Genomic DNA, 57,671 nt, shown 5'->3' with positions numbered 1-57,671 from the left:
GTAAAAAGTAATTAAAACAATTTAAAACCCCTTGCGTTGCAAGGGGTTTTTTCTTCTTAAAAAAGCAATTGTGATATGGGCTTTTGGGTACAAATTAACCGCGATTATTTTCAGACGAGGTCTGACAATGAATGCAGTAGCGCGCAAAAGGAAGTGCCTTAATGCGTTTTTTGGGAATGGGTTGGCGGCAAAGTTCGCAACGGCCATAGATGCCTTTTTCAATTTTGCGCAAGGCCGCTTCTATTTGTCCGATGGTGTTATGAGAATTACCGGAAAGTTCAAATAAAATTTCTTTATCCAAACTTTGGCTGGCAGCATCAATCGGGTCACCCACTTCGGCTTCGGGCATATCCATATCTTTTTTTTCTTTTAAACGTTTTTCGGCATCAGCCTTTAATTCTTCCAATTGTTTTTTAATTTCCTTGATTTCGGCAGCGGTCAAGGTTTCTTTGGTATTTTTTTTGATAACCATATACAACACCCCTTTATATTTTCAAATCTGTTTCAGCGTTTAATAACACGCTGTTTGTCTAATCTAGCAAATCCGTACGCCCAATGCAAGGGCTTTTTAAAATTTATTCCTAGCCCTACTTTTTTGCGCTGTGGGTACGCAAGAAGTGTGCGATTGTATCTAAGGTGCGTGTTAATTTTTCGTATTGAGCAGTGCCGTCAATATCTACAAACGGAAAGCAGGCAACACGAAAGGAATTTTGTTTTACTTCACTATATTTTTTGAGGCCGTCTTGCAAATTAGGTGCGCCTGTTTGTTGAAGAATTTTGCTGATGTCGTCGGCATTTATAGAAGGGTCCGTCACTTCAAAGGTTAAAGTAGTGTAAGAGCGGTAATCCTCTTGTTTGACCAATGGTTCCAGCCAGTCTGTTTGGGCAGCCCAATCTAATAAGTACTTGGCGTGTTGACGGCACAAGCGGTCCATTGCCGGGAGTCCGCCGTTGTCATTCATCCATTTGCAGGCCTGATTTAAAAGCCATATATTGGTTGTGTTAGGAGTATTAACCGTTTGTATTTTGTGTTGTGCTTTTTCTACCGCATAAGAGAGGTCTAAGCAATAAGGTATAGAACGTAATTTTTTTACTTCCTGTAAACGCTCAATGGCTTTTGGGCTTAAAATAATTACGCTGCTGCCGCCACCTGCGCCAAAGCATTTTTGCATAGAAAAAACCATTACATCAAACTTATCTTTCGGCAACACTCTGCCACCGGCGCAAGAGGTGCAGTCCCACGCGATTAATGTGTCTTCCGATTTTCTTTTCCAGGCATCTTCCAAATATTCATTTGGAATTTGTACTCCGGTAGATGTTTCGTTGGGTGTTAATAGAACCAAACTTGCCTGATAATCGGGTTTTTCTGTAGGGAAAAGGGCTCCTCCGTTCGGTTTTTTAAAATCTTTTAAGACACTATCTTCTAAGCGTCCGGCCAAATTTTCACACCATCGTTTGGCAAAAGAGCCGAAACTTAAGCCGGAAATGGACTTTTTGGTTAAACTCCATACCACCGCATCTAAGGCAGGGGTGGCCCCTCCCATAAAGAAAATAACGGTATAATCTTTTGGCAAATCTAATAATTTTCTTAAATAGTCTGTGGCTTGTTTGTATAACCCTTCCGTAGAAATATCTAAGGCGCGGTGATTACGTTCAAAAAAAGTTTGGCAAAGAGGAGTTTGTCTAAAAACGGGGTGCGCTTGGCTGGGCCCACAAGCAAAAGTGACGGTGGGAAGATCGGTTAATTGGATTTTAAGGCTCATGATATGACTCCTGTTTTCGGGCATCTTATTCCCATTGTAAAAATGTTATAAAAAAAAAGCAATAGATTTATCATAATCAAACGTACTATATGCATATATTTTTTTGTAAAATATATAGGTAAGATTTATATTCTTTATAGGAGATCTAAATGAGCTGCGAAAAATGCACCCCTGAAGTAAAGGAAATGTGCTGCGTTTGCAAAGGCGCTAAGCACGATCCGGCCCCGATTCCTGAAGAAGGAAAATGGGTAAAAGCCAAACAAATCAGCGATATCAGCGGTCTGACCCACGGTGTGGGTTGGTGTGCCCCGCAACAAGGCGCCTGCAAATTGACGTTGAACGTCAAAGGCGGCGTGATTAAAGAAGCCTTAGTGGAAACCTTAGGCTGCTCCGGTATGACTCACTCTGCTGCTATGGCTGCAGAAATTTTACCGGGAAAAACGATTTTGGAAGCTTTAAACTCTGACCTCGTTTGTGACGCTATCAACACCGCCATGCGCGAACTTTTCTTGCAAATCGTTTATGGCCGCACACAAAGTGCTTTTTCTGAAGACGGTTTGCCCATCGGCGCCGGTATGGAAGACTTGGGTAAAGGTCACCGCAGCCAAGTAGGCACCATGTACGGTACTCAAGCCAAAGGCCCCCGCTATTTGGAAATGGCCGAAGGTTATGTGCTTGAAATCGGTTTAGATGCCAACAACGAAATCATCGGTTATAAATTTGTCCACTTGGGCAAAATGATGGACGCCATTAAGAAAGGCACCGACGCCAAAAAGGCTTTTGAAGACAATGTCAAAACCTATGGCCGCTTTGAAGATGCCGTCAAGAAAATTGACCCCCGCAAAGAGTAAGCCTAGGAGATAACAATATGAGCATTACGTTTGAAGGATACGAAAGAAGAATTGACAAAATTAATGCCGCTTTGCAACAAGCCGGTATCAAAGACCTTGAAGAAGCACGCCAAATTTGTTTGGACAAAGGCGTAGATGTAGAAAAAATCGTTAAAGGCATTCAGCCGATCGCTTTTGAAAACGCTGTCTGGGCCTACACCGTAGGTGCTGCCATTGCTTTTAAATCCGGTGTCAAAACCGCTGCCGAAGCCGCTGAAAAAATCGGTTTAGGTTTGCAAAGTTTCTGCATTCCCGGTTCTGTGGCTGATCAACGTGCCGTAGGCTTGGGTCACGGTAATTTGGGTGCTATGCTTTTAAGAGAAGAAACCAAATGTTTCTGCTTCTTGGCCGGCCATGAAAGTTTCGCCGCTGCCGAAGGTGCTATCGGTATTGCTCGCACTGCCAACAAAGTGCGCAAAGAACCCTTGCGCGTTATCTTGAACGGTTTGGGTAAAGATGCTGCTTACATCATTTCCCGCATCAACGGTTTTACCTCTGTGGAAACTGAATATGACTATCACACCGGTGAACTCAAAATCGTAAGCGAAAAAGCTTTCTCCGATGGTGACAAAGCCAAAGTGAAATGCTATGGTGCCGATGATGTAAACGAAGGCGTAGCCATTATGCGTCACGAAGGGGTGGATGTATCCATCACCGGAAACTCTACCAACCCGACCCGTTTCCAACATCCGGTAGCCGGTACGTACAAGAAATGGGCCATTGAAAACGGCAAAAAATATTTCTCCGTTGCTTCCGGTGGCGGTACAGGCCGCACCTTGCATCCGGACAATATGGCCGCCGGTCCTGCCTCTTATGGTATGACTGATACGATGGGTCGTATGCATGGTGATGCCCAATTTGCGGGTTCTTCCTCCGTGCCTGCCCACGTGGAAATGATGGGTCTTATCGGTATGGGTAATAACCCGATGGTAGGTGCTACCGTAGCCGTAGCCGTAGCCATCAGCCAAGCCCAATAAGTTTGTAAAAGATGTATGAAAAGGCCGCCCAAACGGGCGGCCTTTTTAGTGAGTTAAGAACGCAGTTTTAAAAAAAGAAATATTACACCGCCCCACCAGATCCAACCGCAGAAAATCACCAAGATTTCTATCCATCTTAGTTTAGACGGGGGGATTTGTTTGGGTAAGAGATTGATTTGTTTTTGGGCAATATAAGAAGAAGAAAAGAAGAAAAAGGCTCCCAATATGCGCGCCCAAATCGGCAAATTAAAAGACAGCGCTACCCCTGCGCCTATCCATAACATGCTTCCCCAAAACAGATGAGAAAGTGCCTGCGGTTTATGCATATAAACGCAGGTGCGATTTACAATGGCCATTAATTGATAAAAAGAAAACAAGCCGAAAACGGCACGCACAAAAGGACCGAATTTCAGGCTGGTGCCTTTCAGGTTTTTGTATCCGCTGAGGACGGCTTGCCATTGTTTATAAATCCAATAAAAATAGAACACACCTGCGCTTAGCACATTAAACAATAATAAACGATTGGGTAATATAAAAAAATAACAAGAAGACAAACCCGCTTTTTTTAATTCTTGGCGCAGTTCTTTTTCTTTTTCTTTAGAAGTGTAATCCCACCGTTTTAGAAACAGGGCATACGTGCCGTATAATAAAGCAAAACCAATTAAAATTTTGATTAACTTTTCCATACGGCTATTATAATAAATTTTTTCTCGGCACAAATGTACTCTTTTCGTACGCGAGCGAAAAATGATAAAATATATACATCTACAAAGCTGCTGCGCGGCACAGGGCCGCTATGATAAACCTCCTGCAAAGCGGTGAGGTTGTTTTTTGTAGAAATTTTAATACGGAAGAAAGTAATTTTTATGAACAATGTTCGTCAAGACGTACGCAACGTAGCCATTATCGCTCACGTAGATCACGGTAAAACCACTGTGGTAGATGCTTTGCTTAAATTAGCAGGTCAGTTTACAGTAAAAGAAGACCAAGCGCAAGAAACGGTGCTGGACTCTAACCCGTTGGAACGTGAACGCGGTATTACCATTTTGGCTAAGTGTACTTCTGTAAAATACAAAGATCATACGGTGAACATTGTTGACACTCCGGGACACGCAGATTTTGGCAGCGAAGTAGAGCGCGTACTCAGAATGGTAGACGGGGCTATTTTGATGGTAGACGCGGTAGAAGGCCCCATGCCGCAAACTCGTTTTGTCTTGCGTAAAGCCTTAGCCTTAGGTTTGCGCCCGATTGTAGTGATTAATAAAATGGACCGTGAGCATATCCGCCCCAGCGAAGTGGTGGACGAAGTATTTAACCTTTTTATGGAATTGGGTGCTACCGATGAACAACTTGATTTCCCGATACTTTATGCCTCCGGTCGTGAAGGTTGGGCCAGCCTTGTCATGGAAGAAAAAGGCAAAGATATTGCTCCCTTGTTTGATACTATTTTATCGCATGTGCCGGCACCGGTGGCCATGCCCGATGAACCCTTGCAAATGCAAGTGACCATGTTGGATTACAATAATTTCTTGGGCCATGTGGGTATCGGCCGTATTTTGGCCGGTAAAATTACGCGTGGGCAGAACGTACTCTTGATGCACCAAAACGGCACGCAGAGCACTGCTAAAGCCGCTAAAATCGAAATGTTTGAAGGTCTGGGGAAGAAAGAAGTGGAAAGTGCCCAAGCGGGTGATATCGTGTCTGTCGCCGGTTTAGAAGGCGTAGATGTAGGAGACACGATGTGCCAGCCAGAATTTCCCAAACCGTTGCCTCCTTTGGCTATTGACGAACCGACAATGTCTATGGATTTTATGGTCAATGATAGCCCTTTCTCCGGTCAAGAAGGTAAATTTGTCACCAGCCGTCACCTCAAAAATCGTTTGGAAAAAGAAGCCCAAACCAATGTGGGGTTAAAAGTAGAGGCTTTAGAAGGAGAAGGTAAATTTAAAGTGTACGGACGCGGGGAATTGCATTTGACCGTATTGATTGAAAGTATGCGCCGCGAAGGGTTTGAACTTGCCGTATCCTCTCCTGAAGTAATTTATAAAGAAGAAAACGGTCAAATTTTAGAGCCGATGGAATATTTAGTCTTGGATATTAAATCCGAACATCAAGGCGCTGTATTTACTTTAGTCGGCACACGTGCGGCCCGTTTGGAAAATATGGTGGCCGAAGGGGAAGACCGCCTGCGTTTGGAATATTTAATTCCTTCTCGTGCCTTGATTGGTTTTAAAAATGAATTTTTAACCGGTACTCGTGGTACGGGTATTATGCACCACAGTTTTCATGGGTTTTATCCTAAGGCCAATTTGCCGCCCTTGCGTCACAATGGCGTGTTAGTGGCTAAGGAAGACGGCGTGACAACGGCCTATGCGTTGTTTGCGTTGGAAAACGGAGGGGAGCTGTTCTTAAATCCCGGAGAAAAAGTATATGCGGGGCAAATCGTGGGGGAAAACTCCCGCGATAATGACCTTGTGGTCAATCCCTGTAAGGCCAAACATTTAAGCAATATGCGTAGCTCGTCTAGCGATGAATCCTACACGCTTACACCGCCGCGCCAAATGAGTTTGGAACAAGCGGTGGAGTATATTGCTCCTGATGAATTGGTAGAAATCACACCCACTTCTTTGCGCTTGCGTAAGAAGATTTTGGTGCACCATTTGCGTAAACGTGCCGCCATTGCTGAAGAAAAAGCGATGGAAGCAGAAATGGCATAAAGGCTTTTTCAGGTATTAAGATTTACGCACAAGACACAAGAGTCTGCCTCTTGTGTCTTGTTGTTTGATGAGCAAACAATTTTCCATATTTAAGTTTCTTGACTCCGCCTTGCCTTCGCCGTACCTATCAGTACTTGCTTTGGCAACTAGCGGAGCCAATAAATGATAAATCTGAAAAATCATGCTACAAACAAGTTGTTTTCCAGTTGTTGTTTTCTCCGTCGGGAAAGTGCGCCAACTCTTGACCGTTTTTTTTTTTTGATACAATTTTTTCGGATGGAAAAATTGAAGCAAAAAAGGAGAAAAAATGAAGAAAGGTTTTACACTCATTGAACTATTAGTCGTTGTACTTATTATCGGCATATTGTCCGCCGTGGCTTTGCCACAGTATCAAAAAGCGGTCACAAAGGCCCGCTTTGCCGAAGCTTTTACCAATTTAAAAACCATTGCCGACGCGGTAAAAGTTTGTGAATTGGAAAATGGCGTAAAGGCAGGAAATAATCCCTCGGACGATACTTGTGCAAATTTTAATGATTTGTCTGTTTCTATTGGTACCACCGCTGAGGATGGAACTGCTAGTGAAACAAAGGAATTTTACTATAGTGCTGGTGCCGGAACAGCTGATTTAAGTCATCAGATAAAAGCGGTTGCCTCTAATAAAAAATTAGACGTTTGTTTATGTATTCATGAGGACGGACATTTTTCTGGATATGTCGGGGGGGGATGTCATGGGGAAACACCTTCTTATGATATTTTAAAGATCTTAAACGTAGTAGAAGATTCTGCTAATTGCGGTTGTTGTTAAATAAAAACCCCCGATTTCTCGGGGGTTTTTTAGTGTTAAATCCAAGAGTCAAAAAATTAGATTTTCATGATTTCTTCTTCTTTGGCTTTGATTACTTTGTCAATTTGGGCAATGTGAGCATCGGTGGCTTTTTGCACATCTGCTTCATAGCGTTTCAAATCGTCTTCGGTAATTTCACCTGCTTTTTGGGCTTTTTTACATTTTTCCAAAACGTCGCGGCGTTCGTTGCGCACCGCTACTTTGAAGTCTTCGCTCATTTTAGAAATGTTTTTAGCCAATTGTTTGCGGCGGTCTTCGGTCATGGAAGGCAAACTGATGCGAATGACTTTTCCATCGTTGACGGGGCTGGCACCCAAATCGGCTTTTTGTAAGGCTTTATCAATATCGTTTAAAGCACTTACGTCCCAGGGTTGCACTTCTAAGGTTTTGGCATCTAAAACATTGATTAAGGCCATTTGTTTAATCGGGGTTGGAGTGCCGTAATAGTCTACGCGGATATTCTCCAAAAGGGCCGCGCTGGCACGTCCGGTGCGAATGGTGGCTAAATCACGTTCTAAGCGGGCTACATGTTCGCCCATGCTGTTTTTACTGTTGTTGAGCAGATTGGTAATACCTTCCATAATTTCCTCTTTATTAAGATAGTTTTTTAAATTATAGCATTTTACGCCTTTAAAGACGCAGACTCCCAACGCCTTACCTTGAAAATCCTACCGTAAAGCCTAAAACAAAGATGGCAAATTGCTCGGCTCCATATCAGGCAAGGAGGGGGATTTTAATTAATAAATGAATGTCCCTATTTCTTCTCCGCACAAGGCTTTTTCAATATTGCCTTTTTTGTGCAAATTAAATACCTGTACGGGTACCTTATTTTCTAAACACAGGGCCAAAGCGGCCGTATCCATAAATTGCAATTGTTTGGAAATGGCTTCTGCATAGGTGATGCGTTGAATGAGTTTTGCATCAGGGTTTTTGCGCGGATCACTGTCGTAGACGCCGTCTACTTGCGTAGCTTTGAGCAACACATCGGCATTAATTTCAGAGGCACGCAGAGCTGCTGCACTATCAGTGGTAAAGAAAGGGTTTCCCGTCCCACCGGCGAAAATAACAATGCGTCCTTTTTCCAAGTGGCGTAATGCTTTGCGGCGTACAAAAGGCTCGGCTAATTGATAAATATTGATAGATGTAAGTACGCGTGTAGGAACACCGGCTTCTTCAATGGCAGACTGCAACGCAATGGCATTAATAACGGTGGCCAACATACCCATACTGTCAGAGTTTACGCGGTCAATTACTCCGCCTCCGTCACGAACGCCGCGCCACACATTTCCGCCGCCGATGACGATAGAAAGTTCACAATTACTTTTTTTATAGGCCTCTGCCAGTTCAATGGCAATTTCTTTTAATGCTTGCGGATTGATGCCGCGATTTCCTTCCGTAATCAGGGCCTCACCGGAAAGTTTTAATAAAACTCTTTTTTTCTTTGTATTTTGGCAGGTAGCGGACATAAGGGAAATCTCCTTCTTACTCAAAAATATCTTTCAATTATTCTAGCACAATTTACATCTCTTTTTCTTCTGTTCACACTTATCAGGTATAAACACAAAAAAAGCCCCTCTTGCGAGGGGCTTAAAACTAGAAGCGAACAAAGCGCACAACTTTGAGTTCGCCACCCAAGTTTTTGGATTCTTCTTCCAAGTAAGCGGCAACAGTTTTTTTGTTGTCTTTAATGGTCGGTTGTTCCAATAAACAGGTTTCTTTGGCGAATTTCTTGATTTTGCCCGGAAGCATTTTCTCAATCATATCGTCAGCTTTGCCTTCGTTTTTGGCTTGGGTGCGGTAGATGTCTAATTCTTTATCGATATCGGCTTGAGGGATATCTTTGGCTTCTACCCACATGCTTTGCATACCGACGGTGTGCATAGCCAAACCGCGAGCAATTTCGTGCAATTTTTCAGCATCTACGCCGTTGCCGGACATTTCCAATAAAGAGGCTTTTTTGTTGTCGGAGTGAACGTAAGTAGCAATTACGTTGCCTTCGGCAGCAGTCCAATTGTAAGCGCCTTTAAAGGTGGTGTTTTCACCGAATTTCGGGGCTTTTTCTACGATCATGGCCTTGATGGTTTCATCAGCCGTGTAGTCAGCCACTTCAGGGTGTTGCAATACATATTCGGCAATAGCGTCGGCTAAACCGATAAAATCCGGAGTTTTGGCCACAAAGTCGGTTTCGCAACCTAAGTAAGCCATAGCAAAATGTTTACCGTCGGTTTTGATGGATACGCGGCCTTCTTTGGTGGCTCTGTCGGCACGTTTGGCCATATCAGCCAAGCCTTTTTTGCGCAAGAAAACAATGGCTTGTTCCATGTCATTGTTGTTTTGTTCTAAGGCTTTTTTGCAGTCCATAAGACCGGCGCCGGTTTTTTCTCTTAATACTTTAATATCTTCAGCTAAAGACATTTTTTTCTCCTAAAATTCAATCGCTTTCTGAGAGCTGCACAAGGCAGCCCTCAGAGGTAAAAAGACTATTTGGCTTCTTCAGCAGCTTCTTCAGCTTTTTCTTCGGTTTTGGCCGCTTTTTTAGTGGTTTTTTTAGCGGTCGTTTTTTTGGCCGTAGTGGTCTTTTTGGCAGTGGTTTTTTTGGTGGCTGCTTTTTTGGCGGGTTTCTTTTCTTCTACTTTTTCCGCTTTTACTTCTTCGGCAGCTTCTTCGGCCACAGGGGCTTCTACTACCACTTCTTCTTTTACTTCCACTACTTCTACTTCTTCCACTTTGGCAGCTTCAGCTTCTTGTTCGGCTTTTTCAGCAGCTAACATGACGCTTTCGAAAGCTTGAGCCATAGCCGGATTGGCAGGGGCAGCTTCACCATCTTCGGTAGCGGCAGCTTGGGCAGGCTGTTTGGCAGCTTCAGCTTCAGCGCGGCCTTCCAAGACGGCATCGGCAATAGCACCGCAGAAAAGCTTAATGGAGCGGGCGGCATCGTCGTTGCCCGGTACGGGTACGTCGATCAAGTCCGGATCAGAGTTGGTGTCACACACAGCGACCACAGGCAAACCGAGCACGTGAGATTCACGTACGGCACCGGCGGTGTCAACCGGGTCAATTACAAAAACTACGTCCGGCAAAACTTTCATATCGCGGATACCACCCAAAAGTTTTTGCAAGCGGTTTAATTCTTTGGTTAAACGGCTGGCTTCTTTTTTGGAAATGGCTTTGAACACGCCGGAAGCTTCCCATTTTTCCAATTCATTCATGCGTTCGATGGACTTTTTGACCGTTTGGAAGTTGGTCAAAGTGCCACCCAACCATTTTTCACAAATGCAGTAAGCGCCACAGCGAGCAGCTTCGGTGGAAATGGCTTCTTGGGCTTGTTTTTTGGTACCTACGAACAAGAACTTGGCGCCTTTTTTGGATTCTTCTTTTACAAAAGCGCAAGCCTTTTTCAGTTCTTTGGCGGTTTTTTGTAAGTCTAAGATATGTACCCCATTGCGTTCGCCGAAAATATAGCGGCTCATTTTGGGGTTCCAGCGGGAGGTTTGGTGACCAAAGTGTACACCCGCTTCCAACATGGACTTCATGGATACGTTGCTCATTTATAATCTCCTTGTGAGGCTTCACACCAAAATTAGAGAAGAGGATTCTCCGGCGGTGGAATGCCTAGGATTTATAGAAACAAGGGCTTTAATTTTCTACATTTTTTCGCCCTGCTAATATAAACCTTATGATTATTATACAAAAAAACCGCGCCTTTGGGGGCGCGGATTGATGTCTGTATTACAAACTAGAAACGGCCGTTAAGTAAAATCATCGCAGGAAACACGCCGTTATCTGCGATGTTGACCAACCCTACTTGAATGCCGTGAATATTTTTGGCGTAATTGATCAGGCCCAATTGAACCCCTTTTACCGTATCGGCTTGGTTATAAATACCCCATTGTAAACCAGCCATTTCTTCTGCGGTGACGTTAATCGTACCCCACTGTACCCCTTTTACATTGTTGGCCTTTGCATATAAACCGCCTTGAACCCCTGCTACATCTGAGGCTAAATCAATCAAGGCATGACTCAGACCGATCATTTTGCCTTTTGTGTTGGCGTACAAAATATCAAACTGTACACCATACATACTATGCGCAGTGGATCCGATACCCAAATCTACCCCGCGTACATGATCTATATGGTTAGGTATGGCAATGGCCGCCTTATCCCATAGAGAAAGTTTTAAGGCTCCTACTCCGGCAAAAGCGGGAGCAGATAATGCTACTAAGCACAACAACAGGACTATTTTTTTCATGTGTAAGTCCTCCCCCAATTAATTTTAACTTCCATTTCTTTGTAAAAAAAATCTAATAGTACTGACAAGCTGAAAAAAGGGTTATTTCGTGAGAAATGGGGAATTATCTTTTTGTTTGCAATTTGCTACAATAATATATATGACGGAAAATGAGTTTTATAAAAATTTTGAAGTGCCGGAAGATTTGAAGTTCCGCGTGTCAGACATTGTGCTGATGGGGGGACTGAATTGTTCTGCCAAACTTTCACCAAAATATTTTGACAATATTTTTACTCCGCCCAATAAAATAACGGAAGTGCGCGTAGAGCTGGAGTTTTGGCTGGCCGGTAAAGAAATTACGGTACGCGGACGCGTTTGGGGAAAACGTGATGTTCGGTGTGACCGCTGTTTAAAAGAAGTTTCTCAGACGTTTGATGAAACTTTTATGGAAAGCTATGGCACACAAAGTGAAATAATTGATATAATGTTGTTGGTGCGGCAGACGCTTGCCTTGACTGAGGATATTCAATTTTTATGTAGTGCAGAGTGTAAAGGACTTTGCCCTTTGTGCGGAAAAGATTTGAATGAAGGTTCATGTCAGTGTCAGCCGGAAATTCTTTCGCCGTTTGCGGCGTTGAAAGGAAAATTTAAATAATATCATTTGACGTGTCAAATGTACAGGAGTTATAACAATGCCTAATCCGAAGAAAAAACATACCCGTTCCAGAAGAGATCTTAGACGTTCTCACAATTCTGTGATCGAAGTGCCCCAACTCGTGGAATGCCCGAACTGCAAATCCATGCGCTTGCCGCACAACGTCTGCCCCTCTTGCGGGTTTTATAAAGACCATGTAGTTGTCGCTCAAAAAGCGGCCCAAAAAGAAGAAACCAAATAAATCTTCCTCAATTATGATTAGAATAGCCCTCGACGCCTTAGGCGGGGATTTCGGAGCCGAACCCAATGTGCTTGGCGCTTTGGAAGCAGCCAAACGCTTAGATGTACAAGTCATTCTGGTGGGTGACGAAGTAGTCCTGCGCCGTGAATTAGCGGCGAAGGGCTATTCTGACAAATTGCCCGAAAATATCTCCATCGTTCACGCCCCCGATGTCATTGACATGGAGGCCGATCCTGCACGTGAAGTACGTGCAAAAAAGAATGCTAGTATTGTAGTGTGCGCTTCATTGGTACGCAAAGCAGAAGCAGATGCTTTTGTGTCTGCCGGTCATAGCGGTGCTGCTATGGTGGCCTCTTTGTTTGGTATGGGTCGCTTGAAAGGTGTCTTGCGCCCTGCTATTGCAACGCCGATGCCCACTTATCAAGGGGTCAGCCTGTTGTTAGATGGCGGTGCTAATGCCGATTGTAAACCCATTCACTTGCTACAATTTGCCGTGATGGGCTCTACCTATATGCAGAAAGTATTTGATGTGCAAAGCCCCAAAGTAGGCGTGCTTTCTATCGGTGAAGAGGAGAAAAAGGGAAATCAATTGGTTAAAAACACCGTTCCTCATATGCGCAGTATCGGTGTAAATTTCACCGGTACATTGGAAGGACGTGATGTAAACGTCGGTGAAGTAGATGTGATTGTGTGTGACGGTTTTGTAGGAAACATTGTACTCAAAATGGCGGAAGGTTTGGCTAAAACCATGATGAAGATGATTAAACGGGAAGTGAAAAAACGTCCGTTGGCTATTTTGGGTGCCTTGTTGTCTAAATCCGCTTTTAAGGCGGTAAAAGACCATACTAACCCCGATAATTACGGCGGAGCGCCGTTGGTAGGGGTGAATGGTGTGGCTTTGATTGCTCATGGCAAATCAAATCAAGTAGCTATTTTCAATGCTTTAAAAACAGCTAAAAAATTGGTAGAAAAAGATTTTATTGGCGATGTTGCCAAGAAAATGGAAGAATTAAAAGAAACTTTTGCTAAAATTGAGAATCAATCTGCAAAAGAGGGGGAATAAGTGGCTGATTTTAAAGGACAAAAAGTAATCATCACCGGTGCCACGCGTGGCATTGGTTTGGCTTTGGCAGAATCTTTTGCTCAAGCTGGTGCCGATGTGGCTATTTGCGGCATCAATGAAGAACTTTTACAAAAAGCCAAAGAACATTTGCTTTCTTTTGGTGGCAAAGTATATGCGGCTAAAGCCGATATTTCTAATGTAGAAGATTGTGATAATTTTGTAGCCGGTACGGTAAAAGAATTAGGTGGGGTGGACGTGTTAGTCAATAATGCCGGTATTACCAAAGACGGATTAATGGTTCGCATGAGTCCAGAAGATTGGAATGTTGTTATCAATGTTAACCTCACCGGTACATTTTTGATGTCTAAGGCCGCTTTGAAAGTAATGTTCAAACAAAGAAGCGGAAACGTGGTAAATATTTCTTCCGTCATCGGAGAAATGGGAAATGCCGGTCAATCCAATTATGCTGCCAGCAAAGCAGGAATGATTGGGCTGACGAAATCTTTAGCAAAAGAATTTGGTTCTCGCGGCGTGCGCGTCAATGCGGTGGCTCCGGGTTTTGTCCGTACAGCCATGACAGACGCATTAAGCGACGAAATGAAGGAAAAAGCGTTTGAAGCTATTCCTTTAAAAAGATTTGCAGAACCGCAGGACATCGCCAAAGCAGTGATGTTTTTGGCCAGCCAAGATGCTGCCTATATTACAGGGCACGTGTTGGCCGTCAATGGCGGACTTTATATTTAAAAAGTAAGATTCGGAGGACAAAATGTCTGTAGAAAACGTGCAAGAAAGAGTAAAAAACCTTATCGTAGAACACTTGGGTGTTGAACCTGATCAAGTAAAACCGGAAGCTCAATTCGTAAACGATTTGGGTGCCGATTCTTTGGATACGGTGGAATTTATCATGGCTTTGGAAGAAGAATTTGATATCGAAATTCCTGACGATAAAGCTGAAAAAATCAAAACCGTAGGCGAAGCTATCAGCTACATTGAAGAAAAGTGTTAACAGAGCTAGAGAAACTAATTCACTATAGCTTTGAAGATACGACGATTTTAAGAGAAGCACTCACTCATAAATCTTACTCCGGAGAACATAAAGCCGTTCGTCATAATGAACGGCTTGAGTTCCTAGGAGATAGTATTCTGGGAGCCATTGTAGCCAACTATATTTATGGGCAGTGTCCTCACAGTGAAGAGGGGGTGCTTTCTAAAATCAAGTCTAACTTGGTCTCCAGACATAATTTGTATCTTTGGGCTAAAAAGCTGGACCTTGGACGATTTATGCGTTTGGGGCACGGCGAGTTGGCTACCGGAGGCCGCCAACGTGACAGCATTCTCTCTAATGCGATGGAAGCCGTAGTCGGGGCTGTATATTTAGACGGCGGTTATCCTGCAGCTGAGCAAGTAGTGCTGCCTTGGGTGCGTACGCAAGAACTTAAGCAAGACAGCGGCGATTATAAGAGCCGTTTGCAAGAGTATATTCAAAAGCGTAGCAGAAGTACCCCAGATTATGAAGTGTTGCAAACCGTAGGACCGGAACACGATAAAATATTTACCGTGGAAGTGTCCCTTGACGGCAAACGCCTCGGCGTAGGCAAAGGAAGAAATAAAAAACTTGCTGAGCAGGACGCTGCCAGAGACGCTTACCGTCATTTGAAAAAATAATTCCGGAGGGGAATGGCTGTGCCTCTTAAGAAGACAACAAATCGAGTTGCTGTAAATCCCCCTAAGCAGGTAAAACAGGCAATAGAAAAAGCGAAAAATAAACCAAAAGTGGCTATCGCGGTTTTGGCTCTAATCCCGCTTGTTGCCATGTTGATTTTTACGCTTAAAGGTCGTCCTTCTCACGTTCAATCGCGTCAGGCGGCTAAAGTTAATGTCATCGTATCCAGCCAGACCCCTCAGGAACTTGCCGAAGAAGCTACCTTAGCCTTGCGCAAAGGCGACACAATGGCCTTTTTGGACATCTTAGATACCAAGATAAAAGACCCCAATATTGTAAACAGTCAAGGAGATACGTTATTGTTAGCGGCCGCTACATTGGGCAATGTAGAGGCGGTGCAACGTCTTTTGTCAATGGGAGCCGATGTTAATAGGCAAAATGCTTTTAGCCGCGATACGGCCGTATTACGCAGCATATATGCCAATCACGATGAAATTACCCAAATGCTCGTATATGAAAATGCCGATTTAAATTTACCCAACAATTACCACCAAACGCCAATGGGATTGGCGGTTGAAAAGCAAAAAGGAAAATTGGTGGATTTATTTTTAACAAAGGGTGTGACGGCTGGATTGGATTCCGATACTTTATTCCGTGCGGCTGCCCAAAAAAATTATGTGGGGGTAATAGCTATGCTTAAAGGAAATGTGGACCCCAATGTTAAAAATGCTGCCGGAAATACGCCGCTGATAATTTCTGCTTCTTTGGGTGATACAATGACGGTGGAGACTTTATTGGCCTACAGAGCAGATGTAAATGCCACCAATAATGAGGGAAATACCGCTTTAATCTATGCGGCACGTTATAATCGCCCGGATACAATTATGGCCCTTACCGCGCCTTTAACCATGCAATATAAAGCAGATTTAAATATACAAAATAAGAGAGGAGAAACCGCTTTATACTGGGCCGCCATGAAGGGGTATGCTCCGGTAGTAAAGATTTTGTTGTCATATGATGCAGATCCCTCTTTAAAAACTACTTCCGGGAAAACGGCCTTAGATGTGGCTAAAAAATATAAGCGAGAAAAAGTGATTGAGCTGTTGCAAATGCCAATTAATGATGTCAAAGAGATGTTTAGTAAAGAATTGGCTGCAAAGCAAGAAGAACAAAAAGCGGCTCAAGCAAATTAAAATTTTTAATAAAAAACCCTAGTTTTCACTAGGGTTTTTTGTGTAAGGAAAGAATTTTATTTACGGGCGGATTTTATCCATCATGCGCGGGAACGGAATAGTTTCGCGTACGTGTTGAAGGCCACAAATCCAGCGCACCATACGTTCAATGCCCATACCAAAACCGGAGTGAGGCACACTGCCGTATTTGCGCAAATCTAAGTACCAGTCATAGCCGGCAGGATCTAAGCCGCTTTCTTTCATACGGCGGACCAAAGTATCATAATCTTCTTCTCTTTGGCTTCCACCGATGATTTCACCGGCTCCTTCAGGCCCGATTACGTCCACAGCCAGCACTACGTCCAGATTTTTGGGGTCTTGTTTCATGTAGAAGGCTTTAATAGCAGTGGGATAACGGTGAATCATGATAGGCGTGTCATAATCTTCACCCAGCAAGGTTTCTTCATCGCCGCCGATATCTCCGCCCCAAGGAGTGTCATTGCCTTTTTTATGCAAAATTTCAATGGCATCGGTATAATCGATACGCGGAAATTTCTTTTCTACGGTTGCTTGAAGTTTGGTGGTGTCTCTTTCCAATACTTTCAATTCTGCTGCGCGGTTTTTAAGCACTTTGGCCACAATATATTTAATAAAGTCTTCGGCCAAGTCCATATTATCATCTAAATCGTTATAGGCTACTTCCGGCTCAACCATCCAAAATTCGGTCAGGTGGCGGCGGGTTTTGCTTTTTTCGGCGCGGAATGTAGGACCAAAACAGTAAGTTTTTCCTAAGGCCATAGCAGAGGCTTCACCATATAATTGACCGCTCTGGGTTAAGAAAGCCTTTTCTCCGAAGTAATCCGTTTCAAATAAGGTGCTGGTACCCTCGCAGGCGGCCGGTGTCAAAATGGGGGAATCCGACAAAATAAATCCATTGTTGTGGAAATATTCGCGAATGGCAAAAATAATTTCATCGCGAATTTTTAAAATGGCATTTTGTTTGGCAGAACGCAACCATAAATGGCGGTTTTGCATTAAAAAATCGGGTCCATGCTCTTTCGGAGAGATGGGATAGTCTTTGGCAAGTTGTAATACTTGCAAATCTTTTACGCCCATTTCAAAACCGAGAGGAGAGCGTTTGTCTTCGCGGATGGTACCGGTGACAATGATGGAAGATTCTTGAGTTAGTTTATCGGCTAAATCAAAAAGTTCAGAAGAAACTTCGCCTTTAAAAATGACACACTGAATGATACCGCTGCCGTCACGTAATTGTAAGAAATGCAATTTTCCGCTGGAACGTTTGTTATAAAGCCAACCTTTTAGTGTAATTTCTTGTCCGACGTATTGACCGACGTCTGCGACTCTGATTTTGCTGGACATATCAAGCGAACTCCTTATTAAAATAAAATCTATATATATTTTATATTTTATCAAAGAACAACGGCAATAAAAAATGAAAAAACCCCGCTTGTGCGAGGTTTTAATCTAAAAAGTGGACGTGACCCGAGACGAACCGACGACCTCTTTTGCTTTATTCGGAGCGAAGACCGCCTCTTTTTAAAATAAAAAAAACCCCGCTTGTGCGAGGTTTTAATCTAAAAAGTGGACGTGACCCGAGACGAACCGACGACCTCCTTTGCTTTATTCGGAGCGAAGACCGCCTCTTTTTAAAATAAAAAAACCCCGCTTGTGCGAGGTTTTAATCTAAAAAGTGGACGTGATCGGGATCGAACCGACGACCTCCTCGTTGCGAACGAGGCGCTCTCCCAACTGAGCTACACGCCCGATAAATTCAACACAGTTATTATAGCATTTTTAAAAGATTTATCAAAGAATTCATCTTGATCGATTGAAGTTCCGACAAGGCCGAATATTATTTCAAAATTGTTTACGGATTGAAAATTTGCCCGTAAAACAAAAAAGAGAATCTTTGGTTGTTGATAATGTGTTTACGTTTGGCAGGGAGACATCTATTAGAGTATTTTTACCCATGAAAAAAATAAATCTGATCTTGCAGTTGCAAAGCAAAAAAAATGGCTCTAATCAATTGGCGCGATAAGAGGGGGTTATAAAGTCCCTGCGGATTTACAATTACTGTGCGGAATAATACAGCTTATACCAATCTTGTCTGATTGTAAATTAAAAAACACCCTTGCGGGTGTTTTTTAATCATACGGAGAGGGAGGGATTTGAACCCTCGAAGCCTTGCGGCTTACAGGTTTTCGAGACCTGCTGTTTCAACCACTCACACACCTCTCCAAAAACTTATTTTAATTATTATACAAAACTTGGAGAATAGAAAAAAAACTCCGCTTTTTATAAGCGGAGTTTTTCATTTAGTTAGTATATCCGCGCATTTGACGCCATTTTTCTAATCCTTCCTCTGAAATGGGGAAGTCCTTTTTAACAATTTTTTCTTTGAAGCCATAAGAAGTATAACCACTATTGAAACGTATTACAACAGGTTCGTAAGTTCTACAGTTAACCACAGCACGTAAGCCTTTAGTAGTTGTTTTTACAGAGTCAATACGAGATACAGAGTCATGACATGATGTAGAGTCATGACATAATATTTCTTGTTCTGTCAAAATAGGATCTTTGCCAAAGACAAGAAAAGCTTCATAAGTATTTTCCAAGTTCTGTTCTTTAATGAAATTAAAAACAATATCTCTGTTAGAGTCAAACCACGACCAAAAATTTTCGTCGTTTTTGAGGAGTTCTGCTAATTTATCCGTATCCCAGTGATGCGGGGCAGAATGCCAACCACCGCCACCCGTACCGCTAGCACCACCGCTTCCTGTATACACAATGGCTTCTTTTAAATAAGATAACATTTCTTGTTTTTCATTAGCTTTTCTTATTGCTTCTCTCATTGCTTGTCCTGCTTTAAAAAAAGCATTATTTTTAAAATTTTCATCCGTTTGTCTAGGGTCAGGGGACCAACCCATAGGAACGAAGCCCTGTGCATTCGCAAAAACAGGCAATAAGACCAAACCAGCTAACAACAAAACTGCTTTTTTCATATAGGATAACTCCTTGTTTTAAAGTATTACTACAAATTTATTTTATTAGTTTAAACATTTGTCAACAAGGGCCAAAGGACCTAAAAAAAAACAACAAAAGACCTATCATTTTATAGGTCCTTTTTGAAAGAGTTAAAAACTGTTTAAAAAAAGAGCCTTTTGAGAGGATAAAAACCTGAGCATAGCATTTATCTGGTATTTTAAAGGATTTAATTGCTACAATAAAACTATGAACAAAAATACTTCTCTTTTTCGTCTTTCTTTACCTTGTTGGAGCATTTCTTTGCTGGGTTTAACGGGTGTTGCTTTGCTTTTGAGCGGAATTGTCTGTTTTTTTGCCTATAATTGGGAAAAAATAGGCCTTGTGTTAAAATTTTCTTTGCCTTTGTTGGGGTTGCTGGGATGTGCCGTATCAGCTTATTTTAAAGGCCTTTCTAGCAATACCGGAAAGGTGCTTTCTTTTTCTTGCGGTATATTTATAGGTATTTTTTGGGCTGTATATGGGCAAGTATATCAAACGGGTTCTTTTGTGTATGAATTTTTAGGCGTATGGGCATTGTGTTTATTACCGTTGGCTTTGTTGGCGGGAAATCGTTGGATATGGCTTTTATGGGCCGGTCTTTTGAACGGCTATTGTTGCTATTTATCATCAGAATATTGGTTTTGGCAGATTTTTCTGTTCAATACCCTTTGTTTCGCTTTTTCCGAAAAAGCCTATTTTCAAAAAAAGCAAGGGCCTTTGTTTTCACTTTTCTTTTTAATTCCGGCTTTGTGGGCTTGCTTAATTAACGGAATGGAAAATGATGGTTTTTGGGTTTCTTTTTGTCTGGTTTTCCTTTTGGCTATTTATGCTTATGCCAAAAAACGCGGTTCTACGCAGTTGGGCTTATGTGCTTTTGTCGTGGATTGTTTGTTGATAGACATTTTATCCTCGTACTTTCATTTCTTCTCAGAGATGTGGATTAACTTTTACCTGCTTATTTTTGGCGGTTCGGCTTGGGCCGTATATATGTTGACTTCTGGGCAATCTGAACGGGGGCAAGCACATGACTAATAAAAATCAAGTTCCTATTATGGTGTCAGTATTATTGGCTTTTGGAGCGTGGATGTCCTGCTTGATGATAATCCTCTGTTTTGGTTTTTCGGCTTTCCAGCAAAGTTTGATACCTGGTGTTATTTACACATTATTTGCCGCTTTGTTGGCGCATTCATCAGAGAAAGCACAAAACATACAAGCGGTGGGGAAGGCTTTTATGGTGCAACTTTCTTTAGCTTTTTCATTGGTGGGGAAAACCTTATTGGTAATGGGACTAACCGAAATTTTTAATTTCCAAATCGGCGGTATTTTTTTGTTAACCTCTTTGTTGGCCGTAGCCAGCTACCGCATATTTAGCCAAAAAATGGACCGCATTCTAACTGTGGCCGCTGCCGGATTTACGGGCATGGCTTACTTGGCAGAGTACACTAAGTCCGCCTTTGCGATGGAATGGGTGTCGGTGGTTTTATTTCTCTTAGCTTACGTTTTGTTTTTGCTGAAAAAAGAAAATTTACGCCCGTTGGCTTGGGGGCTGATGTTGGTGTCGAGTGGACCGCTCATGATGTTTTTTTATGATGGAAAAAATACTGTTTTTAGCGGTTTTTCTCATCTGTTGCTGGGCGGAGGATTTGCACTTATATACATTTGGCAGGTACGCCATCGTTCGAGCTTGGTGATGATTGGCTTAATGCTATTTTTATGTTATTTAACCAATACAGGGAGTACGGCAGGATTGGCTTTGGTAAGTTTGGGATTTATTCAAAAAAATCTATATCAAAAAGTGTGGGGAGTTTTTATCTTTGCCGCAGGGTTTGTTTGGCTATATTATAATATGCAAACCACTTTGCTAATAAAGTCATATTATTTAATGGGTGTAGGCCTTTTGTTGTTGGGCGTATATGCTTGGCTGAGAAGGGGGGAAAATGCGTGCTAAATTGTTTTTTCTGTGTGCTTGTTTGATTTCCGGTATCTTGGGCGGTTATGTGTGCAATACTCAACGCGCTTTAAAAGAAGCCCAAACCGTATATTTTAAAATAGCTCCTGTGGATCCGCGTGCTTTGCTCAGCGGAGATTATATGACATTGCGGTATGATTTTGAGGGTAATACTTGGGGAAACAAAAAAGATATTACCCTGTTTGTGAACGAACAGAATGTGGCAACATTGAAACAGTCTGCAAACGCTGAAAAGGTTTTGTCGATTAAAGCCTTTGGTTCACATTATCGTCTGCCTCATCAATTTTATTTCCAGGAAGGAACCGGAAAAAAATATGAATTGGCCGTCTATGCTCAAGCGGCAGTACTACCCAACGGTAATATTTTGCTAACAGGGCTGACGGACGAAAATTTCAATTTATTATAGGAGAGAACAATGGCTGAATGTACTCATGATTGTGCTTCTTGCAGTCAAAATTGTGGAGAGAGAAAAGAACCTCAAAGTTTGTTGGAAAAATTAAATCCGCATGCCCGCGTGAAAAAAGTGATTGCCGTCTGCAGCGGTAAAGGCGGGGTGGGTAAATCTATGGTGACGGCTCTTTTAGCATCTGCGGCTCAGAAAAAAGGATTAAATGTAGGTGTTTTGGATGCCGATATTACCGGTCCGTCTATCCCCAAAATGTTTGGTGTCACTGAGCGTGCTCAAGGTGATCAAAGCGGTGTCTATCCGGTGCTTAGCAAATCAGGTGTACAACTGATGTCTTTGAACTTATTGTTGGATAATGAAACAGACCCTGTCATTTGGAGAGGGCCTCTTATCACCGGTACAGTGAAACAATTTTGGACGGAAGTAATTTGGGACAATGTAGATGTTTTATTTGTGGATATGCCGCCGGGTACGGGTGATGTGACCTTAACGGTTTTCCAAAGTTTACCTGTAGACGGAATTGTTTTTGTGACTTCTCCGCAAGAATTGGTGGGAATGATTGTGGAAAAAGCGGTTAAAATGGCCAAAATGATGAATCTTTCCATTTCCGGTTTAGTAGAAAATATGAGTTATTTCACTTGTCCCGACTGTGGCAAGGAACATGAGATTTTTGGTCAAAGTCGTGTAAAAGAAACGGCCGAAAAATATGCTATACCGGCTACGGCTCGTTTGCCCTTAAGTCCGGATATTGCAGCAGCGGCCGATCGCGGCGGAATAGAAGGGCTTAGTTTGCCACAGCTAAACGAATTGTTGGTTGTATTGGAAAAAATTCAAAAGTAAGGGTAGTCTTGAGTGAAATTAAATGTTAGAATATCTATAAGGAGTTTTTTCGTATGTCAGATCTAACACTTAGTAAAAGAGCGCAAAATATAGGAGATTCACCCACACTAAAGATTAATGCTTTGGCAAGGGCTTTGAAAAAAGAAGGCAAACCGCTCATTCACTTAGGCGGTGGAGAGCCTGTATTTCCTGCTCCGCAAGCAGCGGTAGATGCGCTGATAGAAAAGGCGAAGTCTCGTCGGATTAAATATACGCCGTCTTCCGGTACACCCGAACTGAAAGAAGCGGTGATTAAATATACGTTGGAAAACTACGGAAAAAAGGTCTCCGCCGAAAATATTATTATTTCGGCCGGTGCCAAGCAAGCCCTTTTTAATTTCCTCTTAGCCGCCGTAAAGGAGGGGGATGAAGTGCTTTTCCCTGCTCCGTATTGGGTAAGTTATCCGGAAATGGTCAAAATGGCCGGAGCAACACCGGTCATCGTTCGTCCGGCGCAAGGTTCTTTGCAAGTTTGTTTTGAACAAATCCAAGCAGCCATTACCGACAAAACAAAAGCCATTTTGCTTAACAGTCCCAATAATCCCTCCGGCTTGATTTTTGACGAGTCTTTCGTAAAGGCTGTGATAGAGTTGGCGGAGCAAAGAAATATCTTCCTGTTGATGGACGATATTTATCATAAACTCGTTTTCGATGGAAAAACCTGCCCGAATCCTTATAAATACAGCACCAACGGCCAAAATTTGGTAATTGCCAACGGCGTGTCCAAATTATATGGCTTGACGGGGCTGCGTATTGGGTGGGCAGTGTCGGAAAATAAATCTTTAATTAGTGCGATGGGCCGTATGCAGGCTCAAAGCACCTCTTGCAACAGTGATTTGTCTGAAGTAGCCGCAACGGCTGCTTTGTTGGGAGATCAAGGTTGCATTAAAGAGTTGTGTTCTTTATTGCAACGTAATAGAGATGTATTGTTGGCTGAATTGGCGCAAATCCCGCATTTGCACATTTACCAACCGCAGGGTACATTCTATTCGTTTGCCGATTTTAGCTATTATAATCCGGATTCTCAGGCACTGGCTCAGTATCTGTTGGAGAAGGCTTTGGTAGCTGTAGTGCCCGGAGCTGCCTTCGGTGTAGATGGACATTTGCGCATTAGTTTTTGCGCCTCCCAAGACAGTATTGTGGAGGGGGTCAGAAGGATCAAAAAGGCACTTGAAAATCTGTCGTTCAAGGAAAACTAAACACTATGAATACAAAAAATGCTAAACCGGATTTTTTTAAACCGGAATATGGGCTGGAAAATGCCGGCCTGAAAACCAGCAAGACCGTGTATTGGAACTATTCCACTCCGGCCTTGTACGAAGAAGCCATCAAACGTGAAGAAGGCAACGTCGTTTACGGCGGTCCTTTGTGCGTAAGCACCGGCAAACACACCGGTCGCAGCCCCAACGATCGTTTCTTTGTCAAAACCGCTGACGTAGAAGGAAAACTTTGGTTCAGCAAAGGCAACGTAGGTATTGAGCCGAAATATTGGGACATTTTGTTCGCCAAAGCTCAAAAATACGTAGAAGATAAAGATTTGTTTGCTCGTGACGCTTATGTAGGCTCCAGCGAAGCTTCTCGCTTGAAAGTACGCGCCATCACCGAATGTGCATGGACGAACTTGTTTGTTAAAAACATGTTCATTGAGCCGAAAAAAGAAGAACTCAAAGACTTTGTGCCGGAATTTACCTTGATCTGCTTGCCCAAAATGAAAGCTGATCCGGCTACCGACGGTACCAACTCCGAAACCGCCATTTTAATCAACTTTGAAAAGAAAATGGTTTTGGTAATCGGCAGCGAATACGGTGGTGAAAACAAAAAAGCTTTGTTCACCGTTATGAACTATCTCTTGCCTCAAAAAGGCATTATGACCATGCACTGCTCTGCCAACGTCGGCCCGAAAGGAGACAGTGCCGTATTCTTCGGTTTGTCCGGTACGGGTAAAACCACCCTGTCTGCTGATGTGTCCCGCGGACTTATCGGTGACGATGAACACGGTTGGGACGAAACCGGTATCTTCAACTTTGAAGGCGGCTGCTATGCTAAAGTAATCAAACTCAATGCCGAAGCCGAACCGCAAATCTACTCCACCACTCACCGCTTTGGTACGGTACTTGAAAACGTAGTATTTGATGCCGAAACCGGTAAATTGGATTTAGATGACGGTTCTTTAACCGAAAATACCCGCGCTTGCTATCCGCTTAACTTCATCAGCAATGCTGTAGAAAGCGAACGTGCCGACCACCCGAAAAACATCATCTTCTTGACCTGTGATGCTTTCGGTGTTATGCCGCCGATTTCCAAACTCAGCGCCGATCAAGCCTTGTACCACTTCATCAGCGGTTATACCGCCAAAGTAGCCGGTACTGAAAAAGGTATTAAAGAACCCCAAAGCACCTTCAGCACCTGCTTCGGCGGTCCGTTCATGCCCTTGCATCCGGATACCTATGCTCAACTCTTGAAAAAGAAAATTCAAGAACATAATGTGGATTGCTGGCTCGTAAACACCGGTTGGATCGGTGGTCCTTATGGCGTAGGCAACCGCATCAGCATCAAATATACCCGCACCTTGCTCAATGCTGCTTTAGACGGCAAATTGGCCAAAGTGAACTTCATTACCGACCCTGTGTTCGGTTTCCAAATCCCGACGGAATGCGAAGGCGTACCGGCCGAAATTTTGAACCCGATGAACTTGTGGTCTGATAAAGAAGCCTACATGAAGAAATACCAAGAATTGGCTAAATCTTTCGTGGAAAACTTCAAAAAATATGCCGACGGCGTATCCAAAGAAGTATTGGCCGCCGCTCCGAAAGTAGCTGAAGAATGCTGCTGCGGCTGCGGTAAATAAATGTTTTGATTGTAAGAGGGAGAAATCCCTCTTACAATTACATGCATAATTTACTAGAATAATATATACCTTTATTACAGGAGAATTTACATATGGCTAAAGCTAATGCAAAATTTATGGCCCCGTTAACCCCCAGTGCCGAACTCGCTGCTGTGGTAGGTGCTACCCCGCTTCCGAGAACTGAAATCGTGAAAAAAATGTGGGAATACATTAAAAAGAATGGTTTGCAAGATCAAAAAAATAAACGCATGATCAACTCTGATGACAAATTAGCCGCTATTTTTGAAGGCGAAAAACAAATCAGCATGTTTGACATGAGCAAATATATTTCCAAAAACGTAAAATAGTTTTGCTTTTGTGAAATAGAAACCCGCCTGTCAAAGGCGGGTTTTTTGTTTAAGAGAATTGATTTTTAAAAGTAATAAAAAAGAATCTTGAAATTATTTTATTTTCTTCTCAAAATAATCTATACTGATTTTATGTCCAGTATATTTTTTATCTTTTTCTTCATTTTTGTTTGTTGTTTGGGGTGGGGGTTGTGGCTTAGACATCCGATCTCTCCACAAGCTAAAAGACAAAAATATAAAGAATTAGAATCTCGTGCCAAAACAGGAGATTTAGGCGCGATGTACCGTTTGGCAGATTTGTATTACAAAGATCATGATAAAAAATATTATCCTGTTATTTTTAAATGGGTGTGTATTTTGGCAGCTCATAAAAAAGACCCTGCCGTCTGGCTATTGATGGGAGATATGTATAACTTTGCCGCCGGAACAGTGCGCGATGTGAAGCGCGCTTTGGACTGTTATGAACAGGCTCTGTCTGCCGATATTATGTCTGGTAAAAATACGGACTTAAGCCAAGAGGCTCATAATTATTTAGAAAAACAAATCATTCTTCTGCGCAAAGAAATTCGTGGTTAATCTAATCTTTTTTTAGACTTCCCTAATTTTATTTAATCTAGTATCGTAAAGATAATTCAGTAATAAAAAAGGGGGGAGTTATGTTTAAGAAAACAATAATAACGGCAGCAATGCTGATTTGTATGACGCAAGTCAGTTTTGCCCAACTGCAGAAAAACTATATCATTCATGATGTAGTACCAACCGAAAACGTCACGTCTTTGGAGTTTAACCCATCTTTGGAAGTGCTGGAAAATTCAGGCGGTACATCTGTTAGCAAAATGACATTTAAAACGGGCTTTGTTTTAAATAAACATTTAAATATTGGTCTGGAAGTACCTTTGGCTCGTTATGAATCTGCCGATAAAAGTAAAAATGGTTTGGGGGATGTTTCTCTGGCTTTGACGGCTACCCAATATGTATATGGGGCATGGTCTTTTGGAACAACCTTTGAGTTCGTTTTCCCAACGGCTACCGATGATTTGCTCGGAACGGGCAAACTGCAGTTTAGTCCGTCCATCTATACCGTATATATGCCGCAAAGCAATTTCTTTTTTGCAGCGGGCTATAAGCAATATTGGTCTACAATTGGGGACGGACATAGAGCAGATATTGATAAGGGCCGTTTTAGAGCCATTGTGGGCTATTTGTCGGATAATCAATGGTGGGTTATGATAGACCCTCGTTATACCATCGATTATGAAAATTCCGCACGAGCCAATTTTACTCCTGAAGCAGAAATAGGTACTATGATTAATCCCGGTGCCTCTGTTTATTTGCGTGGCGGAGGAAAAGTGGGGGGAAATTTACCGGCTTCGGATTGGACGGTAAGTATTGGATTTAAAGTGCTTCATTTGTAAAAAAAATCCCCCGAAATTCGGGGGATTTTTTTAAGCGACAGATTCTTTTTTCTTATCGGATTTTTTATTCTTTTTACGAGGATATCCAAACCAAATGGCCAACAGAGCGCCTATTCCCAACAAATACGGGTAATAAAGGTATTGCATAATATCGATGGGGGAAAGTTTGGACAGTCCTGCTGCCATTAAAAGTTGCGCTCCATACGGAATGGCCCCTTGTACAAAACAGGAGAAAATATCCAAAATACTAGCACTTCTGTTAGCCGGAATTTTAAAGCGGGTGGCTATTTCTTTGGCAATCGGGCCTGCCATGATAAGAGCAATAGTGTTGTTGGCAGTGCAGAGATTAGCAAAGCTGACAAGACCGGCAATAGAAAGTTCTGCCCCTCTGACAGAATTAGTGTGTGCGGTCATTTTTTGGATAATCCAGTCAAAACCACCGTTTAAGCGAATCATCTCCAACATACCGCCTGCTAAAATGGTGACGACAATCAACTCACCCATGCCCGTAATGCCTGTCCCCATAGATCCGGTCCAACCCCACATCGTAAAGTCACCTGTTAATAAGCCGATAATACCTGCCAAAATAGTTCCGCCCAGCAGTACGGTCATTACGTGAACACCGGCTACGGCGGCCCCTAAGACGGCTAAATAGGGCAAAACATGTATCCAATTTACTTTTCCTACTTGATAGGGAACCCCATCCGTTTGCCCGATCAAAAAGTACAAAACAACCGTCAGAATGGCAAAAGGAAGAACAATGCGAAAGTTAGTGCGAAACTTATCTTTCATGCGGCAACCTTGTGTGCGAGTGGCAACGATAGTAGTGTCGGAAATGAAAGAGAGGTTGTCTCCAAACATAGCACCGCTGACTACGGCCGCTGTCATAAGAGCAGGAGGCATACCCGTTTTGGCGGCAATACCGGCCGCTACAGGGGTCAAGGCCACGATTGTTCCTACAGAGGTCCCTACGGATATAGACACGAAACAGGCAGCTAAAAATAAGCCGGGAAGCAACAATGATTGTGGAAGAATCCACAAAGTTAAATTTACCGTACTTTCCACTGCTCCCATTGCTTTGGTCGTTTGGGCAAAGGCTCCGGCCAAAATAAAAATGAGAACCATGAGCATAATGTTGGCATCGGCCGCCCCTTTACAAAAGGATTCAATTTTAGTGGTCAGATCTTTGCCTTTGGACGTGACGACAGCAACTACAGAGGCGATGACAAAAGCCACCGTAATGGGCATTTTGTAAAAGTCACCAGCTATAACAGAAACGACCACATAAGAAATTAAAAATACCCACAAAGGCAAAAGTGCCCAGGCATTAGGTTTGGTGTGTTTTATTGGTAAGGTGCTGAGTGGATCCATAACTTTCCTCTACTAAATTCTGCGTGGCAGATAATTTAAAAAAACCCCTCTTTTTAGAGGGGTTTATATGGTGCGCCCAACAGGAATCGAACTTGTATCTTCAGCTCCGCAGGCTGACGACACGTTTCCCTTTTTACTTAATTTCTCGTCGGGAAATTGTATCGGATACAAAATTCAAACTTCCAAGCGTCCAAAAAGTGTCCATTTTTTCTAAAATGGGCTATTTTTCCTCTTTAATAAAAGTTTTAGGCAGATTTAAGGCAATATCTGCTATAACCTGACTAAATTCTGCAGGAACTTGAGTAATTTTATTCTTTTTTAAAAATCCCTCCCATTGAGGTTGTTTTATATCTAAATTATAGAAATTAGGTGTTAATACCGCTCGTAATTTCTCTAAAGAAGTTTGGCGGTTTTTAAAAGTGATGTTAATAGCCTGTATTAAGGACTCTTCTGACAAAGAATAGGTATGAAGAATTGTATACACATCATAAAAATCCTTCATACGACTGTTGGCGTGTAATAATTTTGCCATCGCTTCCATTTTCTCCGCTATAATTGTTTCTAGCGAATACGCCGTCAAAATAGGGGCATCTTCATTCAAAATAGTAGGAAAAGTAATAGTACGCGGATTGACTACCACATCACCCAAGCCCAAATCAATACTCATATCATTCTTGCTTCCATTGAAATATGCTTTAAATTTAAGACGCGTACCGTGATAAGCCCCATCTTTGGTGATAAGTTCACTTTGCAAAGAATCCCCATCAAAGGTTACACCATCTTGGTACTGTATAGCCAAAATCTCTTTAAAGACCTCTTTTATCTTGCTACTACTTAGTTTCTGGGTCAATAAATCAATATCCATTGTTGGGCGGGAAGCAGGCACATCAATAGTAACAAGCAACAATCCGCCTTTCAAGATGAAATTATCTTTGTAAGCACTTTTGGATAATCGATACAAGAAACGTTCCTGCAGATAACGTTTTAGTAATGTATTAAAATCCAATTTATTGATTTTGGCCTGGTGTAACAGTTTTCTAAAGTTTGAAGCCCCAAAATTTGTAATTTGTCGCATAATTTACCTCATTACCGTTAGGAATTCATCTAGGACATCAAATACTTTACATTTTTTAGCGGTTTCATAGAGTTTCAGTAAATTATTATCTTTGTGTTTTAGGTATTCTCGCAAAACCTCTTTTACCGTGTCCATTCCCATAGTTTTGCGATTTTTGATGGTATCGCAAACTACTTTTTCCATATCATAAATGCGAAAAGAATATTTATCTCGTCTCTCTGTAACAATATGCTCTTTAAATAGAGCAACATCCCTGCGGTACTGAACAGTAGGCGGATAATCTATTTTCGTAATTTTTCGGTTCTGGGGAATACAAATAAAAACTTCTTGTGGTATAAAGGTAGTAAGTCCGTAATAGGACAAGGCGGAATAACTGGTAACAACAGCCGTTGGAATTGCCTGACATACGTCCAGAAAACTTTGGTCTTGGTAGAACATTTCTGTATTTCGGTAAAGACCTTTTTTGATTTTAAGCAATATCTCCTGTGCACACAAAGAGCGAATCTTGTATGTAGTAAGTCCTTTCTGTATAAGTTGTTTAGTCGTAAAATATCCAATTAGTTGTTCCATTTCCCAAACACCTATTTTCAAATCTACACATATTCTAATACTTTTTTGTGTAGATTAGCAAAAAAAATGCCTACACATAACTTTTAGCAGACTATGTGTAGGATTTCCAATAATCGGGTTAAGCAAGGCTATTCTAGAGCATTTTGAGCCGCTTTTAATACTTTAGGTAAATATTCCTGCCAAGTTTCTACTTTCATACAAATACCTTTATTAGTAGGTTCTAGAGTTCCATTAGGTTGTTTTTTATAGGTATACAATCCTAAACATAACTTGCCCGAATAATCAGCAATTTTACATTGTATTTCCTCGGATGTATTTTTAGGGAAACTGTAGATTGTCATTTCCATTTGTTTAACCCTTATTTCTTGTTTTGTTGCTTTTTGATTGTTTTCATTAATTGTATTTTGATTAGTTTGATTTTCCATTGTAATAACCTCTTACACTAAAACTGGAACTAAATCATTCAGAAGTTTTATAGATTCGTTTGCAAAATCAGGACTTAATTGGGCATACCGCTGAGTCATCCGAATGTCTGAATGGCCTAAAATCTCTTTCAATGTATAAAGATTTCCTCCATTCATCATAAAATGGCTAGCGAATGTGTGTCTTAAATCGTGAAAACGGAAATTTTCAATTTTGGCCTGTTCTAACGCGTGCTTAAAGTCGTAATTCACTTGTTTAACAGATAGGGTAAATATTTTGCCATTTCTTTGAGGATTCATATTCATTAACAAATTCTTCAAAGAAGCCATCATTGGAACCCTTCGTTTCTTACCTGATTTTGTTTTATCTACGTTGATAATGTTACTTGTAAAATCAATATCTTTCCAATCCAGGTTCATAATTTCGCCTTGTCTCATACCCGTAGATATGGCCAATGCTATCAGATTTTGTGAACGCTCAGGCACATAAGTTAGCACATCCCTAATTTCCTCTTTGGTTAGGTATCTTTCACGTGCGGGCTGTTCTTTTTCCTTAACCACGCCTACACAAGGATTTTCACCTTTGTAGATTTTAAGTTTTATCATTTTATTGATAATCGCATTCATCAACGTTAAATGTCTGTTAGCGGTGGATGATGTTGTTTCAGCCATTCGTTCGTTATAAAATTTCTGAACTTCTTCTGCCGTTATACTAGCCAACGGAATATTCCCAAACTGCTTCTTCAAATATTCAAGCGTATATTTCATTTTAAGTGCACTTTTCTTTTTTGATAGATGCAGAGCCCAATACTTATCTGCCGCTTCCATAAATGTCAGTTTCTGTTTTTGGCGGTCTGGAAAAAATTTATCTTCCGCAATTTCCGCTCGACGCTTTGCTAATAATTCTTTTGCAAAAGTAAGACTTCCTGTAATTGTCTCACGATGTCTCTTCTTTTGTTTATCACGATAATCCAGGGTTATCGTTCCTTTTTCTTTATTTATTCTAATACCTTTATGCTTGCTCATTTTCAAATTTCCTTAATGTTATTTCCCACGATATTAATTGGGACCCCATCAATAATAATGTCCTACGTTTTATTCCACTAGGGGTATGGTAATCAATAAATACCGTTTCATTTTGATTTAATTTGACTATTTTACGGTTTTTCATCTCAATTTACCTTTCAAATTAGTTTGATTTTATATTGTTATTCAATATGTATCAATATAATTAAATATATCATATTGACTTTAAATATTCAATAGCTTTCAATAGTTAAATTTGGTACAATACAAATATGATAAATAAAACATCAAATTCTGATTCATCTAAACCTACTATTGCCTTTGTGGCTACCAAGGAAATACAGGATGCTCTGACAAAATATTCTGAAGAGCAAGAACGAAGTATTTCTTGGATAATCCGCAAAGCATTAGAACAGTATTTAAATATTCCGTCTAAAAAATCTACTAAATGATTGGTTAGAGGTACTTTGTCCACTTTATCAAGTAAATCGGGTGTAGAGTGGATACTTCATTGTATATGTTAAAACGAGGGATAAAGCACCTCTGTCCGTTCACTTAATAAATCTCACTAGGCTTGAACCTTAAAAATACTTTCTAAAGACAATTTGCTATCTTCAATGCTTTTGTCGACTTCTTCCAAATCATAACGAACTCCTCTTGTTCCTAGAGGCACTATCCATCGTTTTGGAATTTTGCCTTGGCATTTGTACGTGTTAATACTTCCTTCTGTACTGCCAATGTATTCTGCTAATCCTTTAGCATTTACTAACCTTCTTTTCATTTCATATCTCCTTCGAATGCTAATAATCTATTTTTATTAGATTTCAGTTTCTTTAACATAATTTCATTTCTTTTCATTTTCAGTTCTCCTACATCCTGTAATTTTGTTAAGATTGCCTTGTATTCTTAAGACTTTATCTATCTATCTATTTTCTTTACTGTTATTTTTCCTTACTTATTCTCACATAATATACATCCTTACTCGTCTTTCCCTTCCTGTTTCTTTAGCAGTTGTTCAATTTGGTAAACTTGCAACTTTTGGGGTTTCGTATGCTCATTAAGCCATTTATTGACCGATACGCAAGACACGCCTAACAATTTGGCTAGTTCTTCTTGTGTAAGTCTATTTTTAAGTCTGTATTCTTCTAGTTGTTTAATTAAGTTTTTCATAGTTGCTCCTTTAAATATTTCTATTATCCTTCAATTAGTTCATTGGTTTTGCCATTTACCCGAATAGGCTTAAAATTATTAACCGTCCGTATGATTTTTTTGATTAAATATTCTCGCCTAGGTTTAAAATATTTACTTAGTTCTGCTTGCTTCCCTTTGGCTGTGGTGTACTGCCCATACTGTGCTCTTTGTCCGCCATATCGCTTTGCTATAGGGTTAAACAGTTCTTTAATGGTGGTTGCTCCGTGCCTTCTTTCCAATGCTTCCATCCCTTTATAGTGGGCAATATCACTTACAGACACGCCTTGCTCTATTGCCTGTGCTATCTCTCTGAGTTCCATCTCCTTAGAATGACCTGCAGGGGGAAGGTTATCTACCACTTCATTTAAGGCACTTACAAGAATGGCCTGTGCTAATTTACTATCCCATACATCCCGTAAAGTAAATTTTCCATCGCATTTTTTAAACTTGGACAAATTACTCTTTACGGAAGTACTCCCATAGAAAGATGCTTCATATCTCAGCACTTGTTTTTGCTTCTGTAGCAAATTACAATAAACTTCTTTATTCGAATTATTGTGCTTACTTTTGCTTACCAATTCTTTTGTTGTTTTGTCATAGAATCCCACATCCTTGCTCTCAAGACTTATACCTACCTTATACCCTTCCCTTCTGCCTTTTCTATAGTGATGAAAAGAGGGTTCGTTATATCCTTTGGTTAAACATTTCCCTAGCCGCTTAAACAAGGCAAGCAAGCACACATTGATAGGTAAAATAATGTTCTTGCCGTACTCTAAGTAATAAATCCCTGCATTATAGATGGCTTCTTTCGACACGTCTAACCCCTTATATCTGAATGCCTTTTGAATTTCCAACACAATTTTATCTAAGTCTACATCTGTTGCTTCTGCTAGATTATTTCCAAATAAGCATCTAGGTACGGCTACATCAAAAACAAACTGATGTTTTTGGCGATGATAATACACAACGGGTTTATTTTTCGGATTCATAATTTGGTCTTCTTTCAATAACTCTATACTTCCTGTCCATATTTCTTTTACATCTTGTGGTTCAATTCCACCTTTCATTCGGTCAATCATATTTGTTGACACCTCTTCAGTTAAAATCCAGACTTTTGCTCTGGGAACCTTTTAGTGTTCAACAAATATACAAGTGTAAACCTTTTTTAATTTTTCTTTAGAAAGATAGATAATTTTAAACGTTATTTGCTCTCTGTTTGGCATTATGAAATGATTTTAGTTTCCACAAAATTTATTACATTCTTCTATCTTGTCCTTCTACTTAATGTATAAGTGTAAACCAATTTCAATTTTACCGTCTAAACATATTCTTCCTTTCTACTTAATATATAAATGTAAACCTTATTTGTTTACCGAGAGAGAAAAAGTCTTATTAAGTTGTTTTCCAGAGGAGAATTTTTCCTAAAAAAAGAGAAAAAATGATGAAAATTTAAGGGAAATATAAAAATAAATGCTACATATCAAAAGGGAGAACAAATATGGTATTATGATAAGATATACCCTATATTTGAGGTGAATATAACGATTTTCAGCAGGTTTTAAGAGATAGAACCTGCTTATACAATTAATACTGTTTTTGGAATCCTATTGAAGAAATAGGGTGGGCTTCAATCAAACGAAGTTCTCTGATAGTCCAAAAATAGCTGGTTTAGGCGCCATATACTCGAGCTGATCCCTTGGGTATATGGTGCCGAATGTTCGCATATATTTTTATATGCGAACTACGGCTATTTATGACTGCGGCACTATCAGAGACGCGTCTTAAATGGCCGTTTTTATTCCCACCTGATAATAGGATTAGGTGGGTAATAATGAAAGTAATTGATAATGTTAATGAACGGTTAAAAGATGATTTAGAACAAGAGATAAAAAAAGACAGCAAACTGAGTATTGCCGCGGCTTATTTTTCCATTTATGCTTATCGCACCTTAAAACAAAAATTAGAAAATATCTCTGAACTACGTTTTATTTTCACCTCACCCACATTTTCTACAGAAAAAGCCCCCAAAGAACAAAGGGAATTCTATATTCCGCAATTGTCTCGCGAACGTAGTATTTACGGCACTGAATTTGAAATTAAACTTCGCAATGAGCTGACCCAAAAAGCCATTGCACAAGAATGTGTTAATTGGATAAGAGATAAAGTAGTTTTCAAGTCAAATAACAGCAATGAACCTATGAACGGCTTCATTAATATATCAACTTCTGACTCTGTAACCTACCTTCCAATTCACGGATTCACTACGGTAGACTTAGGAGAAGCAAAGGGAAATAATCTCCCCAATTTAGTAACAAAAATAGACAACCCTGCAAGCAAACGTTATTTGGATAATTTCAATCAACTTTGGGCAGACGAAGAGCATTTCCAAGATGTTACGGCACAAGTAATAGATAGCATAACAGCGGCTTATAAAGAGAATCCCGCCCAGTACGTGTATTTTATTGCTTTATATAATATCTTTCGCGAGTTCTTAAACGATATTTCCGAGGATGTTCTCCCCAATGAAGCCATTAAATTTAAAGATAGTCAAATTTGGAATAAACTATATGATTTCCAAAAAGATGCGGCCTTGGCCATTATTAACAAGTTAGAAACATACAATGGATGTATTTTAGCCGATAGCGTGGGTCTTGGAAAAACATTCACTGCCTTAGCGGTAATGAAATACTATAACGATAGAAACAAAAATATCCTAGTTTTATGTCCTAAAAAACTATCTAATAACTGGACAACTTTTGAAGCCAATTATAAGAATAACCCCATCGCCAATGACCGTCTTCATTATGATGTATTGTATCACACGGATTTATCTCGTACTGTAGGACATTCTAATGGCATAGATTTATCTCGCATTTACTGGGAAAACTATGACCTAATTGTAATAGATGAAAGCCACAATTTCCGTAATGGTGGCCAAATTAGCAAAGATGGCAAAGAAAACAGATATTCTCGTTTACTCAATCAAGTTATACGCCCTGGAGTTAAAACCAAGGTATTAATGTTGTCCGCTACCCCTGTAAATAATCGCTTTGTGGACCTTAAAAATCAGTTAGCCTTAGCCTATGAAGGCACTCCTGCTATTATCAACGAAAAGTTAAAAACTGAACACTCTATTGAAACAATTTTTTCTCGTGCTCAAAGCAAATTTAACGAATGGAGCTTATTGCCTGCTGAAGAACGCAAAACAGAAAGACTTCTCAAAATGTTAGATTTTGACTTCTTTGAAGTATTAGATAGCGTTACTATCGCTCGTTCTCGTAAGCATATACAAAAGTATTACAATATGGCAGAAGTAGGGCAATTTCCTACGCGTAACAAACCACTATCTATTCGCTCCACACTGACAGATTTACAAAGTGAAGACTTATCTTTTAACAATATTTACTCCTTGCTAGGCCTTCTTACTTTGGCGGTCTATATCCCTTCCAAATTCATTCATCCCAGTCGGATGGATAAATACATAGAATCTAACAAGAATCTAACCCGTGTAGGACGGGAGGAAGGCTTAAGACGCTTAATGAGCATTAATTTGCTTAAACGTTTGGAAAGCAGTGTAGAATCTTTCCGCCTGACCGTTGGACGTATTCAGAACTTTATTGAAGATAATATAGAAACGATAAATCAATTTGAACACTCCAAAGGCGCCCAACATACGGTTGATGAGTTTGATGACCTTGAAGATTTAGATTTTGATGACCAAAATGAAGATTTATTCGCCTCTGCTTCAAAAGTAAAAGTAGATTTGGCCGATATGGATTATCAATCCTGGCGTAAAGAATTGATAGCCGACTCGGAAATTCTTAAGCGTATTTCCGCATTATTAGAACCTATCACCCCAGAGCACGATTCTAAACTGCAAGATTTAATTACGAAAATAAGAGAAAAAATAGATAATCCTATCAATGCCAATAACAAAAAAATCATCATTTTTACGGCTTTTGCAGATACGGCACAATACCTATACAACAGCCTTGCTCATCGCATAAAAGCAAAATACGGGATTCACACAGCCCTTGTAACGGGTACAGGCAATGCAAAAACCACTTTGCCTAAATATGCGGTCAGCAGTGATTTGAACCATATTTTGACTTTATTTTCGCCTATTTCAAAAGAAAGAGACATACTTTTCCCCAAAGATACCGAAAATAACATTGATATTTTAATTGCTACGGACTGTATTTCAGAAGGGCAAAACTTACAGGATTGCGACTACCTGATCAACTACGATATTCACTGGAACCCTGTACGCATTATTCAGCGTTTTGGTCGTATAGACCGTATTGGTAGCAAAAACGAACGTATCCAGATGGTCAACTTCTGGCCTGATTTAACATTAGATGACTATATCCAGTTAAAAAGTCGTGTAGAAACCCGTATGAAAATATCTGTTATGACATCAACGGGGGACGATGACCTTATCAACGCCGAAGAAAAGGGCGATTTGGAATACCGCAAAAAACAACTGGAACGCTTGCAATCTGAAGTAGTGGACTTGGAAGATGTAAACGAAAGCGTATCTATTATGGATTTAGGGTTAAATGAGTTTCGCTTGGACTTACTGGAATATATGAAGCAAAACCCTAATGCTGAACTTGCCCCACACGGCTTACACGCTGTTTTGCAAAGCACGGCTGATTGTCCTCCTGGCGTGGTCTATGTATTACGCAATGTGAGTTCTACTATCAATATAGATAAAAAGAACGGCCTACATCCGTTCTATATGGTGTATGTAGATATGAATGGGCAAGTAGTTTATGATTACTTAGCCCCCAAATCCATTTTGGACAAAATGCGTCTTTTATGCAAAGGGAAAACACTTCCCAACCAAGAACTTTGTAAAGCCTTCAATACAGAAACACAAGACGGCAAAAATATGCAGGTATATTCGGAACTTCTATCGGATGCCATTAAAAGCATTATCAACGTAAAAGAAGAGTCCGATATTGATAGTTTATTTACTCCTGGCGGGACAACGGCCCTTACAGGAAACATCAAAGGGTTAGATGACTTTGAACTTATTTGTTTCTTTGTCATCAAATAGGGCGTATGTTTAATTTTCCCTCGCAGACATTTTTTAATCGGCGTGTGGCTAAAGAAAAATTAGCCACACAACTACATTTTACGCCAAGTGTCCGCAAAGCATTTAATCAGCAAGTAAAATCTGTGCATTGGGCTTATAAATTGGCGGAAGACACACTCAACATTAGCAAAGGAAAATACGTAACGGAAATAGAAGTTTTTCACTTGCTACTTAATCAACCTGAATTAGATGAGCGTGTTTTACTGCAATGGGATAAGGAACTACCCTATCATATTCTGTTTATTTTAGAGCATAATAACGAAGTTAAGGCAGGTATAGCCTTCAAGTTAAAAGACGGCTCTAACAAGGCATATTACTCCATTAAACGCTATTTTTATACACCTTGGATGACAAAAGAAGACCTCAATTTTACCATTGCGGGAATTACACTTGATAACGTGTATGAAAACTTAGTGCAGGCAGTAGCAGGCGAAAATTTAACCCTAGAAGATGGCAAAAAAATGGCTGAGCGGGTGGAAAAAACAATCCTGCAACGGGAAATACAAGTCAAGATTGATAAGTTGGAAGCCCAAATCCGTAGAGAGAAACAATACAATCGCCAAGTGGAACTTAAAAGCAAAGTGCGCGAATTAGAACAGATTTTAAGGGAGATTTAGGGAGGATTTATGACGGAGAAGATGAAATTTGAAACCAAAGATTTAACACAGGAAAACATTGCTAAAATTGGGCAACTATTCCCTGAAGTGCTAACCGAAGCCAAAGATGATAATGGCACACTTAAAAAAGCCATAGATTTTGATAAACTTAGGCAAATTTTATCTGATTCTGCCATAGATAACCGTGAAACCTACGATTTTACGTGGGTAGGTAAAAAACAGGCCATCTTGGAAGCCGCCACACCAATTCGCAAAACGCTCCGCCCTTGCAAAGAAGACAGTGTAAATTGGGATACTACCCAAAACCTTTATATTGAAGGCGACAATTTAGATGTGCTTAAACTCTTACAAGAAAGTTATTTAGGCAAAGTAAAAATGATTTACATTGACCCGCCCTATAACACGGGGAATGATTTTATTTACAGAGATGATTTTGCAATGTCCCAGGAAGAGTATGAAGAATCGGGCGAACGAATAGATGAAGAAGGAAATAGACTCGTCAAAAATACCGATTCTAATGGGCGTTTTCATAGTGATTGGTGTTCTATGATGTATCCGCGCTTAAAACTTGCTCGCAACTTGTTAACTGACGATGGCGTGATTTTTATTTCTATTGACGATAATGAAGTTGAAAATTTAAGAAAAATATGTGATGAAGTGTTTGGAGAAGAGAATTTTGTTACAACAATTCATTGTCAAATGAGTACAACACAAGGGATGAAAGTGAAAGCCGCCCAGGATGGAAATATTGTCAAAAATGCAGAGTATATCTTATGTTATTCTAAAGATGGCCACCAAGATATTGCAAAGTGCCCACTTTATGACTTAAGACCAGAATATGATGAACACTATAGTTTATTCTTAAAATCAAATGGAGAAATTGGGCAATTAAGTGAGTTGTATGATTATCGGTTTCCAAAAGATTGTAATAATAAAAAACCTCTAAAATTAGCAGAAGCATACAAAAAAAGTGAAGAGTTCGCCGAAATTGTCCGCTCTCATCTCGCCGAAATTGTCCGCTCTGATAAATCTCCTGATTGTGAAGATATAACAGAATTAAGACAGGGATATTGGAAAGAAATAGATAGAAAAGGGAAAAAGTATCTCCTAACCTTAGACTCCAAAGGGAATATGCGGCAGTTGCTACGCTTGAAAGATTCGTGGGGTATAACTGACGGCTATTATCAAGAAGATGGTCTTCGTAAAATTCGTGGAGATTGGTGGAGCGGGTTTTATATTGATATGGGTAATGTTTCCAAAGAAGGAGGCATTGCATACAAAAATGGTAAAAAACCAGTTCGCCTTATTAAACAATTAACCAAAATGTTAAACGATTCCAAAGGAATATTTTTGGACTTCTTCTCTGGTTCTGCCACAACTGCCCACGCTGTTATGAGACTCAACGCAGAAGATGGTGGTAATCGTAAATTTATTATGGTACAACTGCCCGAAGAGTGTGATAAAACAAGCGAAGCATACAAAGCAGGATATAAGAATATTTGTGAAATCGGTAAAGAACGTATCCGACGGGCCGCTAAACAAATTAAAGAGGAACATCCAGAATCCAATTTTGACGGTGGTTTCCGTGTGTTTAAACTGGCAGGCAGCAATATGAAAGATGTTTATTATAACCCTGCCGACTACACACAAGATTTACTGTCTCAAATGACCAGTAACATCAAAGAAGACCGCAACGATATGGACTTGCTTTATGGTTGTATGTTAGAGTGGGGCTTGCCGTTATCTTACCCGCACACTTCTGAAAAAGTGGGTTCTTATACTATCCATACGGTTAATAATGGGGATTTAGTGGCTTGTTTTGATGAAAATGTCACCGAAGATATTATCCGCCACATTGCCGCCAAAAAGCCGTTGCGGGTGGTATTCCGTGATGCAGGATTTACGGACAGCCCTGCCAAGATTAACGTAGGGGAACTCTTCAAATTGCTTTCTCCTGATACCAAAGTTAAAGTAATTTAGGGGTTTTCTATGAAATTGCAATTTAAACATCAAAAATTTCAAGAAGATGCCTCCCTTGCCGTCTGTGATGTATTTGCAGGGCAACCCTATTTGCAATCTTCCTACTTGGTAGATATGGGGCGCGTAGCCGCAGGACAGTTTGATATTGAACAAACGGGCTTTAATAATCAACGTTTATTACCTGCCGTAGAGCAAGACGTGCTTAAAAACTTGCACGAAGTTCAAAAACGCAACCAAATCCGCTTATCAGACTCCCTGGAAGGGAAGTATAATTTAACCGTAGAAATGGAAACGGGGACAGGTAAGACCTACACGTATATCAAAACCATTTACGAGTTAAATAAACGTTATGGATGGAGCAAATTTATTGTAGTTGTCCCTTCTGTGGCTATCCGTGAAGGGGTATATAAGTCATTCCAAATTACCCAAGACCATTTTGCTGAAGAATACGGCAAGAAAATTAAGTTTTTCATCTACAATTCCGCCCGTCTAACCGACCTGGAACAATTTGCTATGGATAGTGGTATTAACGTAATGATTATCAACTCCCAAGCGTTTAATGCACGTGGAAAAGATGCCCGCCGTATTACAATGGAATTAGAAGAGTTCAAATACCGCCGTCCTATAGAAGTGATTGCTGCCACAAACCCTGTTTTAATTATTGACGAACCGCAATCAGTAGAAGGTGAAGCAACAAGTGAAAATTTGAAAAAGTTTAAGCCGTTACTAACCCTTCGCTACTCGGCCACTCCTAAAAAAGAATACAACGTGGTCTATCGGTTAGATGCTATTGATGCTTATAACAAAAAATTAGTCAAAAAGATTGAAGTAGTAGGGGTTACTGCGAGTGGCAGTACGGGTACAGATGGTTATTTATATTTATCGGCCATCAATATTTTTAAAGATAAATACCCCACGGCTACGTTAGAATTTGAAGTAAAAGGTAAAACTTCTATTCGTCCTGTGATTCGTGCCGTCAAACAAGGGGATAACCTGTATGATTTATCCAATGAATTGCCTGAATACAAAACGGGTTATGTAGTGGCCAGTATAGATGCACGGGATAACTCTTTGGAATTTACAAACGGCAAACGGTTATACGTAGGGGATGTAATGGGTAAAGTAGCCGAAGGGCAACTACGCCGTATTCAAATACGCGAAACTATTTTGGCCCACCTAAATAAAGAAAAAGAACTCTATGAGAAAGGAATAAAAGTGTTGTCTTTGTTCTTTATTGACGAAGTGGCCAAATACCGCCAGTATGATGAGAACGGCAATCAAGCCAACGGAGAATATGCCCAAATTTTTGAAGAGGAATATAACAACGTTTTAAACCAAATTAAGGCGGATTTATTCCTAAATGAATCTTACAAAGCGTATTTAGAGAGCATTACTTCACAGGCCACGCACGCGGGATATTTTTCTATTGATAAAAAGGGACGTATGGTAGCGAGTAAGATTGCTAATAAAAAAGAAGGAACCTCCGATGACGTGGATGCGTATGACCTGATTATGAAGGACAAAGAATCCTTACTTTCTCTATCTACCAAAGATGCTAAATCTAAGGTGCGGTTTATCTTTAGTCACTCCGCTCTACGTGAAGGGTGGGACAACCCGAACGTATTCCAAATCTGTACGCTTAAAGAAAGTAGTGCTGAAATACGTAAACGTCAAGAAGTAGGCCGTGGGTTACGTTTGTCCGTTAACAAGAACGGAGAAAGACAGGATGAAAATGCTATTGGAGCAGAAGTGCACAATATCAATGTGCTAACTGTTATTGCAAACGAAAGTTATGAATCCTTTGCTCAAGGGTTACAGCAGGAATTAGCAGAAGACTCTAAGCATCGCATCACTAAACTGAAGGCAGAATCTTTCATTGGGCTTATCTTAAGAAATACTCAAGGAGAAGAACGCAAAATTGACGAAAATCTGGCAGATGATATAGTAGAAGGATTGATTGGGGAAGGATACCTTAAAAAAGGCGCATTAACTCCTGAATTTTATCAAGACAAACAAACAGGAACCTTAACCCTTCCTGATGAAATTATGCCGTATCAAACAGATTTAGTGGCTTTACTGGACCGCTTAACCACTGGCAAACTAAAAATTGATAATGCCCGTGCTAACAATGTGGAACTCTCTGTTAATCAAGATAAATTAGCCAGTAAAGAATTTCAAATGTTATGGCAAAAAATTAATGCAAAATCTATCTATATAGTGGATTTTAAAACGGATGAACTAATTAAAAAAGCCATCAATGCCATCAATACAAAACTACAAATTAATAAAATCGTCTTTCAAATAGAAAAAGGGAAGATGGATAGTATTGAGTCTAAAGAACAATTAGAAAAAGGAGAGGCATTTACGCGCAATGAAGGCGGACGCACATTGTCTGCCGAAGTCACCGTTAATAAAAATATCAAGTATGATTTAGTGGGCAAAATAGTGGAAGGAACAGGTTTAACCCGTTCTGCAGTGGTGGAAATCCTTAAAGGAATAGATAAAACACAATTTGACCAGTTTAAATTCAATCCTGAAGATTTTATTCTTAAAACAGTCAAACTTATTAACGATGAGAAGGCTACCGCTATTATAGAACATATAGCCTACAATAAATTAGAGGATTCCTATAATACCAGTATTTTTACCGAAAATACAATTAAAGGACAATTAGGCGTAAATGCTGTAGAGGTAAAAAATCATTTATATAACTATTTGCGCTATGATTCAGACAAAGAAAAGAACTTCGCCGAAAAACTGGATAACAGCGAGGAAGTAGCCGTTTATGTTAAATTACCTAGCGGATTTAAAATCTCCACGCCTGTGGGTGATTATAACCCTGATTGGGCTATTGCTTTCCACGAAGGCCAAGTAAAACATATTTTCTTTGTAGCTGAAACGAAGGGAACGATGGATTCTTTAGAACTACGTGAAGCAGAATCGGCCAAAATTGCCTGTGCTAGAGAACACTTTAGGGCCATCAGTACCCAGGCAGTACAATACGATGTGGTAGATACTTATGAAAATCTACTACAAAAAGTGATGAAATAAATAAATTACTCAATTCCCCGACAAAAACGTGTCGGGGAAAGTATTTTCCCCATTCGCAAAGCAAATCATATACATATATAAAAAAAGCCCCTAAAAATCTGAAAAAAATTTTAATAGGGGCTTTTTGAGTAAAATTTCTGAAAAATTTTTCCAACTAGGGCTTTTTTCTTAAAGTTAGATTTTTATTTTTCTTATCTGATAATCTCCTTCGGCATACTTTCGCCTATTTTCCGTCTTTTTGGCAAGTGGAACATAGCCACTAGTAGTCGCTACTACTTAACGATATTTTAGATGGCAGATTATTTAATTGGAGTTTTTTGTATGAATGTATTAATTAATTGTTTTAGTGCTCTAATAATTGTTAATATTCCCATCTGATTGGAATCATTATCCCATAACTCTGCTGAGGAGTGAGACAACGGATTTGAGTGTCTCAACTTCCAAGCCTTTTCAATGACATCCTGACTTCCGTCTATCTCATTATAGACAGATTTGGTAGCATCTTCTTGATAATATGTCTTGAAATGAGGGCGTTTACCTTTTCTCTTGTCTTTGCCACTTTTAAAGGCTAAAATGGCAGTTATTCTGTCAAAAAAATTTTTAAAATAAGCAAATGCTATGATTATATTATGTCTTTTGAGTTCTGCTAAATACATAAAGTAAAACAGGCAAGATTTGAAATCATTAAAAAGCAACGCATAATATAAATTTGGTTTATTTTCTAATATTTTAAAAAAATTTTGTCTGCAATTTGCTTCATAAAAGGCATATAATTCTGGACATCGAATATGTATTATTTTTAATAAGTCGATATGTCGAAAAAAACTTTGAATAAAATATACAACAGCAATGATTGTATGATACCTATTCCAAGTATCATCCTTATTTTTGGTAAATAAGTGATTTAAAAGAGCCTTAATTGCTGCTTCATCTTTTGTTTTCATAATCATTACTGATAGACGTTTGGGGTCTAATGTAATGAATGAAATGTCATAGGATAAGATATTTCTAATTTTTTGTATAACAACTTGATTTTGTAGAGATGAATTGAGCCTATAAATACAATAGTTGAATATTTCGTTAGGCGCATATTCTAGTTCAGGTTCAGAAAAAGAATCCAAAATACATTGATTATATTTTTCTACATCTAAATTCCCAGCAGTTATAAGAGGCAGCAAGCGGTCTAAAAAATTTTCTAGAGATGGTTGCAGTATTTCTTCAATGGGAAAATCTACTCCATTAATATATTCGTCATACAACGACTTTTTTATTTCTTCATTTATATTACTAGTTGGTTTGAAGCAAAATTTTTTTGTGTTTAGAGTAAGTCTAAATTCTTTTAAAATAGAAGAGTACTCATTTCGAATTTCGTTTACTGCGGAGAGAATTTGCTGTTGGGTGCTATTGCTAGAAAATAATATGTATAAATCGTCAACATAACGAAACATCCTAAAATGAGAAAAGCAATTAATCTTCTCAGAGATATATTTGTATATCTTATAGTCTACAAGGTCTAAATAAATGATGGTAGATAAATAAGAAGAGGCCGCACTATTTTCTATTAGGGGGAATCTACCGTTACCACAATAGTTTAGAAATTCTTTGTATATAAGAAGTTGCGTTTGGGAAAAAATTACATTTTTGCCATTACATCTATCATTAATTCTCCTTATCAACAAATCTAAATCTATAGTGGCAAAGAAATTTGAAATATCTGTTTTAATGAAATATTGATAATCCAGACTAGCCGCGTTAATTTCTTTGTAAAAATCATCATAATCTTTTTTATAGTATGCTCTATTGAATTGATAATTTCCCGCGTAGTATACTGAAATTTCTGATGGGCGTTGAGGAATATAATTATTAGCAATTACTTTCCCCATAGACTGTAATATTAAATAAAGTATGGGCGATATTAATGAAGCATCCCGAAAACTTCCATCTGATTTGGAGAGATAGTTTTCCGATTGGTACATTAATTGAGGAAAGAAAACAAAAGCACCATTTTGAATATAAGTTTTGAAAAACTGTGGACTAGATAAAAATAGCCAGTCATCGTCATTAAGAAGACTGAAAGGAAACCATTGTATGTAGGCTTTATAGTATTTTTTCTCAATTTTTGAATACATCTGACACATAGAATGCCAGATTTCATACGTAATACCAATCAATGGACTCGTCATAAAGGATATAAATTCTGTCAAATCATAAAAATATATGCAGGATATTAATGATATTTTACTAATTAAAACTAAAGTGTCCAAAAAGTGTCCATTTTGTATTCATTTTGGTTAAATTTCATTAAACTGCATTAAAAAAAGACCTCCGCTTGTTTGGGAGGTCTCTTCCAATTTTTATCGTCGTAAATTAAAGTTTATTAAACTCTATTTAAGACTATTTAAATGGTGCGCCCAACAGGAATCGAACTTGTATCTTCAGCTCCGCAGGCTGACACTCTATCCATTGAGCTATGGGCGCTTAAATCGGAGTTTTTAACAACCTGATTTCTTACTACTCAATTATTGTATCATTTTTAAATAAGTTTTACAAAAAAATTATTTTTTACGACGATAAAATAAATTTTTATAAATATAATATTTTAAAGCCGATGTTTAAACTCCAGTCTTTACTTTGCCAATTTCCGCCCACGTGAAAGCCGGGTTTAATATAAAGGGACGTGCCCTGATTAATCATTATACCAAATTCACTTTCCAAGAAAAGTTCTGCTTTGCCTTTGTTTTCATAATCGATATAATATTGCGGGTCAAAGGTAATCCACCATAAATCAGGGTTCATATAAGTTAGTAAAAGACGCAAACGGCCGTAATTGATATCGGCGCGGTTGTGTTCTCCAATTAAAGAATAATAGTGTTTGTATCCTAAGGCGGCAAAGAAACTTTGCTTTACAGGATAAACGGCAAAGACGGAGGGGGAAATCTGCCATTTTCCGCTGCCTAACACTTTGTCTGTTGCGGTGGGAAGTATGGTTTCCATTTTAAATCCAAAATCAATTTTATTGCCCGTTTGCACAGCCTGCGCAGATAATAAAATATCTCCTAATCCTTTGACAGAATCTTCGGCTGATACCCACCTGGACAATGGCACTTCTATCCCCATATTATAATTGGGGTTAAACGCGTAGTAGGCTTTGGCGGTAATAAAATCCACCGATAGATTAGCACTTTCATCTATGACGGTGGTGGCGGGGGTTAATTCCAAAGAGGTGACATTTTGGCTGGGGGCCAAACCGGGTACATAAAATCTTTGAAGATGAGCAGAAGCTACGTTTGGCAATAACGCGGCTAAAACTAAGGAAAAAATAATCTTTTTCATATAGGCTCCTTTTTCCAACAAATATCCTGCTGGCTTTAGTATAACAAATTAGATTTTGATTTTCGGAAAAATTTTTACATAAAAAACCCCAACATTATGTTGGGGTTTTAAGGGATTTAACTGATTATTAATCCATGTAGTAGCAGGCACCGCAACTCATGCCACAGTGACAAGAAACTCCACCCGTTTTGACAAAGCCGATATCTGCACAACCGGAACCGCTGCATAAACGTTTACCGCTATCACTGATTCCTAAAACGAAATCACTACCAGATCTTGCGTAGCTGGCGGTGATCCCTATTACCGGATCGCTGTAAGAGCAGACAAAATCTCCTCCATAAGAAAAATTGCCGGTGTTATCAACCTGAATAGGAAAACTATCTTTATAAGAAGAATATGTTCCACTTTCAGATGGATTTTCTAAACAATAAGCTTGTACAGCCTTGTTTAAAGCACTTAAGTTAGTCCAGGCCTCCGCCGTACGACTTTTAAGTACCGTTTTTTGATACTGCGGCAACGCTACAGCAGACAAAATGCCGATAATTAACACAACTACTAACAACTCAATTAAGGTGAAACCTTTTTTATTCATAATTATCCTCCTTACGTCACTTTTAAGTATAACTTTTATTCTATATAGTTTCAAGGAGTAAATTAAATTAAAAAGGTAAATTTTGTCAGTATGCGGATAGTTTGATATAATAATATTATTGATTTTCGTCGTAGCGCGCTCGTAGTTCAATGGATAGAGCGTCAGCCTCCGAAGCTGGAAATGTGGGTTCGACTCCCGCCGAGCGCATGTTCTTACCGTCTGATTACGGGCAAATTTACTGCCTTTTTATGTCGCTTCCGTACCGAATATAAGATAGAAATCCAGGCAAAAGACCTTTTTATAGAAGAAAGACCAAACCTTCCTGTTTTTAGAGACCTATTTAAATATGGGTCTTTTTTTGTTTATGAATAGGTCTAAAGACCCTTTTTTTATCTCTTTTTTTTTACGAAAATATATCAGAGGTTAATATACAGAAACAGAGGAATCTATGAAAAAAATTTTATTAAGTTTTTTGTTTGTATGTGTGGCTGTATTTGCTTTTGGGGCTGAGTCTTTGCACGCAGGTGCTCAAAAAAGTTTAATCCCTGAAATTAAGGCGGCAGAAAAAAAATATAAAGTGCCATTTTCCGGCTCAATTCAAGACTACTTAACCCTTTGTAAAAGAGCGGTCAGAGAAAATATTTTGCGATTTTTTGGATATGAGCATCTTATTTTATCGCTGAAAGAATCGAAACATCGAGAGGAGCTACTAGGGGTGGCTTATAAAAAGCGGCAGGCCTTATTGGCTAAATACAATGAGCTGGACAATGCCATCAATGCAAATTCCCCTTTTGCTAACTATTTTATAGCGTCAGGGAATGATTTAACACGCTTATCGGATGAGGATATGGACGTGTTTAAAGGAGCATTAAACGGTATCTTCCCTGAAACGATGCTCTGTGAGGCGGACGAATATCCCATCGCTGGAGAGATTATCTTTTATATTTATTTAAATGACTACTTGGCTATGACGGTAAATTGCACTAAGCGCGATATTTCACTTTTTTCCACAAAACTTATAAAGGCTGCAATGAAATAACCACTGATTTAACATTTAAAATCCCTAGTCAAACTGACTAGGGATTTTTGGATTTTAAAGAGAAGAAAATAACTGATTTAATTGATTAACCATTACTTTTAATGTAAACTTTTCCTCTACTCGTTTACAGGCGGCTAAACTAATTTGTTGATACTTTTCTGCATCGCGAGATAATTCTTTGATACTTTTGGCAATGGCAACAGCATCATTAGGCGGTAGTAAAATACCATTTACACCGTTTTCTATAATTTCTCGTTGCGCACCGTTATTGCTAGAGACGACCGGCAAAGCGCTGTACATGGCTTCGCACAGTACTAAACCAAAGGCTTCCGGTATCAAAGACGGTAAAACAAAAACATCTATATTGTCATAGAACTGCCCCATATCCTTTACATTTGGCAAAAAATGATAAACATCATTTAGTTTGTTTTGATTTACAAATTCTTGGCATTTCTCCTTAAAGTCGGACTGTGAGCTGGCCGCTATCGACAAACTGCAAGGCAATTGATATTTCTCCCGCAGAATTTTAACGGCCTCCAGCAAGACCAATAGCCCTTTATTTTCTACGATTCTTCCCGCATAACCGATTTTTAGTGTACCGGTGGGTAAGACTCTGGCCCTTTGGATAAACCGCTGCGTGTCTATCCCGTTGTAAATTAAATGAAATTTATTCGCGTATTTGGGACAAGCTGTTTGCGTTTGCAATTGCTGTACCAATTTGGATACGCATACAAAAGCATCGGCTTTCTTTTGTATCCAACGATGATAAAGGTCTCGGTGATTTTTAGAGGCATTATGTTTGTAAATGACTAATTTTATAGAGGGGCGCAACATCTTAACGGTGGCAGATATCGGTGCCATCGTACCGCTATGGCAGTTTAAAATGTCTATATTGTATTTATCAATAATACCAAGAATCTTTTTGATAGAGATAAATTTATAGAGTTTTTGCAGTGAAACGGGCAACACCGTAGCTACTTGGGTAAACTTCTCTATCATTTGTTTTTGTTTGGGGTCAATGATGATAAAATTTTGATGTCCGCGTTTTACTTCCTCTTTGCAGAGGGAATAAACATATTGTTCACCACCGCCCCATACTTTAGCATATACAAAGTGTAATAAATTCATGATTTGTCACTAAGCCCAATCCATAAACAGACATTTGGTCCCTCTATAATACCAACGTTGGTAAAATTTGGGAAGAAAGAAACAGAAAGGATGACGCCAAATATAAATGAAGAATTTTTTCCAAAAGGCTATCGTTTCTGAATCATCTTGCGGCACCAAATCAGCCCACGGACTACCTTTCATCAGTTCTATATATTCACTGCGATTCGGGACAAACATATTTTTTTCCCACGGGTGAAAATGACGGATAACGGCAGCATCTCTTTCTTTTAAAATAAAATCAAAATCCGGTGCTTGCAAAAATAAATCCGGCTTATAAAAATATCCCATGCAATTCCAACGGGGGGAAACCAATTTCTTTTTTCCGCGACAAATATAGTTGATAGCGTCTTGATCCGGCCATTGTAGCAAGGCAGCATTTTGAATAGAGTAATCTAACAATGTTTTAAACAAATTTTCTTCGCGCCATTTTTTGTTATTAATTAGCAATACACCTGAATTGACATATTCTTTGGCATTTAATTGCCCCGCAAAGCGCGTGTCAATTTTTCCTCTGTACATGACATTATAATCAGGTACGCCGGCTAAATAATAATCTTCAATGTTTGTTTGCCACAAAGCAAGCAAACTTCCTCTTACCAAAATGTCACAATCTAAATAAAGCACCTTATCGTCTGCAATGAGTTGCGGTATCAGATAACGCCCGAAAATAGATAAAGTCCAATTAGACCTTTTTACATCACAATCTTTAAACAGTTCTTCATTAAGTGGCAACCAAGTCATTTCAAAAGGACGAATCTTCTTTAAAGATTCTACTTTTTTCTTATTTTCATTTGAAATTTTATTATCTAATACGTAGAAGTGGAAGTTTTCTTCTTTTCCGGCATTGGTTAAGATGGATAAAATAGCCATTCCCATATAGGGAGCATAGCCGTTATCGGTGGCAAAACAAATAGAAATTTTATTGCTCATTTTTGTTCCTTATTATTAATATATTCACATCATAACATATTCCTTGTGTTTTTGTATTTAGCCAATCCCTGCGTAAAATGCTAAAATAACTATGTATGAGCAAATTAATCAGAGGTTTTCGGGACATTTTTGAGCCCCAATCTAATTTATTTACTGAGCTGGAGAATTGCGCACGCGGTGTTTTGCGCCGTTATGGATTTGGCGAACTTCGGCTTCCCACCGTGGAGCAAAAAGAATTATTCGTTAAATCCACCGGTGAAACGACGGATATCGTGCAAAAAGAAATGTATGCTTTTGAAGATGCCGGTCACCGTCAAATAGCCATTCGTCCGGAAGGAACACCGGGTGTGGTGCGTGCTTATTTGGAGAATAATTTTACGCAAGCGGCTCCTGTCCAAAAGTTTTATTATATCGGTAATATGTTCCGAGCGGAGCGTCCTCAGGCGGGCAGATATCGCGAATTTGAGCAAATCGGGGCAGAGTCTATCGGTAATTCCGCTCCTGCAGCCGATGCGGAAATGATTTTAATGCTCAAAGATATCGTTTCTTCCTTCGGGGCAAAAAATTATTCCGTTAAAATTAACAGTTTGGGTTGCGAAAAATGCCGCCCTTTGTATAGACAGGCTTTAATTGATTTCTTATCTAAGGAAAAAGACACCCTGTGTCAAAATTGTCAAACCAGATTAGAAAAAAATCCTTTGCGTGTATTGGATTGCAAAGTAGATGGACAACGCTTTGCGGGCAAAGTGCCCACGATGCAACTTTGTGATGAATGTCAGCAACATTTTGACGAAGTGCAACGTCTTTTGAAGGGTAAAATAGATTTTATTGTGGACCCGATGTTGGTGCGCGGTTTGGACTATTACAGCCGCACCGTATTTGAATTTCAAGCGGGGGATACCTCCCAAAACGCCATCGCTGCCGGCGGCCGTTATGACGGATTGGTTAAAAGCATGGGTGGCCCTGCCACACCGGCGGTCGGTTGGGCTATGGGTGTGGAGCGCGTGATTGCTTCACGCGGAGAAGTGCCCGCTGCCAAAGAAAGCAGTGTGTATGTGGTTTCTTTGGGAAAAGAATGCAATGAAACCGCTTTTAATCTGATGCAAGATTTGCGTGCAGCGGGTGTGCGTACGGAAGGCGGTTTGTTTGATAAAAATGCCAAAGGTCAAATGAAACAGGCCAACCGTTGCGGTGCTGCCTATGCCCTGATTTTAGGCGAAGATGAGTTGGCCAAACAAGAAGTGACTTTTAAAGATTTAAACTCAGGAGAGCAAAAACAAATCTCCTTAGCTGACATTGTGCAAGAGGTTAAGAAACTTATATGAAAAGAACAACTTATTGCGGTGAAGTGAATGCCGCTCATATCGGTACGAAGCACACTTTTTGCGGTTGGATTAACAGCTACCGCAATCATGGAGGGGTTTTGTTTTTAGATTTGCGCGACCGTAGCGGTTTAGTGCAAATTGTAGTAGGCCCGGAAAGCCCGTTTTTTGAATTGGCTTCTACCCTGCGTAATGAATATGTGGTGGAAGTGACAGGCGAAATCAAACGCCGCATTGATGGCGCTGAAAACAAAAATATCCCCACCGGTGAAGTGGAAGTAAGCGTAGAAAATTTAAAACTTTTAAATACCTCTGTTCCTTTGCCTTTTGATGTGGAAAAATCCCGCGAAGCCAGCGAAGAAACCCGTATGAAATACCGCTACTTGGATTTGAGAAATCCCGTTATGGTGCGTAATTTGGTGATGCGTCATAAAATTTCTCAAGCCGCCCGCCGTTATTTAGACGGACAAGGGTTTTTGGAGGTAGAAACACCGGTGCTTACGCGCTCTACTCCGGAAGGAGCACGCGATTATTTGGTGCCTTCTCGTGTGCATCATGGTCAGTTTTATGCCTTGCCGCAGAGCCCGCAAATGTTCAAACAAACCTTGATGGCCAGCGGTGTGGACCGTTATTTCCAATTGGCGCGTTGTTTCCGCGATGAAGACTTGCGTGCAGACCGCCAACCTGAACATACGCAAATTGATATGGAAATGTCTTTCGTGACGATTGATGATATTCATGAAATTGTGGAAGGACTCATGAAAGAAATTTTCAAAACCGCCGGTAAAGAATTAGCCGTTCCTTTCCCGAAAATTCCTTTCCATACCGCTATGGATTTGTATGGTTCTGATAAGCCGGATTTGCGCTATAGTCTGCAAATTAAAAATGTATCGGATATCTTTGCCCAAACGGGTTTTAAGGTATTTGCAGATGTTTTGGCAGCCAAAGGTGCTATTTATGCCGTACTCGGAAAAGCCGGTGCCACGCTTTCTAGAGGTCAAATTGATAAATTGACCGATTTGGTAAAAAAGAACGGTGCTAAAGGGTTGGTATGGCTGAAAGTAAAAGAGGGAAAAATTGAAAGTCCGACGGCTAAGTTTTTTACCGAACAGGAGTTGGCCTCTTTGCAAACGGCTGTTGCGGCTCAAGACGGAGATATTATTTTTGTCGGTAGTGATGCAAATCTGCGCACTTGCCAAAACTTTATGGGTGCTTTGCGTAAGGAATTGGTCAAGAATGAAAAGCCGCAAACAGATTGGGCTTTTGCTTGGATTACCGATTTCCCACTTTTGGAATATATTCCCGAAGAAGACCGCTGGGACGCCGCGCACAACCCATTTACGGCTCCGCATGAAGAAGACTTAGATAAATTGGAGACGGATCCTGCTTCCGTACGGTCCTATCAGTTTGATATGGTACTTAACGGAAATGAATTAGCCTCCGGCTCTGTGCGCAACTGCCGTCGCGACGTGCAAGAACGTATCTTGGCTTTGATGAAACACCCCAAAGAAGAAGCAGCCCGTCGCTTTGGCATGCTCTTAAATGCGTTGCAATACGGTGCGCCTCCGCATGGCGGTATTGGTATCGGATTGGACCGCGTGACGGCCTTGTTATGCGGGGAAGATTCCATTCGTGAAGTTATTGCCTTCCCCAAAACCACACAAGCGTTTTGCCCGTTAACGCAATCGCCCAATGTGGTTGATGAGCAACAACTCAAAGACTTGGCTATTGAACTTAGCAAAGAATAATTTAAAACCCCCGTTCTTAGGAGCGGGGGTTTTGTTAAGACCTATATTTTTCTAGGTCTTTTATACCATAGTATCTAGGACGAAATGCCTCTTGAACGTTAAGGAAATTTAAGCCATAATATAGAAAACCCTTTCCGGAGAATTTTATGCATAAAAGTATTTTGCTTGTGTGTGGTGTTTGTTGTGCTGTTTTAGTCTCTTGTCAACGACCGGCCGAAGAAAGTAAGGCCAAGTTTCCTCGTAAAGCCAATATTGAAAGATATGTCCAAAAGGCCAAAGATGCTTCTCGTTTAGCAGAAGATAGAAAAAAAGAACTGCCTGTAGAAAATATTGTGGATATCTCAGTATTGAGTAATACCAAACAGGAAATCAAATTAGATTTTTTGACCCATCTTTTTGAGAAGAATAAATTGACTTTGGAAACACGCCTGTTAGAAACGCATAAACAAAAGATTTCAGAGCAACTGTCTGAATTAATCTCCAAGAATATATTGCAATCCCAACAGGCTATTAGCGATGCTTCTACAACGACTGAGATTTCTGAAAAGTTAAATCAAGTGCTTGCGACGCAAGAAAAAGAATTTAAAGATTTTATTGAACTTCAAAAATCAGTGGAACGTTTAACACCTGATCAGGGATTGCTCGATAATGCTAAGGCTTATTTGTCTTATCAAACAGAGCAGTATGTGGCGCAAATTGCTCAGGAATATGGGGCCGAATCTGCAGAGTTAATGAAACCGGTGTTTGAAAAGGCAGTGCAAGATTATGTCTATGCGATGGCCAGTGCCTCAAATCAGGAAAGTTTACAACAAAAAATTACCGAAATTGTGCAGCAGGCCCAAACACAACTGCAAGATATCAATGCCACTCATGCCGATCCTTTGGCCAGTATAGAAGAAGAAAAAATTACTTCTTTGCGTGCGGAAATGATTACAATACATCAAAATTTAGAAAGTTATGTTGAATCTTTGTACGGGAAAGAAGCCGTTTTGCAAACGCGCAAGATATTTAACGAAATCTTAGACGAAACGGGAGATACCTTGCGCCAAAACAGTCGGTTGAGTCAAAAGAAACAAATTTTGGAAAATTTAAATACTTCATATCGTCAAAGAATATTGGAGTTGCAGAAAAAATGGAATTTGGAAACAATTGATTCTGAAGATAAAAAAAATATTTAAACATGGAATAAATTATGAATAAAAAAAATAAAATTATCTGTGGGATTTTATTGCCACTTACGCTGATTACTGCCTCAGCTGTATGGTATGCTTCTTCCAATGAAAAATCAAAAAAACCTAACAAAAAGGTTCGTTCTTTGTTTGGTTCTTATGCCAATATGCCTACTGTAGAAAATGGGGAAATTGATGCTACCAGCATGTTAGACGAGCATCCCTACCGTCCTAAAGCCCGTGTTTCTAATAAAAACAGTAGAAAATCCCGTTTTGCTGATTTTTCCGATGGTATGAAAGATTTTTCTCGTTCCGCTCATAAACGGCCGTCCACCAACACTGTAGCCGGACCGGTGAAGCCTTCTACCGCCACCGTAGAAGGTGCGGTGCCTGTGGCTGAGGATGTTGCGGCGGCGGCAGCATCTGTTGCTCCTGCTGCTACGGGTGCTCCGGCAGCGGAGCAAGCCGCCCAAGCACCTGCAAATGCAGTGGTCTCACAAAAAGCACAAACACCAGTGGCAACTTCTGCCGCGACAGAAGCCCAAAAGCCTGCTATAGTGGCTCAAACACCCGCTCAAAAAGGGATTAATAGAGAACTTATGTCTATGATTCCCGCCTTAAATCAACCCAAATATCAACAACAACTCAAAACAACAGACCGTTTATTAAATAATTTATCTAATTCTTTACAAAGAGCGCTTGCATCTGCTTCTAATAATAAGCGTATGCAAAATATTTCCAAATATGCCAAAGGCGGTGCCGGCGGTACAGGGGGGAGATTAGGAGGAAACAGAAGGGAAAGCCCTATATCCAGAGCCACGCAGAATATTATTAATGCTGCCGGTGATGCCATTGCCCAAAATATGGAGGAGAATTTCGGAAAACAAGCCGGTGATAAAGTGCGTCAGGCTACAAAATCTTATGCAGCCTCTGTTGGACAAATTATGTCTTCGGGTATGTCTGAAGAAGAACGCCAGCAAGCATTAGCCGCTGCCGAAGCTGCCTTTCAGCAACAGGTTCGTCTTACGCAAATTGAGTCTATGTTTAATCAAGCACTTGATGAGCATAAGGCTAAATATATGGAAGGTTTAACCGATAAATTCGGGGAAGAGACAGCCGCCTTAGCAGAGCCTCTTTTAAACAAATACAAGGAAGATATTTTGGCAGTTGCTCAAAATCCGGAGGCTACGGTAGACGATTTAAGAAAAATAGAAAGTGAGTTCCAAGTAAGTTTGGGGAATATGGTCCAAATGAATCACTTGGAAGATGATAATGTAAGTGTTGCTTTACAGGAAGTGCAAGGCAATGTAGTGCAGAGTAATTTGGAGCATCTTTCCGGACAGTTAGCCGAACAGCAAAAGGACGGCAATAATATTACGATGGCTGGCTCTATGTCAGAAGAAGATTTGGAAAAATTCCGACTGGAACTAAATACCAATAACCAAAATTTTATTGCCCACGTGTTAAATTCTGAAGAAATGGCAGCCTTGAGCGCGGAAAAAAGAGAGGAATGGAAAAATAAAGCGCAGGTAATTTACAACAAAATGACAGAGGATTTAGTGACTGCGCGCAAAAATACACCGTTAGATCAAAGCCAGCAGTTCTATACCCTTCAAGAGCAAATTATTTCCAATGCCAACCAAGCCATGCAAAATATTGCTCTTACCTTGACTGAAGAAGAAAAAAGGGAGCAAGAGGCTATTGAACAACAGAACGAGGCTTACTTAAACCAAATGAAAAAAATGTATGGTGAAGAAGCTTATTCGGAGATAAGAAATTATTTTTTGCAGTTAAAAAGAGGTTTAATTGATCGGGAGCAATATGATGCCCAAGTAGCCCGAATTGCTCAAGAAAATGCTGCTAATTATGAAGCATATATGGCTGAACAAGAAAGAAAGCGTCAACAAGAAATGCAACGCAACATCGAATCTCAAATGAGACAATATAAGAGGGATATTCTTAACTCAAGAGCAGTAACGCAATTTCCTAAGACTTATAGGAATGTAATAGCCAGATTTGTATCAGAGAGAGTTAATCTAATGAAAAATGATTTGCTAAGTCTTGTTCGCGAAAAAGGCTTGTCACCTGAAGAATTGGACCGAAAATATCAGGATATTCAGAAGAGAACCCAAGAAGAAATTGAAGGTTTTTTGGATGTTGCCGTCAGTAATTATAATGAGAGAGTGAAAAACTTAGAAAATAGGCAAGTGAGTGACGGAGCAATACAACTATAATGTAGTAAAAATATATGACTTTTGGGCCTACTGCATATAGGCCCAAATGCCCTTGAAATATAATAAAACATTTGAAATAATATAATTAAGAAGTGACAAAATATGGAGAATAATATGAAAAAACAACTCTTGTTAGTATTATCTTTGTTGTTGTTGCCTGTTTTTGCGAATGCACAGACCGCTGATGATTTAAGCGCTTGGTGGCACAATATAGAGGCGGCTGTGCAGACGGCTGTGCAGAAAAAAATTGACAGATTTTTGGATTCAGATTGGGCGAAAGGGATCGAGAGGTTTAGCCGAGCTTATAATAAAGTATCTAGTGAGGCAGGTTTAAGATGGAAAGAAAGAAGTAATCCTCCTTTTTCCATTCAAAATATTCCGGTTCCTGCAAGAGGCACTTTGGGTAGGTTTATTTATGATAAAACAGAAACGGCCTTAGAACGTTTTACCGAGAATCATGTAATTGTCTACTCTTGGTTAGCAAAATTGCATTTTGAAATTGAACTTTCGAAAACTCCTAAAGAAGCAGTGCGCAATTATGCTCAGAAGCGCGCTTATATTACAACGAGCAATTTGCTTGAAGACCTTCGCTCCTCACCCTTTGATAT

General features: G+C 40.0%; 53 protein-coding genes, 4 tRNA genes and 3 pseudogenes (1 of these 60 running past the window's edge). 33 read left to right on the top strand and 27 right to left on the bottom strand.

Features of this window, described 5'->3' with window-relative positions; all coding sequences use genetic code 11:
- On the top strand, positions 1-4 hold the 3' portion of the coding sequence (locus IKL48_00895) for a hypothetical protein (protein MBR3603241.1). 875 nt of this gene lie to the left of the window's left edge; 4 of the gene's 879 nt are visible here — the last part of the coding sequence; its start codon lies off the left edge, out of view; its stop codon occupies positions 2-4.
- Between the two features lie 90 nt (positions 5-94).
- On the opposite strand, the gene IKL48_00890 is transcribed toward IKL48_00895, so the two are convergent.
- Both IKL48_00890 and IKL48_00885 read right to left on the bottom strand, forming a co-directional pair.
- A complete protein-coding gene (locus IKL48_00890) occupies positions 95-472 on the bottom strand; it encodes a TraR/DksA family transcriptional regulator (GenBank protein MBR3603240.1) in 378 nt (125 codons plus the stop codon).
- A 115-nt stretch (positions 473-587) separates the two neighbouring features.
- A complete protein-coding gene (locus tag IKL48_00885; GenBank protein MBR3603239.1) occupies positions 588-1,763 on the bottom strand; it encodes an aminotransferase class V-fold PLP-dependent enzyme in 1,176 nt (391 codons plus the stop codon).
- A 149-nt stretch (positions 1,764-1,912) separates the two neighbouring features.
- Here IKL48_00885 and IKL48_00880 point away from each other — a divergent pair, with 149 nt between their 5' ends.
- Both IKL48_00880 and IKL48_00875 read left to right on the top strand, forming a co-directional pair.
- A complete protein-coding gene (locus IKL48_00880; protein ID MBR3603238.1) occupies positions 1,913-2,614 on the top strand; it encodes a hypothetical protein in 702 nt (233 codons plus the stop codon).
- Positions 2,615-2,631: 17 nt separating this feature from the next.
- The gene (locus tag IKL48_00875) at positions 2,632-3,630 is read left to right on the top strand and encodes a GGGtGRT protein (GenBank protein ID MBR3603237.1); all 999 of its coding nucleotides are present in this window, start codon (positions 2,632-2,634) and stop codon (positions 3,628-3,630) included.
- A 53-nt stretch (positions 3,631-3,683) separates the two neighbouring features.
- Here IKL48_00875 and IKL48_00870 read toward each other — a convergent pair whose 3' ends face one another.
- Positions 3,684-4,316 carry a hypothetical protein gene (locus IKL48_00870; protein ID MBR3603236.1) on the bottom strand — a complete coding sequence of 211 codons (633 nt, stop codon included), beginning with the start codon at positions 4,314-4,316 and terminating at the stop codon, positions 3,684-3,686.
- 180 nt (positions 4,317-4,496) lie between these two features.
- On the opposite strand from IKL48_00870, the gene typA reads away from it, so the two are divergent.
- Positions 4,497-6,347 carry a translational GTPase TypA gene (gene typA / locus IKL48_00865; GenBank protein ID MBR3603235.1) on the top strand — a complete coding sequence of 617 codons (1,851 nt, stop codon included), beginning with the start codon at positions 4,497-4,499 and terminating at the stop codon, positions 6,345-6,347.
- Positions 6,348-6,362: 15 nt separating this feature from the next.
- Here typA and IKL48_00860 read toward each other — a convergent pair whose 3' ends face one another.
- The gene (locus IKL48_00860; GenBank protein ID MBR3603234.1) at positions 6,363-6,530 is read right to left on the bottom strand and encodes a hypothetical protein; all 168 of its coding nucleotides are present in this window, start codon (positions 6,528-6,530) and stop codon (positions 6,363-6,365) included.
- A gap of 124 nt (positions 6,531-6,654) precedes the next feature.
- Between IKL48_00860 and IKL48_00855 the strand changes: the two are divergent.
- Positions 6,655-6,774: pseudogene (locus IKL48_00855) on the top strand (prepilin-type N-terminal cleavage/methylation domain-containing protein).
- A 434-nt stretch (positions 6,775-7,208) separates the two neighbouring features.
- Here IKL48_00855 and frr read toward each other — a convergent pair.
- The 5 genes and pseudogenes from frr to IKL48_00830 all read right to left on the bottom strand — a co-directional run bounded on the left by frr (position 7,209) and on the right by IKL48_00830 (position 11,440).
- Positions 7,209-7,772, bottom strand: a complete 564-nt coding sequence (frr, locus tag IKL48_00850) for a ribosome recycling factor (GenBank protein ID MBR3603233.1) — start codon at positions 7,770-7,772, stop codon at positions 7,209-7,211.
- Between the two features lie 156 nt (positions 7,773-7,928).
- On the bottom strand, positions 7,929-8,657 hold the full coding sequence (locus IKL48_00845) for a UMP kinase (GenBank protein MBR3603232.1): 729 nt from the start codon (positions 8,655-8,657) through the stop codon (positions 7,929-7,931).
- 127 nt (positions 8,658-8,784) lie between these two features.
- Positions 8,785-9,606 (bottom strand): translation elongation factor Ts, encoded by an 822-nt coding sequence (gene tsf / locus IKL48_00840; GenBank protein MBR3603231.1) that lies wholly within the window; start codon positions 9,604-9,606, stop codon positions 8,785-8,787.
- 425 nt (positions 9,607-10,031) lie between these two features.
- Positions 10,032-10,739: pseudogene (gene rpsB / locus IKL48_00835) on the bottom strand (30S ribosomal protein S2).
- A 188-nt stretch (positions 10,740-10,927) separates the two neighbouring features.
- On the bottom strand, positions 10,928-11,440 hold the full coding sequence (locus tag IKL48_00830; GenBank protein ID MBR3603230.1) for a hypothetical protein: 513 nt from the start codon (positions 11,438-11,440) through the stop codon (positions 10,928-10,930).
- Positions 11,441-11,579: 139 nt separating this feature from the next.
- On the opposite strand from IKL48_00830, the gene IKL48_00825 reads away from it, so the two are divergent.
- The 7 genes from IKL48_00825 to IKL48_00795 are packed head-to-tail and all read left to right on the top strand — an operon-like array spanning position 11,580 to position 16,234.
- A complete protein-coding gene (locus IKL48_00825) occupies positions 11,580-12,074 on the top strand; it encodes a DUF177 domain-containing protein (protein ID MBR3603229.1) in 495 nt (164 codons plus the stop codon).
- A gap of 37 nt (positions 12,075-12,111) precedes the next feature.
- Positions 12,112-12,315: a 50S ribosomal protein L32 gene (rpmF, locus tag IKL48_00820; protein MBR3603228.1), complete on the top strand. Its 204-nt coding sequence runs from the start codon at positions 12,112-12,114 to the stop codon at positions 12,313-12,315.
- Between the two features lie 16 nt (positions 12,316-12,331).
- Positions 12,332-13,378, top strand: coding sequence for a phosphate acyltransferase PlsX (plsX, locus tag IKL48_00815; GenBank protein MBR3603227.1), 1,047 nt, complete (start codon positions 12,332-12,334; stop codon positions 13,376-13,378).
- Positions 13,379-14,122 carry a 3-oxoacyl-[acyl-carrier-protein] reductase gene (gene fabG / locus IKL48_00810; GenBank protein ID MBR3603226.1) on the top strand — a complete coding sequence of 248 codons (744 nt, stop codon included), beginning with the start codon at positions 13,379-13,381 and terminating at the stop codon, positions 14,120-14,122.
- Between the two features lie 22 nt (positions 14,123-14,144).
- Positions 14,145-14,384 carry an acyl carrier protein gene (locus IKL48_00805; GenBank protein ID MBR3603225.1) on the top strand — a complete coding sequence of 80 codons (240 nt, stop codon included), beginning with the start codon at positions 14,145-14,147 and terminating at the stop codon, positions 14,382-14,384.
- Positions 14,378-15,043 (top strand): ribonuclease III, encoded by a 666-nt coding sequence (rnc, locus tag IKL48_00800; protein ID MBR3603224.1) that lies wholly within the window; start codon positions 14,378-14,380, stop codon positions 15,041-15,043. Before IKL48_00805 ends, rnc begins: the two co-directional genes overlap by 7 nt.
- 12 nt (positions 15,044-15,055) lie before the next feature.
- The gene (locus tag IKL48_00795) at positions 15,056-16,234 is read left to right on the top strand and encodes an ankyrin repeat domain-containing protein (protein ID MBR3603223.1); all 1,179 of its coding nucleotides are present in this window, start codon (positions 15,056-15,058) and stop codon (positions 16,232-16,234) included.
- A 60-nt stretch (positions 16,235-16,294) separates the two neighbouring features.
- Here IKL48_00795 and asnS read toward each other — a convergent pair whose 3' ends face one another.
- The 4 genes from asnS to IKL48_00775 form a co-directional block, all read right to left on the bottom strand.
- Entirely contained in the window at positions 16,295-17,593 is a 1,299-nt protein-coding gene (asnS, locus tag IKL48_00790) for an asparagine--tRNA ligase (GenBank protein MBR3603222.1), read from the bottom strand.
- Positions 17,594-17,925: 332 nt separating this feature from the next.
- A tRNA-Ala gene (locus IKL48_00785) sits at positions 17,926-17,998 on the bottom strand.
- Between the two features lie 389 nt (positions 17,999-18,387).
- Positions 18,388-18,472: transfer RNA gene (locus IKL48_00780), tRNA-Ser, on the bottom strand.
- 77 nt (positions 18,473-18,549) lie between these two features.
- Positions 18,550-19,236 (bottom strand): hypothetical protein, encoded by a 687-nt coding sequence (locus tag IKL48_00775; protein ID MBR3603221.1) that lies wholly within the window; start codon positions 19,234-19,236, stop codon positions 18,550-18,552.
- Between the two features lie 229 nt (positions 19,237-19,465).
- Here IKL48_00775 and IKL48_00770 point away from each other — a divergent pair, with 229 nt between their 5' ends.
- The 9 genes from IKL48_00770 (at position 19,466) to IKL48_00730 (ending at position 27,122) form a co-directional block, all read left to right on the top strand.
- Positions 19,466-20,290 (top strand): DUF2157 domain-containing protein, encoded by an 825-nt coding sequence (locus IKL48_00770; GenBank protein MBR3603220.1) that lies wholly within the window; start codon positions 19,466-19,468, stop codon positions 20,288-20,290.
- Positions 20,283-21,206: a DUF4401 domain-containing protein gene (locus IKL48_00765; GenBank protein MBR3603219.1), complete on the top strand. Its 924-nt coding sequence runs from the start codon at positions 20,283-20,285 to the stop codon at positions 21,204-21,206. The genes IKL48_00770 and IKL48_00765 overlap by 8 nt, the downstream gene beginning before the upstream one ends.
- Positions 21,196-21,633, top strand: coding sequence for a GDYXXLXY domain-containing protein (locus IKL48_00760; GenBank protein MBR3603218.1), 438 nt, complete (start codon positions 21,196-21,198; stop codon positions 21,631-21,633). The genes IKL48_00765 and IKL48_00760 overlap by 11 nt, the downstream gene beginning before the upstream one ends.
- A 9-nt stretch (positions 21,634-21,642) precedes the next feature.
- Positions 21,643-22,473: an Mrp/NBP35 family ATP-binding protein gene (locus IKL48_00755; GenBank protein MBR3603217.1), complete on the top strand. Its 831-nt coding sequence runs from the start codon at positions 21,643-21,645 to the stop codon at positions 22,471-22,473.
- Positions 22,474-22,526: 53 nt separating this feature from the next.
- Positions 22,527-23,711: a pyridoxal phosphate-dependent aminotransferase gene (locus tag IKL48_00750; GenBank protein ID MBR3603216.1), complete on the top strand. Its 1,185-nt coding sequence runs from the start codon at positions 22,527-22,529 to the stop codon at positions 23,709-23,711.
- Between the two features lie 5 nt (positions 23,712-23,716).
- Complete coding sequence (locus IKL48_00745) at positions 23,717-25,360, top strand: phosphoenolpyruvate carboxykinase (protein ID MBR3603215.1); 1,644 nt, start codon at positions 23,717-23,719, stop codon at positions 25,358-25,360.
- Positions 25,361-25,452: 92 nt separating this feature from the next.
- A complete protein-coding gene (locus IKL48_00740; protein MBR3603214.1) occupies positions 25,453-25,707 on the top strand; it encodes a hypothetical protein in 255 nt (84 codons plus the stop codon).
- A 132-nt stretch (positions 25,708-25,839) separates the two neighbouring features.
- Positions 25,840-26,283: a hypothetical protein gene (locus IKL48_00735; GenBank protein MBR3603213.1), complete on the top strand. Its 444-nt coding sequence runs from the start codon at positions 25,840-25,842 to the stop codon at positions 26,281-26,283.
- Positions 26,284-26,363: 80 nt separating this feature from the next.
- Positions 26,364-27,122, top strand: a complete 759-nt coding sequence (locus IKL48_00730) for a hypothetical protein (protein ID MBR3603212.1) — start codon at positions 26,364-26,366, stop codon at positions 27,120-27,122.
- A gap of 30 nt (positions 27,123-27,152) precedes the next feature.
- Here the strand turns inward: IKL48_00730 and IKL48_00725 are convergent, their stop codons facing one another.
- The 5 genes from IKL48_00725 to IKL48_00705 all read right to left on the bottom strand — a co-directional run bounded on the left by IKL48_00725 (position 27,153) and on the right by IKL48_00705 (position 31,586).
- Positions 27,153-28,493 (bottom strand): Na+/H+ antiporter NhaC family protein, encoded by a 1,341-nt coding sequence (locus tag IKL48_00725; GenBank protein ID MBR3603211.1) that lies wholly within the window; start codon positions 28,491-28,493, stop codon positions 27,153-27,155.
- Positions 28,494-28,713: 220 nt separating this feature from the next.
- Positions 28,714-29,568 carry a nucleotidyl transferase AbiEii/AbiGii toxin family protein gene (locus tag IKL48_00720; GenBank protein MBR3603210.1) on the bottom strand — a complete coding sequence of 285 codons (855 nt, stop codon included), beginning with the start codon at positions 29,566-29,568 and terminating at the stop codon, positions 28,714-28,716.
- Positions 29,569-29,571: 3 nt separating this feature from the next.
- Positions 29,572-30,138 carry a type IV toxin-antitoxin system AbiEi family antitoxin domain-containing protein gene (locus IKL48_00715; GenBank protein ID MBR3603209.1) on the bottom strand — a complete coding sequence of 189 codons (567 nt, stop codon included), beginning with the start codon at positions 30,136-30,138 and terminating at the stop codon, positions 29,572-29,574.
- Positions 30,139-30,266: 128 nt separating this feature from the next.
- Positions 30,267-30,563, bottom strand: coding sequence for a hypothetical protein (locus IKL48_00710; protein ID MBR3603208.1), 297 nt, complete (start codon positions 30,561-30,563; stop codon positions 30,267-30,269).
- A 12-nt stretch (positions 30,564-30,575) separates the two neighbouring features.
- Positions 30,576-31,586, bottom strand: coding sequence for a site-specific integrase (locus IKL48_00705; protein ID MBR3603207.1), 1,011 nt, complete (start codon positions 31,584-31,586; stop codon positions 30,576-30,578).
- Positions 31,587-31,858: 272 nt separating this feature from the next.
- On the opposite strand from IKL48_00705, the gene IKL48_00700 reads away from it, so the two are divergent.
- Positions 31,859-32,038 (top strand): ribbon-helix-helix protein, CopG family, encoded by a 180-nt coding sequence (locus IKL48_00700; protein MBR3603206.1) that lies wholly within the window; start codon positions 31,859-31,861, stop codon positions 32,036-32,038.
- Between the two features lie 116 nt (positions 32,039-32,154).
- Here IKL48_00700 and IKL48_00695 read toward each other — a convergent pair whose 3' ends face one another.
- The 3 genes from IKL48_00695 to IKL48_00685 form a co-directional block, all read right to left on the bottom strand.
- The gene (locus tag IKL48_00695) at positions 32,155-32,367 is read right to left on the bottom strand and encodes a hypothetical protein (GenBank protein MBR3603205.1); all 213 of its coding nucleotides are present in this window, start codon (positions 32,365-32,367) and stop codon (positions 32,155-32,157) included.
- Between the two features lie 197 nt (positions 32,368-32,564).
- Positions 32,565-32,756, bottom strand: a complete 192-nt coding sequence (locus IKL48_00690) for a helix-turn-helix transcriptional regulator (protein MBR3603204.1) — start codon at positions 32,754-32,756, stop codon at positions 32,565-32,567.
- Positions 32,757-32,779: 23 nt separating this feature from the next.
- Positions 32,780-33,856, bottom strand: coding sequence for a hypothetical protein (locus IKL48_00685; protein MBR3603203.1), 1,077 nt, complete (start codon positions 33,854-33,856; stop codon positions 32,780-32,782).
- 977 nt (positions 33,857-34,833) lie between these two features.
- Here IKL48_00685 and IKL48_00680 point away from each other — a divergent pair.
- Genes IKL48_00680 through IKL48_00665 form a run of 4 tightly spaced genes read left to right on the top strand, consistent with a single transcriptional unit; the run spans position 34,834 to position 43,526 of the window.
- Entirely contained in the window at positions 34,834-37,839 is a 3,006-nt protein-coding gene (locus IKL48_00680; protein ID MBR3603202.1) for a DEAD/DEAH box helicase family protein, read from the top strand.
- Positions 37,840-37,883: 44 nt separating this feature from the next.
- Positions 37,884-38,495 carry a DUF4391 domain-containing protein gene (locus IKL48_00675; protein ID MBR3603201.1) on the top strand — a complete coding sequence of 204 codons (612 nt, stop codon included), beginning with the start codon at positions 37,884-37,886 and terminating at the stop codon, positions 38,493-38,495.
- 9 nt (positions 38,496-38,504) lie between these two features.
- Complete coding sequence (locus IKL48_00670) at positions 38,505-40,475, top strand: site-specific DNA-methyltransferase (GenBank protein MBR3603200.1); 1,971 nt, start codon at positions 38,505-38,507, stop codon at positions 40,473-40,475.
- 9 nt (positions 40,476-40,484) lie between these two features.
- Complete coding sequence (locus tag IKL48_00665) at positions 40,485-43,526, top strand: DEAD/DEAH box helicase family protein (protein MBR3603199.1); 3,042 nt, start codon at positions 40,485-40,487, stop codon at positions 43,524-43,526.
- 299 nt (positions 43,527-43,825) lie between these two features.
- On the opposite strand, the gene IKL48_00660 is transcribed toward IKL48_00665, so the two are convergent.
- The 4 genes and pseudogenes from IKL48_00660 to IKL48_00645 form a co-directional block, all read right to left on the bottom strand.
- Positions 43,826-45,709, bottom strand: coding sequence for an AbiA family abortive infection protein (locus IKL48_00660; GenBank protein ID MBR3603198.1), 1,884 nt, complete (start codon positions 45,707-45,709; stop codon positions 43,826-43,828).
- A 220-nt stretch (positions 45,710-45,929) separates the two neighbouring features.
- Positions 45,930-46,004: transfer RNA gene (locus tag IKL48_00655), tRNA-Arg, on the bottom strand.
- 105 nt (positions 46,005-46,109) lie between these two features.
- Positions 46,110-46,859, bottom strand: a complete 750-nt coding sequence (locus IKL48_00650) for a transporter (GenBank protein ID MBR3603197.1) — start codon at positions 46,857-46,859, stop codon at positions 46,110-46,112.
- A 469-nt stretch (positions 46,860-47,328) separates the two neighbouring features.
- Positions 47,329-47,451: pseudogene (locus IKL48_00645) on the bottom strand (prepilin-type N-terminal cleavage/methylation domain-containing protein).
- A gap of 135 nt (positions 47,452-47,586) precedes the next feature.
- Between IKL48_00645 and IKL48_00640 the strand changes: the two are divergent.
- Both IKL48_00640 and IKL48_00635 read left to right on the top strand, forming a co-directional pair.
- Positions 47,587-47,658 (top strand) — tRNA-Arg (locus tag IKL48_00640).
- 241 nt (positions 47,659-47,899) lie between these two features.
- Positions 47,900-48,490, top strand: coding sequence for a hypothetical protein (locus IKL48_00635; GenBank protein MBR3603196.1), 591 nt, complete (start codon positions 47,900-47,902; stop codon positions 48,488-48,490).
- A gap of 54 nt (positions 48,491-48,544) precedes the next feature.
- Here IKL48_00635 and IKL48_00630 read toward each other — a convergent pair whose 3' ends face one another.
- Entirely contained in the window at positions 48,545-49,618 is a 1,074-nt protein-coding gene (locus IKL48_00630; GenBank protein MBR3603195.1) for a glycosyltransferase family 4 protein, read from the bottom strand.
- A gap of 9 nt (positions 49,619-49,627) precedes the next feature.
- The gene (locus tag IKL48_00625) at positions 49,628-50,590 is read right to left on the bottom strand and encodes a hypothetical protein (protein ID MBR3603194.1); all 963 of its coding nucleotides are present in this window, start codon (positions 50,588-50,590) and stop codon (positions 49,628-49,630) included.
- 95 nt (positions 50,591-50,685) lie between these two features.
- Between IKL48_00625 and IKL48_00620 the strand changes: the two genes are divergently transcribed.
- The 5 genes from IKL48_00620 to IKL48_00600 all read left to right on the top strand — a co-directional run.
- Positions 50,686-51,915: a histidine--tRNA ligase gene (locus tag IKL48_00620; GenBank protein ID MBR3603193.1), complete on the top strand. Its 1,230-nt coding sequence runs from the start codon at positions 50,686-50,688 to the stop codon at positions 51,913-51,915.
- On the top strand, positions 51,912-53,660 hold the full coding sequence (gene aspS / locus IKL48_00615; GenBank protein MBR3603192.1) for an aspartate--tRNA ligase: 1,749 nt from the start codon (positions 51,912-51,914) through the stop codon (positions 53,658-53,660). Before IKL48_00620 ends, aspS begins: the two co-directional genes overlap by 4 nt.
- 146 nt (positions 53,661-53,806) lie before the next feature.
- On the top strand, positions 53,807-54,838 hold the full coding sequence (locus tag IKL48_00610) for a hypothetical protein (GenBank protein MBR3603191.1): 1,032 nt from the start codon (positions 53,807-53,809) through the stop codon (positions 54,836-54,838).
- Between the two features lie 14 nt (positions 54,839-54,852).
- On the top strand, positions 54,853-57,063 hold the full coding sequence (locus IKL48_00605) for a hypothetical protein (GenBank protein MBR3603190.1): 2,211 nt from the start codon (positions 54,853-54,855) through the stop codon (positions 57,061-57,063).
- 114 nt (positions 57,064-57,177) lie between these two features.
- Positions 57,178-57,671 (top strand): hypothetical protein (locus tag IKL48_00600; GenBank protein MBR3603189.1); only part of this gene is annotated, 494 nt, incomplete at its 3' end.

This window comes from Elusimicrobiaceae bacterium (assembly GCA_017520185.1).
GTDB lineage: Bacteria > Elusimicrobiota > Elusimicrobia > Elusimicrobiales > Elusimicrobiaceae > Avelusimicrobium.
Note: the sequence above shows the minus strand (reverse complement) of the source record. Positions and strands in the feature narration are given on the sequence as shown.

Bases quoted from the DNA above. Each gene is read 5' to 3' on its own strand.
- IKL48_00890 (MBR3603240.1), bottom strand. From the start codon at position 472: ATGGTTATCAAAAAAAATACCAAAGAAACCTTGACCGCTGCCGAAATC.
- IKL48_00885 (MBR3603239.1), bottom strand. From the start codon at position 1,763: ATGAGCCTTAAAATCCAATTAACCGATCTTCCCACCGTCACTTTTGCT.
- IKL48_00880 (MBR3603238.1), top strand. From the start codon at position 1,913: ATGAGCTGCGAAAAATGCACCCCTGAAGTAAAGGAAATGTGCTGCGTT.
- IKL48_00875 (MBR3603237.1), top strand. From the start codon at position 2,632: ATGAGCATTACGTTTGAAGGATACGAAAGAAGAATTGACAAAATTAAT.
- IKL48_00870 (MBR3603236.1), bottom strand. From the start codon at position 4,316: ATGGAAAAGTTAATCAAAATTTTAATTGGTTTTGCTTTATTATACGGC.
- typA (MBR3603235.1), top strand. From the start codon at position 4,497: ATGAACAATGTTCGTCAAGACGTACGCAACGTAGCCATTATCGCTCAC.
- IKL48_00860 (MBR3603234.1), bottom strand. From the start codon at position 6,530: ATGATTTTTCAGATTTATCATTTATTGGCTCCGCTAGTTGCCAAAGCA.
- frr (MBR3603233.1), bottom strand. From the start codon at position 7,772: ATGGAAGGTATTACCAATCTGCTCAACAACAGTAAAAACAGCATGGGC.
- IKL48_00845 (MBR3603232.1), bottom strand. From the start codon at position 8,657: ATGTCCGCTACCTGCCAAAATACAAAGAAAAAAAGAGTTTTATTAAAA.
- tsf (MBR3603231.1), bottom strand. From the start codon at position 9,606: ATGTCTTTAGCTGAAGATATTAAAGTATTAAGAGAAAAAACCGGCGCC.
- IKL48_00830 (MBR3603230.1), bottom strand. From the start codon at position 11,440: ATGAAAAAAATAGTCCTGTTGTTGTGCTTAGTAGCATTATCTGCTCCC.
- IKL48_00825 (MBR3603229.1), top strand. From the start codon at position 11,580: ATGACGGAAAATGAGTTTTATAAAAATTTTGAAGTGCCGGAAGATTTG.
- rpmF (MBR3603228.1), top strand. From the start codon at position 12,112: ATGCCTAATCCGAAGAAAAAACATACCCGTTCCAGAAGAGATCTTAGA.
- IKL48_00805 (MBR3603225.1), top strand. From the start codon at position 14,145: ATGTCTGTAGAAAACGTGCAAGAAAGAGTAAAAAACCTTATCGTAGAA.
- IKL48_00795 (MBR3603223.1), top strand. From the start codon at position 15,056: ATGGCTGTGCCTCTTAAGAAGACAACAAATCGAGTTGCTGTAAATCCC.
- asnS (MBR3603222.1), bottom strand. From the start codon at position 17,593: ATGTCCAGCAAAATCAGAGTCGCAGACGTCGGTCAATACGTCGGACAA.
- IKL48_00775 (MBR3603221.1), bottom strand. From the start codon at position 19,236: ATGAAAAAAGCAGTTTTGTTGTTAGCTGGTTTGGTCTTATTGCCTGTT.
- IKL48_00770 (MBR3603220.1), top strand. From the start codon at position 19,466: ATGAACAAAAATACTTCTCTTTTTCGTCTTTCTTTACCTTGTTGGAGC.
- IKL48_00765 (MBR3603219.1), top strand. From the start codon at position 20,283: ATGACTAATAAAAATCAAGTTCCTATTATGGTGTCAGTATTATTGGCT.
- IKL48_00760 (MBR3603218.1), top strand. From the start codon at position 21,196: ATGCGTGCTAAATTGTTTTTTCTGTGTGCTTGTTTGATTTCCGGTATC.
- IKL48_00755 (MBR3603217.1), top strand. From the start codon at position 21,643: ATGGCTGAATGTACTCATGATTGTGCTTCTTGCAGTCAAAATTGTGGA.
- IKL48_00750 (MBR3603216.1), top strand. From the start codon at position 22,527: ATGTCAGATCTAACACTTAGTAAAAGAGCGCAAAATATAGGAGATTCA.
- IKL48_00745 (MBR3603215.1), top strand. From the start codon at position 23,717: ATGAATACAAAAAATGCTAAACCGGATTTTTTTAAACCGGAATATGGG.
- IKL48_00740 (MBR3603214.1), top strand. From the start codon at position 25,453: ATGGCTAAAGCTAATGCAAAATTTATGGCCCCGTTAACCCCCAGTGCC.
- IKL48_00735 (MBR3603213.1), top strand. From the start codon at position 25,840: ATGTCCAGTATATTTTTTATCTTTTTCTTCATTTTTGTTTGTTGTTTG.
- IKL48_00730 (MBR3603212.1), top strand. From the start codon at position 26,364: ATGTTTAAGAAAACAATAATAACGGCAGCAATGCTGATTTGTATGACG.
- IKL48_00725 (MBR3603211.1), bottom strand. From the start codon at position 28,493: ATGGATCCACTCAGCACCTTACCAATAAAACACACCAAACCTAATGCC.
- IKL48_00720 (MBR3603210.1), bottom strand. From the start codon at position 29,568: ATGCGACAAATTACAAATTTTGGGGCTTCAAACTTTAGAAAACTGTTA.
- IKL48_00715 (MBR3603209.1), bottom strand. From the start codon at position 30,138: ATGGAACAACTAATTGGATATTTTACGACTAAACAACTTATACAGAAA.
- IKL48_00710 (MBR3603208.1), bottom strand. From the start codon at position 30,563: ATGGAAAATCAAACTAATCAAAATACAATTAATGAAAACAATCAAAAA.
- IKL48_00705 (MBR3603207.1), bottom strand. From the start codon at position 31,586: ATGAGCAAGCATAAAGGTATTAGAATAAATAAAGAAAAAGGAACGATA.
- IKL48_00700 (MBR3603206.1), top strand. From the start codon at position 31,859: ATGATAAATAAAACATCAAATTCTGATTCATCTAAACCTACTATTGCC.
- IKL48_00695 (MBR3603205.1), bottom strand. From the start codon at position 32,367: ATGAAAAGAAGGTTAGTAAATGCTAAAGGATTAGCAGAATACATTGGC.
- IKL48_00690 (MBR3603204.1), bottom strand. From the start codon at position 32,756: ATGAAAAACTTAATTAAACAACTAGAAGAATACAGACTTAAAAATAGA.
- IKL48_00685 (MBR3603203.1), bottom strand. From the start codon at position 33,856: ATGATTGACCGAATGAAAGGTGGAATTGAACCACAAGATGTAAAAGAA.
- IKL48_00670 (MBR3603200.1), top strand. From the start codon at position 38,505: ATGACGGAGAAGATGAAATTTGAAACCAAAGATTTAACACAGGAAAAC.
- IKL48_00665 (MBR3603199.1), top strand. From the start codon at position 40,485: ATGAAATTGCAATTTAAACATCAAAAATTTCAAGAAGATGCCTCCCTT.
- IKL48_00660 (MBR3603198.1), bottom strand. From the start codon at position 45,709: ATGACGAGTCCATTGATTGGTATTACGTATGAAATCTGGCATTCTATG.
- IKL48_00650 (MBR3603197.1), bottom strand. From the start codon at position 46,859: ATGAAAAAGATTATTTTTTCCTTAGTTTTAGCCGCGTTATTGCCAAAC.
- IKL48_00635 (MBR3603196.1), top strand. From the start codon at position 47,900: ATGAAAAAAATTTTATTAAGTTTTTTGTTTGTATGTGTGGCTGTATTT.
- IKL48_00630 (MBR3603195.1), bottom strand. From the start codon at position 49,618: ATGAATTTATTACACTTTGTATATGCTAAAGTATGGGGCGGTGGTGAA.
- IKL48_00625 (MBR3603194.1), bottom strand. From the start codon at position 50,590: ATGAGCAATAAAATTTCTATTTGTTTTGCCACCGATAACGGCTATGCT.
- IKL48_00620 (MBR3603193.1), top strand. From the start codon at position 50,686: ATGAGCAAATTAATCAGAGGTTTTCGGGACATTTTTGAGCCCCAATCT.
- aspS (MBR3603192.1), top strand. From the start codon at position 51,912: ATGAAAAGAACAACTTATTGCGGTGAAGTGAATGCCGCTCATATCGGT.
- IKL48_00610 (MBR3603191.1), top strand. From the start codon at position 53,807: ATGCATAAAAGTATTTTGCTTGTGTGTGGTGTTTGTTGTGCTGTTTTA.
- IKL48_00605 (MBR3603190.1), top strand. From the start codon at position 54,853: ATGAATAAAAAAAATAAAATTATCTGTGGGATTTTATTGCCACTTACG.